Here is a 53993-nt window from a genome sequence, read left to right as displayed (position 1 = left end):
CAGCGGGAGGCGAATTCTACAGCGTTACACGCTGCTGTCAACACCTCTTTTTCTCCGCTTTCGATCGAGAAGATCGAACCGTTAAAAGAGCTACACATCACCGCCCTTTCAACGCCTTCCAGGCTTCGATGAACTGAAGCGATCCGCTATCGAAAAACCTTCTAACTCGTTGAATCTCAAGGAGTTTTCCGTTTCGGCTGCGCCGGAAGTGGGGCGAATTATAGACCTCCTGAATCTGCCGTCAACCGTTAATTTCACTTTTCTATCACGACCAGTAAAAAGCCCTCTTCTTTATAGACGCGCCGACAATGAATGCGCAGTATATTGCCCATTCCAAAACACAATCTCTCGACACCCTTTCGGATGACACCGCCCCATGAATGACCAACCCCGCAGCCTTGCCTCAATCCTGTTTCCGGTTGGCCTGCTATTAATAGCCATGGCATCCATTCAGTCTGGAGCGTCCTTGGCCAAAAGCATGTTCCCCGTGGTCGGCGCCCAAGGGACAACAACACTGCGCCTGGTATTTGCCAGTGTGATCATGCTGATATTGCTGCGCCCGTGGCGAGCCAAGCTGACGGCCAAGTCATTACGTACAGTGATCGTCTACGGAATGGCGCTGGGGGGCATGAACTTCCTCTTCTATATGTCACTGCAAACTATCCCGCTCGGGATTGCCGTCGCGCTGGAGTTCACCGGTCCCCTCGCCGTTGCCATTTATTCTTCCCGCCGTGCCATCGACTTTCTCTGGATTGCACTGGCTGCCGTCGGTCTTCTGTTATTGATACCGACAGGAGCAACGACTGCCAGCCTCGACCTCACAGGTGCCAGCTATGCACTGGGCGCTGGAGTTTGCTGGGCACTTTATATTCTGTTCGGCCAGAAGGCCGGTGCCGACAACGGCGTAACGACAGCGGCGCTGGGCGTCATGATCGCGGCGCTCTTCGTTGCGCCCATAGGTATCTTCCATGCCGGCGCAGCGCTGCTGACCCCCGCGTTGATTCCGGTCGCCATTGGCGTCGCCATTCTTTCCACCGCCCTGCCCTACACCCTGGAAATGGTCGCTCTCACTCGCATGCCAACCCGCACCTTCGGCACGTTGATGAGTATCGAGCCGGCAATCGGCGCACTGTCAGGTTTGTTGTTCCTGCAGGAATACCTTTCCTTGTCACAATGGATGGCGATCCTGTGCATTATCCTTGCCTCGGTTGGCGCCACCCTGACCATGAGTGGGGCTGCGAAGCCCGCCATTGCGGCGGATTGAGAAGGGATTTGACGAAGGTCTGGCAATTGGCGTTCATTTAGGCCATGTTTAGCCTCGTAACCCAGTGCCAGGCATGGATTTTTTCGGATAGGGATAGTCAGTACGCCAAAGCGCGAGCGAATACGGGCAGACCCGAGCGTCAGACTCGAGGCCGCCATAAGGACTGTAATGAAACGAATTTTGGTATTGATCGCCATACTGGCAGTCACAGGGTGTGCGGCGACGTCGAAAACCCAAGTGAAGCATGGCAAGAAAGGGCTGCACATCAACTGCTCGGGGCTCTCGTCCTCCTGGGACAAGTGCTACACCAGCGCCGCCAATTCCTGCGCCCCAAAAGGCTATAAGGTCATTGCCAAATCAGGCGATGCCGTGGAAGAACCTGGCGATTATCCGTTCGGTCTGAACCCCGCCGGTTACACCAGTCGCAGCATGATCGTCATCTGCAAGTAGCCCGGCACCGCAACCACTCGCGCCCTCGCTGACGCTCGATATATTGCGACAGAATTGCCCAGGCAAGGCTGTCGCTCTTGAATGTCCTCGCCCAACTTTTCCGAACGCGGAAAATCCATAACGTCTCCTGCCAACGCCTCCGACAATCCCGTCTCCCTTCACAGGCGGACTCCGGCTGCTTCACGACAGGGCTTCAATCGATCACATTCCCGCCACTCCAATCCATTGCCTTGACGCTGGTGAAATCCTGACATAACGTTCGTTCACTTAACGATCATTTACCAAAGGGATTCCCCATGAATAACAAGAAGGTCGTATTGGTTGTTGGTGCTGGCGATGCTACGGGTGGCGCCATCGCCCGGCGCTTTGCCAGGGAGGGATTCATCACCTGCGTCACGCGGCGCAGTGCCGATAAATTGCAGCCGCTGGTCGATGCGATTCAGGCCGACGGCGGGCAAGCCCACGGATTCGCTTGCGATGCCCGCAAGGAAGAAGACGTGGTGGCCCTGATCGAAGACATCGAAACCCGTCTCGGGCCAATTGAAGCGTTCGTCTTCAACATCGGCGCCAACGTGCCTTGCAGCATCCTCGAAGAAACCGCACGCAAGTATTTCAAGATCTGGGAAATGGCCTGCTTCTCCGGTTTTCTCAATGCACGGGAAGTCGCCAAGCGCATGGTCACCCGCAGGCGCGGCACCATCCTGTTCACCGGAGCCACCGCCGGACTGCGCGGCGCTGCCGGTTTCGCCGCTTTTGCCGGCGCCAAGCACGGTATCCGCGCGCTGGCGCAAAGCATGGCCAGAGAGCTTGGCCCGATGAACATCCATGTCGCGCACATCGTGGTAGACGGTGCCATCGATACCGACTTCATCCGCGACAACTTCCCCGACAAGTATGCAACCAAGGATCAGGATGGCATCCTCGACCCGGAGCACATCGCCGAAAACTACTGGTATCTGCACAGCCAGCCACGGGATGCCTGGACCTTCGAGCTGGATCTGCGCCCATGGAACGAACGCTGGTAATGTCCCCCGAATAACAAGAACAGAGTGCTGCACACATGAGCAAAACCGTGGAGTTCTATTTCGACGTCGGCAGCCCGGCCTCTTATCTGGCCTACACCCAACTGCCAAAAATCTGCGCCGACACCGACGCCCGGCTGATCTACATGCCGATGCTGCTCGGTGGGGTGTTCAAAGCTACCGGCAACGCCTCACCGGCGATGATTCCGGCCAAGGGACGCTACATGTTTCAGGATCTCGACCGCTATGCGAAACGCTATGGCGTCCCACTGAAGTTCAACCCGCATTTTCCGATCAATACCCTGATATTGATGCGCGCCATCACCGGCATGCAGTTGCATCATCCGGATCGTTTCCTGGCGTTCACCGACTGCCTGTTCAATGCGCTGTGGGTCGACGGTCGCAGCCTGGACGAACCGGCGACAGTGGCAACGGTGCTGAGCGAGCACGGCTTCAATCCCGATGAAGTACTTGCCCTGAGCAACGATGAAACCGTCAAGACCGCGCTCAAGGAAAACACCGAAACCGCCGTTAAACGCGGCGTTTTCGGTGCTCCGAGCATGTTCATCGATAATCAGTTGTTCTTCGGTCAGGATCGACTCGACTTCGTTGAAGAGGCTCTGCGTTAGATCTCGACAACCACCCGGCCCTGAGCTGCCTTGCTCTTGAGCAGCTCATGGGCCTGCCCGGCGGTTTCCAGCGTGAACCGACGCGGGTCAAGCAGCGGTCGCAAGCGTCCGGCTTCGATCAGGGCCGCCGCCTGACGCAAAATCTCGCCGTGCTGCTCGCAGCCCTTGCCGGTCAACAATGGCAACAACGTAAACACCCCCGAATAGGTCGCCGCCCGAAACGACAACGGCGCCAGGCTGTGTTGCCCCCACCCCAGACAACTGATCACATGCCCGCCGTACAGCCGCGCGGCTTTAAACGAAGCGTCCAGCGTCTCACCCCCGACCGTGTCATAAACGATGTCGAATCCCTCCCCCGCCGTGAACCTGTCGACATAGTCCTCAACTGGCGTCTCCCGATAATCAATGAACGTTGCGCCGCCCGCCTCGATGATCGAGCGCTGCCCGGCAGAGCCTGTCGCAAACACCTGCGCACCGAATGCCTGGGCCAGTTGCACCGCCACCTGTCCAACCCCGCCCGCACCACCTTGAATCAGGACCTTTTGCCCGGCACCGACGCGAGCCCGATCCACCAATCCCTCCCATGCGGTAATCAGCACCAGTGGCAGGCTCGCCGCCGCTCGCATGTCGAGATTGGCAGGCTTACGCGCCAGCAACCGCGCATCGACCACTGCATATTCAGCCAACGAGCCTTGCTTGCCGGCGATTCCGGTCGCCAATGCGTACACCTCATCGCCCGCCCTCCAGCCCTGCATACCTTCACCCAACGCCTCGACCACACCCGCCAGATCCAGCCCCAGCACCGCCGGCAACGGTTGCCGGGCATGGGCGGCCTGCCCCGCGCGGATCTTGATATCCAACGGGTTCACGCCACTGGCCTTGATCCGCACCAGTACCTGACCCGGCCCAGGAACAGGACGTTGAAGAGAAACCAAGCGTAATGGGCCGTCGGGCGTGTCGACCATCAGCGCAAGCATGTTCAGTGAGTCAGTCATTTCGGCAAATCCTGTCAGAGAGAGTGAAGCCATCTTCCTGCAGTCGAACCATGCCGATAAGACGCCGAATAGCTATAGTCCTCATGCTTATCTGGAATGAATGAGGCGCTTCGTGGACACACTCAACGCAATGACAATCTTCGTCCGGGTGGTCGAGCGCGGCAGTTTTTCGGCGGTGGCCCGGGAGCTGCAAACCACCCAGCCGACCATCAGCAAAGTGCTGCGTGCGCTCGAAGCCAGATTGGGTGGGAAGCTGATTGCCCGCAGTACGCGCAAGCTGTCGCTGACTGACGAAGGTCAGCGGTACTACAACGAATGCCGAAATATCCTCGCGGCCGTGGATGCCGCCGAGCTGAGTTTCCAATCCGGCCGGGAGACCGTCGCCGGTTCCCTGCGCATTGGTTCCTCAGTCAGTTTCGGACGCATGCAGATCGCGCCAAGACTGCCGGGATTTCTGGCGCGCTATCCGCAAGTGCAGATCGATCTGCAATTGAGCGACCAGAATCAGGAGTTGGTGAGCGAAGGCCTGGACGTCAGCCTGCGTATCGGCGAGTTGAACGATAGCGGCCTGATTGCCCGGCACATTGGCGTCACCCATCGGATCACGGTCGCCGCACCGGCCTACCTGAAGACCCACGGCCAGCCGCAACAGCCACAGGATCTGCGTCGCCATAACTGCCTGCAATTCAATCTGTTGAACACCCAGAACCTGTGGACGTACGAACGTGACGGACAGGTCGAGGAAGTGCGCATCCAGGGCAACGCACAAAGCAACAATTCCGAGGCGATCCGCGAAATGGTGCTGGGGGGATTGGGTATCGCGCTGTCGCCGGTGTGGCTGTTCAGCGAGGACATAAAGGCGGGACGCGTGATCGCGTTATTGCAGGATTACCAGACGCAATCACTGCCGATACACGCGGTTTCCCCGGCGAACCGTCGTCAGTCCGCCAGGGTCAACGCGTTTGTCGACTACATGACTCAGGCGCTGAACGCAGCGCCCGAGTTGTCGCCGATCAGATAGCGGCCGTGCGGGTGATCAGCCACTCCAGCGCTGCGCCGTCGAGCAACGGGCTCAGGCGTTCGCGCACTTCGGCGTGATAGCCGTTGAACCACACTTTCTCTTCCTGGGTCAGCAGCGACGCTTCCAGGCAGCGAGTGTCGATCGGGCACAGGGTCAGGGTTTCGAACTTGAGGAACTCACCAAACTCGCTGCTGCCGGCCTCGCGGTTCATGGCCAGGTTTTCGATGCGCACACCCCAGCGACCCGGACGATAGGTGCCCGGCTCGATGGACGTGATCATGCCCGGTTGCATCGCGGTTTGCGGTGCAGGTGCCGCCTGATAGGCGATCACTTGCGGACCTTCGTGAACGTTAAGGAAGTAGCCGACGCCGTGGCCGGTGCCATGGCCGTAGTCCACGCTCTCGGCCCAGATCGGCGCACGGGCGATGGCGTCGAGCAGCGGCGACAGAATGCCTTTCGGAAACTGCGCCCGCGACAGCGCGATCACGCCTTTCAATACGCGGGTGCAATCACGTTTCTGTTCCGCCGTCGGCGTGCCGACCGGCACCATCCGGGTGATGTCAGTGGTGCCGCCCAGGTACTGGCCGCCCGAGTCGATCAGCAGCAGACCATCGCCCTCGATGACCGCATGCTCTTCCTCGGTGGCGTGATAGTGCGGCATCGCGCCGTTGGCGTTGAACGCGGCGATGGTGTTGAAACTCAACGACACATAATCCGGACGACGCTCCCGGGCAGCGGTGAGTTTCTCGTCGATGGTCAGCTCGGTGATGCGCTCACGACCCCAGGCCGACTCCAGCCAGGCGAAGAACTCGCAAAGCGCCGCGCCGTCCTGCTCCATCGCCTGACGGATATGCTCGGCGTCGGCCAGGCTCTTTTGCGATTTGGCCAGCGTCGTCGGGTTCAGACCCTCGACCAGTTTCACGTCGCCGTCGAGGTTGTCCAGCAGTCCGCTGGTAACCCGCGCCGGATCCACCAGCAGGCTCGCGCCCGCCGGCACCGCGCGCAGGGCCTCGGCCACTTCGCTGTAATCACGCAGGGTCACGCCGTCCTGTTCCAGCACTGCGCGCAGTTGCGCATCAACCTTGCTCAGAGCGACAAACAGCGTGGCCTGTTGCTGGTTGATCAGGGCGAAGGAAACGAACACCGGGTTGAACGACACATCGCCGCCGCGCAGGTTGAACAGCCAGGCGATGTCGTCGAGGGTGGCGATGAAGTGCCAGTCCGCGCCGCGCTCTTGCAGGGTTTCCCGCAGCTTGGCGAGTTTCTCGCCACGGCTGACGGTGGCCTGGGGCGGCAGGTGTTGATAGATCGGCGCATTCGGCAGGGCCGGGCGATCGCTCCAGACTTCATTCAGCAGGTCGATGTCGGTACGCAGGCGAGCGCCACGCGCTTCGAGCTTGCTGCCCAACGTCCGCGCCGAAGCCACCGCCATCACAGCGCCATCGACGGCCACCACGCCCCCTTCAGGGGTCTGCTCGGCCAGCCAGTCCAGCGGGCTCGGTTGCCCCGGCTGCAGCTTCACCAGTTCGATGCCGCTGCCCTTGAGTTCCTTGGTCGCCTGCTCCCAGTAACGGCTGTCGGCCCAGACCCCGGCGAAATCGGTCGTGACAATCAAAGTACCGACCGAGCCGTGGAAACCCGACAACCATTGCCGTCCCTGCCAGTAACCCGGCAGGTATTCCGACAGGTGCGGGTCGGCGGACGGCACCAACAACGCATGGATGCCTTCGCGGCGCATCAGTTCACGGGTCTGCGCCAGGCGCTGGGGAACCGATCCTTCGGTCAAAGTCTGGGTACTCATCATGTCTCCTGCTAACCACTTCATCGTTATTGTTCGGTGCCGATCACGTTCGGCGCTGTTTATAAGCCTGTCGCCCAGAATGCCGGAGCACTGGCGCAGGCGGTCTTGATCAGTTGCACAGCCTGTTCGATGTCCTCGGCGCTGGTGAAACGACCGAGACTCAGGCGGATGGTGCGCCCCGCCAGGCGTGCGTCATGCCCCAGTGCCAGCAGGACATGGGACGGCGTATTGCTCGCGGAATTGCAGGCCGATGTCGCGGAAAACGCGATGGAATGGCTCAGCGCCGCCGGATTGAATTCACCTTCGCTGAAGGTCAGGCTCAAGGTGTGCGGGATGCGCTGATCGGCGCTGCCATTGAGGCGCACGCCAGGCAGGCTCAGCAGTTGTTCAAGCAACCGCGAACGCAATTCGACGATGCTGTTTTTTTCCTCGTCGAACACCGCTGCCGCCAGGGCAAACGCCGCGCCCATGGCCGCGATCTGATGGGTCGCCAGCGTGCCGGAACGCAAGCCGCCCTCGTGACCGCCACCGTGAATCTGCGCCTGCAAACGCTGCTGCGCGCGCGGGCCGACATACAGTGCGCCGATGCCTTTGGGGCCGTAGAGTTTGTGCGCCGAGAACGACATCAGGTCCACCGGCCATTGCGCCAGGTTGATCGCGACCTTGCCGGCGCCCTGCGCCGCATCGACGTGGAACAGCGCGCCACGGCTGCGCACCACTTCGCCGATGGCCGGGATGTCGTTGACCGTGCCGAGCTCGTTGTTGACCAGCATCAGCGACACCTGGAAGGTGTCATCGCGCATCGCCTCGCTGACCGCCTGCGCGGTGATCAGCCCGTCGGCGTCCGGCACCAGATAGGTCACGGCGGTGCCTGCATCCTGCAATTGCCGGGCGGTATCGAGGATGGCTTTGTGTTCGATCTGGCTGGTGATGATGTGGCCGCCGGACACGCCGCGCGCCTGGGCCACGCCCTTGAGCGCGAGGTTGTTGGATTCGGTGGCGCCGGACGTCCAGACGATCTGCCCGGGCTGTGCGCCGACCAGTTCGGCGACTTGCCGGCGGGCCTGCTCGACCGTTTGCCGGGCCTGCTGGCCGAACGCATGGGCGCTAGAAGCGGGGTTGCCGAAATTACCATCGAACCCCAGACACTCGACCATCACCTGGATGACCCGCTCGTCGACGGGTGTGGTGGCGGCGTAATCGAAATACAGCGGACGTTTGTTCATAAAAAAGACTCGCAGAGCGTGTTCCGGGATCAGGAGGCTCGTGTCTGCAAACGACACAGCGCAGCCTTGTGGGCCGCGCCGGGGTTCGGAGAGCGTCATCAATACCTGATCGGATGCCGTTAAAGAAGTAGGGCTTCATTTAAAAGTGCGTAGGAACGCTCCTGAACGCGACTTTAACAGGCATCGGCCCGGCGGTTGAAGCAATGCGTCAGCTAAAGCTTTCGAGCAGCAACGGATACAGCGAAATCACCAGCAGCGCCGCCATCCCCCAGTTGAACACCCGCAGCCAGCGCCGCTCTTTGAGCACATTGCGCAACAGCGTGCCGCACGCCGCCCAGACGCCGACGCTCGGCAGATTGATGAGGGCGAACACCGCCGCGATCACCACCACGTTGGTGAAATACCCCTGCATCGGCGTGTAGGTACTGATGGCGCCGATGGCCATGATCCACGCCTTGGGATTGACCCACTGGAACGCCGCCGCGCCCAGATAGCTGATCGGTCTGGCCTCGCTTTGCTGACTGTCGCTGACCGGTCCCGAGTGGGCGATTTTCCACGCCAGATACAACAGATACGCCGCGCCGACGTAGCGCAGCACCGTGTAGAGAATCGGGTAAGTCTGGAACACCGCGCCGAGACCGAAACCCACCGCCACCACCAGCACGAAGAAGCCGCAGGTAATGCCGAGCATATGGGGGATGGTGCGGTTAAAGCCGAAGTTCACGCCCGATGCCAGCAACATAGTGTTGTTGGGGCCCGGCGTAATCGAGGTGACAAGGGCAAACAGGGCAAAGCCCAACAGCAGATCGAGCGAGAGGTGCATGGGTGGCGGTCCGTCAGGTCATTCAGGTGTTGACCCTATCGCACACCGCCAGGCAAACCCACGGACAGTTGGGAGAAACTTCGACCGGTACAGTCGCCAGTCAGCTCGGACGACCGTGCAGCTGTACGGCACGTTCAGCGCTCATCTCACCCTGCTTGTCGAAACCGAACGTCTTCTGTGGCTGGCCGAGCAATTCGGCTTTTTTCGCGTGGTATTCCTCGAATGACAAGCCCCGACGATTCAGCGACTCAAGGGCCAGTTCGCGGGTTTCTTCCGCCGTGTAAGGGCGCAATTCGGGGGAAACATGACTCGCACAACCGGCAAGTACGGAAACGGCGAGCATCAGGGAAACAGTCAGTAAACGATTCATGGGGAGCGTCCTGGCGAGCGGTGTTGGTCGATGGAGAAAGGCTACGCCGGGGCACGCGCGGGCAGAAATCAACGCTCTCAATAGTGGCTATCAGGATTGGCGCACACCTGCGCCACATATCTCAAAACGATCTATCAATATCAATTAACAATCTTTTACGGAATAACAGACAGCCTTTATAAAATCCTCATACCGTTCGCAACTGTTGCTCCAGCAACTGTTGCGCTAACAACAGCGATTCAACAAAGCGGCCCGAATATCACAGCCGCGTGGTTGCGCCGAACGCCCAAAGCCCCGGAATGCGGGCCTTCCAGGAATTGGTACAGCGCTTGCTCTGGCCCGGTGACTACTCACTGCTCGCTGAGCAACTGTTGAAAAAGGAACTGCACATGTCGCGTCCATTGAAAGTCGTCGCCCTGTCCGGCGGCACCTGGCGTCCGTCCCGCACCCTGGTGCTGACCCAGGCCCTGCTGAGCGAACTGGCCGGGCACTTGCCGCTCGAGAGCCATCTGATCGAACTCGGCGACATCGCCCGTCCACTCGGCGCCGCCCTCTCCCGTCAGGAGCTGCCGGCAGAAATCGAAGCCGAACTGCAAGCCATCGAACAGGCCGATCTGCTGATCGTCGCGGCTCCGGTGTATCGCGGCTCCTACCCCGGCCTGCTCAAGCACCTGTTCGACCTGATCGACCTCAATGCGCTGATCGACACCCCGGTGCTGCTCGCCGCCACCGGTGGCAGCGAGCGCCATGCGCTGGTGCTCGATCACCAGTTGCGTCCGCTGTTCAGTTTCTTCCAGGCAGTGACCCTGCCGATCGGCGTGTACGCCACCGAAGCCGACTTCGCGGATTACCAGATCACCAGCGAGCCGCTCAAAGCGCGCATCCGTCTGGCCGCCGAGCGCGCCGCGCCACTGTTCGGCACACACATCAAACCTTTGCTGAAAATCGCCTGAGGAGCTGTTCATGGATGTTTTCTGGTTCCTGCCGACCCACGGCGACGGCCACTATCTGGGCACCACACAAGGCGCGCGCCCGGTCACCCTCAACTATCTGAAACAAGTGGCCCAGGCCGCCGACAGCCTTGGCTATCACGGCGTACTGATTCCCACCGGACGCTCCTGCGAAGACTCCTGGGTGATCGCTTCGGCGCTGGTGCCGCTAACCGAACGCCTGCGCTATCTGGTGGCGATCCGTCCGGGGATCATCTCGCCGACCGTTTCGGCGCGGATGGCCGCGACCCTCGATCGTCTGTCCAATGGCCGTCTGCTGATCAACGTCGTGACCGGCGGCGACCCGGACGAAAACCGTGGTGACGGCAGTTTCCTCAGTCACAGCGAGCGCTACGAAGTCACCGACGAATTCCTCAAGATCTGGCGCCGGGTGCTGCAAGGCGAAGCGGTGGATTTCGAGGGCAAACACCTGAAGGTGCAGAACGCCAAGGCGCTGTATCCGCCAGTGCAGAAACCCTACCCGCCGCTGTACTTCGGCGGTTCCTCCGACGCCGCCCATGACCTGGCCGCCGAGCAGGTCGACGTGTACCTGACGTGGGGCGAGCCACCGGCCGCCGTCGCCGAAAAACTGGCCGACGTGCGTGAACGCGCGGCGCGCCATGGACGCAAGGTGAAATTCGGTATCCGCCTGCATGTGATCGTGCGCGAAACCGCCGAAGAAGCCTGGAAAGCGGCGGACAAGCTGATCGAACACATCAGCGACGAAACCATCGAGGCTGCGCAGAAATCCTTCTCGCGCTTCGATTCCGAAGGCCAGCGCCGCATGGCCGCCCTGCACGACGGGCGCCGCGACAACCTGGAAATCGCGCCCAACCTGTGGGCCGGTGTCGGCCTGGTGCGCGGCGGGGCCGGCACGGCGCTGGTCGGTGATCCGCAGCAAGTGGCGGCGCGGATCAAGGAATACGCGGATCTCGGGATCGACAGCTTCATTTTCTCCGGTTATCCGCATCTGGAAGAGGCCTACCGCTTTGCCGAGCTGGTGTTCCCGCTGCTGCCCGAGCCTTACGCAAGCCTGGCCGGACGCGGCGTGACCAACCTGACCGGGCCGTTTGGCGAAATGATTGCCAACGATGTCCTGCCCGCCAAAGCCACGGCCTGACCCGTTCTCCCTGTGGGAGCCGGTTTGCTCCCACCGCCGGAACAGCGTCGACTGCAAAAGGAACACCGCGTGACCGCCAAACCGCAAAGCACCCCGATCTCTCCCTTGCAGACCGCCCGGCAACTGGCCGCCGAGTTTGCCCTGACCGCCGTCGAGCGCGATGAGCGCGGTGGTACGCCGAAAGCCGAGCGTGACGCCCTGCGCGACAGCGGCCTGCTGGCCCTGAGCATTCCCACCCGCTACGGCGGCCTCGGCGCACGCTGGAGCGAAACCCTGGAGATCGTGCGCGAGTTCGCCAAGGTCGACAGCTCGATCGCCCACGTCTTTGGCTTTCATCACCTGATGCTCGCCACCGTGCGCCTGTTTTCCCGTCCCGAACAATGGCAGCCGTGGTTCGAGCAGACCGCGCGGCAGAACTGGTTCTGGGGCAACGCCCTCAATCCGCTGGACACCCGCACCGTGGTCAAGGACCTGGGCGGCTGGCGCGAGTTCTCCGGCAAGAAAAGCTTCTGCTCCGGCGCCAGCGACTCGCAGATGCTGATCGCCTCGGCGGTGGACGAAAGCAACGGCGGCAAACTGTTGATCGCCGCGATCCCCAGCGGACGCAGCGGCATCACGCTGCACAACGACTGGAACAACATCGGCCAGCGCCAGACCGACAGCGGCAGCGCCACGTTCGAACGGGTGCGTGTCGAAGAGTCGGAGCTGCTGCTCGATCCGGGTCCGCTGAGCACCCCGTTCGCCTGTTTGCGGCCGTTGATCGCGCAACTGACCTTCACTCACATGTTTCTCGGGATCGCCGAAGGCGCCTTCGAAGAGGCACGGCAATACACCCTCGGTGAAACCCGTGTGTGGCACAAATCCTCGGCCCGGGACGTGCGCGAAGACCCGTATGTGCTGGCCCACTACGGCGACTTCTGGGTTGCGCTGGAAGGCATTCGCCTGCTGGTTGAGCGCGCCGCCGGGCTGCTCGATGAGGCCTGGGCCAAAGGCCCGAACCTCAGCGCCCAGGAGCGCGGGCACCTGGCCACGGCAATCGCCACGGCCAAGGTCGCGGCCAGTCGTCAGGGCCTGGAATTGTGCAGCCGGCTGTTCGACGTCACCGGCGCCCGCGCGACCCACGCGTCCCTGCGCCTGGACCGGCACTGGCGCAACCTGCGCACGCAAACCCTGCACGACCCGCTGGATTACAAACTCCATGAGCTGGGCGACTGGGCGCTGAATCAGTCCCTGCCCGTACCGACGTTCTATTCCTGATTTCCTTTCGTGGAGCGAGCCCCATGCAACTGCTGACCCTACCGCCTTCACCGGCCCTGGCCACATCGATCCGGGCCACTGCCCAGGTCTTCGAAGATCCGAAATCCCAGGCGTTGCTCGCGCATTTGCAACAGGTGGCACCGAGTGAAGCCAGCGTGCTGATTATCGGTGAGACCGGCACCGGCAAAGAGCTGGTGGCGCGGCATATCCATAACCTCAGCAACCGCCGCAACCGCCCGTTCATCGCGGTCAACTGCGGCGCATTCTCCGAATCGCTGGTGGAAGCAGAACTGTTCGGCCATGAAAAAGGTGCCTTCACCGGTGCCCTCAGCGCCAAGGCCGGCTGGTTCGAGGAAGCGGATGGCGGCACGCTGTTTCTCGATGAGATCGGCGATTTGCCGATGGCGATCCAGGTGAAACTGCTGCGGGTGTTGCAGGAGCGCGAAGTGGTGCGCCTCGGTTCGCGCAAGAGCATTCCCATCGATGTGCGGGTGCTGGCGGCGACCAACGTGCAACTGGAGAAAGCCATCAATGCCGGGCATTTCCGCGAGGATCTGTATTACCGGGTGAACGTGGTCAATCTGGATTTGAGTCCGCTGCGCGAGCGCCCCGGCGACATCCTGCCGCTGACCCGGCACTTCATCGAAGCCTACAGCCAGCGCCTGGGTTATGGCCGCGTCACCATCAGCCCCGGTGCCGAACACAAGCTGCGTGGCTACGGTTGGCCGGGCAACATTCGCGAACTGGAAAACGTCATCCATCACACCCTGCTGATTTGCCGCAACGGGGTGATCGAGCGTGACGACCTGCGCCTGTCGAACCTGCGCATCGACCGTCCCGACGATCAGCAGACAACCGCCGACGACTCACCGGAAGCGCTGCTGGAACGGGCCTTCCATAAACTTTTCGAACAACAGGCCGGCGCACTGCACGAAAAGGTCGAGGACGCGCTGTTGCGTTCCGCCTATCGCTTTTGCCACTACAACCAGGTTCACACCGCCGCCCTGCTCGGCCTGAGCCGCAACGTCACCCGCACCCGTCTGATCAAGATCGGCGAGTTGGCGGTGAACAAGCGGCGCGCCACGGAAAACCTGCAAGGCGAGCGGCTGATCCAGTTGTCGATCTAGCCGACCAATTGGCAGTGCAAACCATCGTCGTGACTGCGGGCGATGCTGGACAGCACCTGGAATGAACCGAAGGTCACCGTTCGGGCCTGATGGGCGCGGATCAACTGCCAGAAATCCTGTTCGCCGCTTTCAAAACTCTGAAACGCCGCCTCCCCCGCCTCGCGGGACCGCCATTGCAGAAAGCTCAGCACCCGCCGGCCATCGTCGCTGGCCTGGACGCTGGCGCTGACAAAACCGGGATAACGCTGGGCGAGGTGTTCGGCCTGCACCGACAGGGCCGAAACCAGGGCCGGTTGCTGGCTGGGCTGGATCTCGAATTCGATCAGTTGGCTGAAGCTGCTGTTTTTCACGGGTGCTTGCATGACGTCCCCACTCGGTCAGGCGAATCTTGCGATTCGAAGGCCTGCAGGGTAAAACCTCGAGTTAACTAGAGGTCAAGGGGCAATTTGCAAATGATCAGCGCGAAAAATGTGCACAAGCAACTGACCGTCGGCGAAGTCGCGGCCCGCAGCGGCGTCGCGGTCTCCGCTCTGCACTTCTATGAAGCCAAGGGTTTGATCAAGAGCCAGCGCAACGCCGGCAACCAGCGACGCTATCCACGGGAAGTGCTGCGGCGAGTGGCGTTGATCAAAGTGGCGCAACGGCTGGGCATTCCGCTGGCGGAGATTGGCGAGGCGCTCAAGCAGTTGCCGGACAACCGTGCGCCGACAGCGGCGGACTGGAAGGTGCTGTCGGAAAAGTGGAGTCGGGAACTGGATGAACGGATCAGTCAATTGATGTTGTTGCGCGACCGGCTCAATGGCTGCATCGGTTGCGGCTGCCTGTCGATGGAGGCATGCCCGCTGCGCAATCAGGGCGATGTGCTGGGCGAGAAAGGGCCGGGGGCGCATTTTCTTGAAGCCGGTGCCGATCCGAAATAGCGGCGTGGCCTTCGCAGACAAGCCCGCTTCCACATTGAAAGGAGTTGCTGTTGTGGGAGTGGGCTTGCCCACGAAGGCGACCGAATGAGATCACCCAGGCAACTGCTCCCACAGGAAATCTGTGGGAGCAATTGTCTGGGCCATGCCTCTCCCGCGAAGGGGCCGCTCCGGTTGCCGCAGGAATCAGAACCCTGGCGCAATCTGCCCCTTGTAGCGAGTCAGGATGAACTGCCGCACCTCATCGGAGTTCAACGCCTTGGCCAGTTTCTGCACGCCCGGATTATTGATGTTGTCCGGCCGCGCCACGAGGAACTCGATGTACAGGCTCTTGCCCTTCTCGACGATCAACGCGCTGTTGGTGTCGATCCCGGCTTCCAGCGCGTAATTGGCGAACACGAACGCCAGATCCACCTGGCTCACCGAACGCGCCAGCAGCGCACCTTCCAGCTCACGGATTTTCAGGTGTCTGGGGTTTTCCACGATGTCGCGCTGGGTGGCGAGGGTGTTGCTCGGGTCCTTGAGCTTGATCAGCCCGGCCTCGTGCAACAGCACCAGGGCACGACCGGTGTTCACCGGATCGTTGGGAATCGACACGCTGGCGCCGTCCTTGAGCTCCGAGATGTTCTTGATTCTGGTCGAGTAGGCGCCGAACGGCTCGATGTGTACGCCGACCACCGGCACCAGATCGGTGTGGCGGGTCTTGTTGAAGTCATCGAGAAACGGACGGTACTGGTAATAGTTGGCGTCGAGGTTTTTCAGCGCCAGTTGCTGGTTGGGCTGAATGAAGTCGGTGAACACCTTGATGTCCAGATCCACGCCTTCCTTGGCCAGGGTCGGTTTGACGAACTCGAGGATTTCCGCGTGTGGCACCGGCGTGGCGCCGACGGTGAGTTTTTCGTTGGCGTGGGCGCCCATCGAGAGGATGGCGGCCAGTACGGCCAGGGTCTTTTTCATGTTGTACTCCAAGGCAGATATCAATGGCCGTCGTGGGGTGGACGTGGGGCCTTGTGGTTGTTGAATGTTTTTCAGCGGCGGCTGTAACGCACCACCAGACGGTCACCGGTCATTTGCAGGGCCTGCACCAGAATCAGCAGCAACACCACGGTGACCACCATCACGTCGGTCTGAAACCGTTGATAGCCGTAGCGGATCGCCAGATCGCCGAGTCCGCCGCCACCGATCACGCCAGCCATCGCCGTGTAATCCACCAGTACGATGGCCGTCACGGTCACCGCCGCCAGCAACCCGCCCCGGGCTTCCGGCAACAGCGTGTGGCGGATGATCTGCCAGGTGTTGGCGCCCATGGCCTGGGTCGCCTCGACCACGCCGCGATCGACTTCGCGCAGCGCGGTTTCCACCAGGCGCGCGAAGAACGGCGTGCAACCCACCACCAGCGGCGGAATGGTGCCCGGCACGCCCAGCGAAGTGCCGACCAGCAAGGTGGTCAGCGGAATCAGCACGATCAGCAAAATGATGAACGGCAGCGAACGCAGCATGTTCACGATCACCGACAGCACCCGATACACACCGACCGCCTCATGCAACTGACGCTTGCCGGTGAGAAACAGCAGCAGCCCCAGAGGCAATCCCAGAAGCACCGTGAACAGCAGCGCGGCGCCGAGCATGCTCAGGGTGTCGAGGCAGGCCCGGGCGATGTCGGCCCAGTAAATGTGCTTGAACCAGTCGGCCATGATCACGACCAGTCGTGGCGCGGCGGCTTGATGCCGTTGAGCAGCCAGTTGCCGACGACGTGGTACTTCCAGCGCACCGGGTCATGCAGGGTATGCACCCGGGCGTTGCGCCAGTGACGGTCGAAGTTATGTTTTTTCAGGGTCGAGCGCGTGCCGCCGAGTTCGAACAGTTTGTTGCTGGCCTCGATGGCGATTTCCGTGGTCAGCACTTTCGCCTTGGCCACGGCCAGTGACGCGAGGGCGACATTGTCTTCATCCGGCGCCGGACGCGCGGCATCCAGTGCCCGGCCGGCCCGTTCGAGCAAGGCTTCGGCAGCCTCCAGCCGAATTTCCAGAGCGCCGATCTGAATGATCGTCAGCGGATCTTCGCTGGCCTTGTCCACCCCGGCATCGATCCATGGCCGGGCGAACTGACGGACGAATTCGACCGTATCGCGCAGCGCGGCCCGGGCGATGCCGGCGTCGATGGCGGCGGTGGTCAACTGGGCGAACGGCCCGGCCAGGGTCGGGCTTTCATAGGAGCGGTAAGTGGGGAACAGATTGAACGGCGCCACTTGCAGATTCTCCGCCAGCACCGTGCCGCTGGACGTGGTGCGCTGGCCGATGCTGTCCCAGTCATCGACGATCACCAAGCCCTGGGTGCCGCGCTCGACGAACGCCAACTGGCCCTTCTGCTCCTCGTCCAGCGCCAGCACCGCCAGCCAGTGCGCGTAGAGCGAACCGGTGCAGTAACCCTTGCGCCCATTGATGACGTAGCCATCGCCATAGCGGCGGATGGTCGCCTGAATGTCCTGCACGTTCTTGCCGCCGGCTTCCGACAGCGCATTGGCGAAGCGATGGCCTTGCAGCGCCAGCTGGAAAAAGTGCGCCTGCTGCGCGGGGGTGCCTTGCAGGCGGATGTCTTCGAGCAGGCAATAGTGGTTTTGCGGGATTTGCCCGAGGGACGGATCGGCGGCGGAAATGATCGCGATCACCTGCGCCAGCACAGCGTAGGACACCTGCGCCCCGCCAAACTCTTGCGGCACGCTGATGCCCCACAGGCCGCTGTTGGAATACAGATCAACGATCTCGGCCGGCACTTCGCGGTGGCGGTCACGCTCGCCGGCGTGCTCCTGCAAAACGGCGGCGACCTGGGCCGCCACGCGCAAGGCTTCGGCGTCGTCGGCGATCCGGTGGGCGGACGGCGGGTTGATCGGATAAACGGCAGATTCAGACATGCAAGACTCTCGGTATCGGTGTTGTACCCAGGTATTGCAGCTTCTGTGCCTGCCCTGTCAGCCCGCATATTTCCTGGCTTTCAGAGGGTTTCCGAGTGATCCACGACGTCTGGAGCCGGGCATTCTGTTGCTTCACTGTCGATGGCTGAACAGTGCCAGGACTGCTCGTCGGGGAGTCGGTCGGGGCGGCACCAGAGGCCTATAGTTGACCGACCGGACATCTGGTCACGCCAGACCGTCCATCATCGTTTGCATAATAAAAAGCAGGGAGAACGTCATGAGCGTCAAACCCATTCCCGAGGGGTATCACAGCATTACCCCGTATCTCGGCATCCATAAGGCCGCCGAGGCCATCGACTTCTACAAGAAAGCCTTCGGTGCCACCGAAGTCATGCGCCTGGCCATGCCCGACGGCGGCATCGGCCACGCCGAGCTGCGCATCGGCGACTGCGCGATCATGCTCGGCTCGCCGTGCGACCAGGGACCGTTGAGCAACCCGGACAATAGAGTGTCGGTCGGCTTGCATCTGTACGTGACCGATGTCGATAAATCCTTCCAGCGCGCCCTCGACGCCGGGGCCACCACGGTGTCGGAGGTCAAGGATCAGTTTTATGGCGACCGCAGCGGGACGTTGAAAGATCCGTACGGGCACCTGTGGTTTCTTGCCACGCGCAAGGAGGATCTGACGCAAGAGCAGATCGAGCAGCGGGCGCGGGAGATGTTTCAGCAGGGGTGAGATTTTCAGGGTCTGAACAGGCGTATTCGCGGGCGAGCCCGCCCCCACAGTGGAATGCGTTGCTTTTGTGGGAGCAGGCTTGCCCGCGAAGGCGCCCGAACAGGCTGTGAACGTGATGGGTTCTACACACTTCATGAACAACCGCACCACACTTCACGCCTTGTCATGAACGCCGGGCGCTTTCAGGATGCAGCTCACCAGAATCCCCCCTGAAAAAGGATCAGCCGATGTTTGCCGGATTTCGCAAAGACCAGCGTCACGTCAACGGCGTGGACATCGCCTATCGCCTCGGCGGCAGCGGCCCGGGCCTGCTGCTGTTGCACGGGCACCCGCAGACTCACGTCATCTGGCACAAGATCGCCGGGCAACTGGCCGAACATTTCACCGTGGTCGCCGCTGACCTGCGCGGGTATGGCGACAGCGGCCGGCCGCCGGCGGATGAGCAGCACGGCAACTATTCGAAGCGTGAAATGGCCCGTGACGGCGTGGAATTGATGAAAGCCCTGGGCTTCGAACAGTTTTCGATCCTCGCCCACGACCGTGGCGCCCGGGTCGCCCATCGCCTGGCCCTCGACCACCCGGCGGAGGTACAGCGCATGGTGCTGCTGGACATCGCGCCGACCCTGGCGATGTACGCCCAGACCAACGAAGCCTTCGCCCGTGCCTACTGGCACTGGTTTTTCCTGATCCGCCCGGCACCGCTGCCGGAAACCCTGATCGAGGCCGATCCCGAAGCCTACCTGCGCAGCGTGATGGGCAGCCGCAGCGCCGGACTCAAGCCGTTCACCGACGAGGCATTCGGCGAGTACCTGCGCTGCCTCGAACGGCCGGGCAGCGCCCGGGGGATCTGCGAGGATTACCGCGCCAGCGCCGGCATCGATCTGGAACACGACCGCGCCGACATCGCGGCCAACCGTCATCTGACCCTGCCGCTGCTGGTACTGTGGGGCGCCGAAGGCACGGTCGGACGCTGTTTCGACCCACTCAAGGAGTGGCGTCAGGTGGCCGGGGATGTGCGCGGCCAGGCGTTGCCTTCGGGGCATTACATTGCCGAGGAAGTGCCTGAGCTGTTGCTGGCCGAAGCGCTGCCCTTTTTGCGCTGATCCCGCCCCGCTCCCCCAAAGGCAGTCGCGAAACATTTACTTTCATATCCTTTATCGGGATTTGCTTCGGTCATCCGTCTTATAGAGATGCGGGCCGGTCGCGTAGGCAAAAGCCACGACCGGCCCTTTCAGGACTCCTGCGCTGCGAAGCCCGTAGCCGCGAGCCCTTTCTCTGAATCAAGACGTTCAATCATGTCGAAGAAATCCCGCTCGAAACTGTGGTTCCTGGTGCATAGCTGGCTGGCATTGCCGATCTGGTTCTTTGTCCTGATCGTCTGCGTCACCGGCACCCTGGCGGTGGTCAGCCAGGAAATCGTCTGGCTGGCGAACCCGCAAACCCGCGCCAGCGCGCCATCGGACGATGCGCCGCGCCTGGGTTACGACCAGATCCTCACCGCGATCAGACAGGCCGAACCGCAACTGCTCGTCGACCGCATCAGTCGTCCCGACGAATCACACTTTGCACTGGAGGTGGGCGTCAACCACCCCGACGGGCGCTCATCGACGATCTACGTCAACCCGTACACCGGAAAAATCCAGGGCACCGCGCCGGACTTCGATTTCAGCGCCTTCACCCGCGCGCTGCATGGCTGGTGGCTGGTGCCCTTCACCAACGGCTACAGCTGGGGCTGGTATCTGGTGTCGATCCTCGGTTTGCCGATGCTGGCCTCGCTGGTCACCGGGCTGGTGGTCTACAAGCGGTTCTGGAAAGGCTTCCTGCGCCCGACCCTGCGCCTGCGCCACGGCGCGCGGATCTTCTGGGGGGATTTCCATCGCCTGAGCGGCATCTGGTCGATCTGGTTCATTGCGGTGATTTCCATCACCGGCACCTGGTTCCTGATCCAGGCCCTGCTGGCTGACAACCACATTTCCATTTCCAGTGAGCCGATCATTCCGGCGATGACCCGCGAAAGCGTGCCGCTGTCGGCCGATGGCGCGCCACCGCCACGGGTCGGCCTGGATCGCGCCATCGAACTGGCGCAGCAACGCATCCCCGGACTGGAGGCCAGTTCGCTGTTCCTGCCGGGCAACGCCTACAGCCACCTGAGCATCCGGGGCCGTGGCTGGTATCCGCTGATGCTGCAGAGCGCCACGCTCAACCCATACAGCGGTGAAGTGGCCGCCCTGCGGTTGCTTTCCGACCGCACCTCCCTGGAGTTCGTCACCGAGTCCATGCGTCCGCTGCACACCGGGGATTTCGGCGGGTTGTGGATCAAGCTGATCTGGTTCTTCTTCGGTCTGCTGCTGAGCATGATGGTCCTCAGCGGGCTGTTGATCTGGACCAAACGCACCGCGCTGGCCACCGCCAACGCCCTCAAGCGCGAAGACAAGAAAACCCGTGCCAGGGCACAACCGGTCATCAGCCGCGAGCCGTCGGAGGTCAACCCATGAGCAAATCTGCAATGGCCGTGCAACCGTCCCGGCTGAGTCAGCTCTGGCACAAATGGCGCTTTCACATCAACGTCCTGCTGTTGCTGATCCCGCTGGGCTTCATGCCCAAATACTTCTCCGACCAGGCGCTGTTTCGCGGCGACAGCGGTCTGGGCGAGCGCGAGATCGGCGAAGTCCAGGTCGGCCCCTGGAGCCTGCGTCTGGCGGAGTTTCGCAACCTGCCGCCACAGCCCGACGGTGCCGCCGGCTATCTGAAAGGCTTCAGCGCCGCCCTCTGCGATACCTGTATCGAACCGGTCAAGGCCACCTACCTGCGCATCGGCAAGCCACGCAGCCTGCGCGCCGCCGGCTCGCTGTTCTTCGGCACGCCTTACAGCATGGGCACGCAGTTGCCCGTCCCGGAAAAGACCAAAGCCGACGCCGAACTGTGGATCACCATGGAAGGCTGGGACGGCAGCATGCATCAGGCCTCGATCCCCCTGAGCCAGGCGTCCCCCGCGACGGTTGCCTGGCTGAACAAACAAGGAGCCAAACAATGAACCCTGCCCTGCGCCCTTCGCGCCTGAGCGCCGTATTGCTGGTGCTCTGCGCCGGCTTCAGCGCCAGCGCCCTGGCCCACAACCCGATGTGCGAATGCAAGGCGATCGACGCCGAACAGATCAAATGCACCGGCGGCTTCTCCGACGGCAGCGGCGCACCGGGGGTGACCCTCGATGTGATCGGCTACGACGAAACCATCCTCGTGCCGGGCAAGCTCGGCGCCGATTCGACCCTGACCTTCAAGAAGCCCGGCGCCGAGTTCTACGTGCTGTTCGACGCCGGCCCCGGCCATGTGGTGGAAATCGACCAAGCGGACATCGAAGCGCCATGAGCACACCGACCACCCAAGTCGTTCGCCCGGCCGGTGCCGGTCATGAAACCCTCAACGTCCTGCTGCTGTGCCTGCTGATTCTCGCGGTCGCCGGCTCCGTGGTGGCCTGGCGCGGGGTGTCCCATGAGCCGGAGCCGGTGTCCAGCCATCAACTCGACGCCCGCCGCGACCTCAGCGCCGCCGAGCAAGGCATCTATGCCGACCTGCGGGTCACCCTCGACGAAATCCGCCTGCTGCGCGAAGAGCAGCAAACCCTGCCAACCCCGCAGAACCTCGCCGACGAAGGCTTTGCCCCGTTCGCCCAGGACGCCAGCTCGGTGAGCCGTGGCGGTCATGCCTGGCAGTTGCTCGCTCAGAGCACCTATTTCGGCCAGAGCCAGGCCCCCGCCGTGGCCGGTTCGTTCGTGATGCGCCTGAGTGCCGATGCCAACGCCGGGCCGGACATCTGGCTCAACCGCAACGCCGACCTGAAAGCGCCTGCGGATCTGTCCGATGCCGCGCTGTCCGCCGCCGGCTGGAAACAGATCGTCGCGCAATACGATGCCGGGGTGACCCGCGAACATCGCCATTGATCCATCGCCCTCATTCGAGAGAAGACCGTTCGCCCATGTCCAACTCATCTCAACGCCGCTCCTTCCTGCGCCTGCTGCTGATCGGCCTATGCGCGTCCCTGCTCAGCCCGCTGGTCAGCGCCGATCCGGCCAAACGCCTGCGCATCGGCATCACCCTGCATCCGTATTACAGCTATGTGGCGAACATCGTCGGTGACAAGGCCGACGTGGTGCCGCTGATCCCCGCCGGTTTCAACCCGCATGCCTACGAGCCTCGCGCCGAAGACATCAAGCGCATCAGTGGCCTGGACGTGATCGTGCTCAACGGTGTCGGCCATGACGACTTCGCCGACCGCATGATCGCCGCCAGCGAAACGCCGGACATCAAGACCATCGAAGCCAACGAAAACGTGCCACTGCTGGCCGCCACCGGGGTCGCCGCGCGCGGGGCCGGCAAAGTGGTCAACCCGCACACGTTCCTGTCGATCAGCGCCTCGATTGCCCAGGTCAACAACATTGCCCGGGAACTGGGCAAGCTCGACCCGGACAACGCCAAGACCTACACCCAGAACGCCCGCGCCTACGGCAAACGCCTGCGGCAGATGCGCGCCGATGCGCTGGCCAAACTGACCCAGGCGCCCAACGCCGAACTGCGGGTCGCCACGGTCCACGCCGCCTACGACTATCTGCTGCGCGAATTCGGCCTGGAAGTGACCGCCGTGGTCGAGCCGGCCCACGGCATCGAACCGAGCCCGAGCCAGTTGAAGAAAACCATCGACCAGTTGCGCGAACTGGACGTGAAAGTGATTTTCTCCGAGATGGACTTCCCGTCGACCTACGTCGACACCATCCAGCGCGAGTCCGGGGTCAAGCTGTACCCGCTGTCACACATTTCCTACGGCGAATACACCGCCGACAAATACGAAAAGGAAATGACCGGCAACCTCAACACCGTTGTGCGGGCCATTCAGGAGTCGGGCGCATGACCGCACAAGAAAACCTGTCGGTGGCCCGCTGCGGCCCGACCCTGGACTTCAACGAGGTCAGCCTGACCCTTGGCCGCACCACAATCCTCGACAAGGTCACCTTCCAGGTGCAGCCCGGCAGCGTGCATGCGCTGGTCGGCCCCAACGGTGGCGGCAAGAGTTCGCTGATCAAGACGCTGCTCGGGCAGATGCCGCATCAGGGCCGCCTCAGCCTGCAATGGCCCGGCGAACCCGGCACCATCGGTTATGTGCCGCAAGCACTGGAATTCGATCGCGGCCTGCCGATGACCGTCGACGACTTCATGGCTGCCATGTGCCAGCGTCGTCCAGCCTTCCTCGGCGTGAGCAAACACTACGCCGGGGCCATCGGCGAAGCGCTGGAGCGGGTCGGCATGCAGGACAAGCGCAAACGGCGCATGGGCGCATTGTCCGGTGGCGAGCGCCAGCGGGTGTTGCTCGCCCAGGGCCTGATTCCGGCCCCGCAACTGCTGGTGCTGGACGAGCCGATGTCGGCCCTCGATGAAGCCGGAATCCAGGTGTTCGAACGCCTGCTCGGTGACTGGCGCGCGGCCGGCATCACCGTCCTGTGGATCGAGCATGATCTGGAGGCCGTCGGACGCCTGGCGAACCGGGTCACCGGTCTCAACCGCCGCGTGCTGTTCGATGCCACGCCGCAGCAGGCGCTGACCCCGGAACGTCTGCTGACCCTGTTCTCGACCCATCCACGGAGCGCTGTCTGATGAGTTATGAAGCCTTTCGCCTGATGATCCAGGGCTGGGCCTCCTCCGGTTATCTGCCGGAAGCCCTGGCCTACGGTTTTGTGGTCAACGCGCTGCTCGCCGGTCTGTTGATCGGCCCGGTGCTCGGTGGTCTTGGCACGCTGGTGGTGGTCAAGCGCTTTGCTTTCTTCTCCGAAGCCGTCGGCCACGCGGCGCTGACCGGCGTCGCCATCGGCATCCTGCTCGGCGAACCCTACACCGGGCCGTATGGCAGCCTGTTCGGCTACTGCCTGCTGTTCGGCATTCTGCTCAACTACCTGCGCAACCGCACCGGGCTGGCGCCGGACACGCTGATCGGGGTGTTCTTGTCGGTATCGCTGGCGCTGGGGGCGAGTCTGCTGCTGATCCTCGCCGGCAAGATCAACGTACACATTCTCGAGAACGTGCTGTTCGGCTCGGTACTGACGGTCAACGGCAACGATCTGGCGGTGCTGGCGATTGTCGGCTCCTTGGTGATGGCCCTGGCCCTGCCGCTGTACAACCGCATCATGCTCGCCAGTTTCAACCCGCAACTGGCGGCCGTGCGCGGGGTCGCGGTGAAGGCGCTGGATTACCTGTTCGTGATTCTGGTGACCCTGATCACCGTTGCGGCGGTGAAAGTCATCGGCGCCATTCTGGTCGGCGCCCTGCTGGTGATTCCGGCCGCCGCCGCCCGTTTGCTCAGCCAGTCGCTCAAGGGTTTCTTCTGGTGTGCGGTGCTGATCGCCACGGTCAGTACCCTGTGCGGGATTCTGGCGCCGATCGTCTTCGATCTGCCGATTCCGTCCGGCGCCGCGATCATCCTGGTCGCCGGTATCGCCTTCGCCCTCGCCGCCATTGCCCGGGGCGTCGTCCCCAGCCTGAAAGGGAATCTAGGATAAATGTCTTTTTCACTGCGCCAACTGACCCTGGCCATCGCCCTGTGCGGCATGGCCTCCACCCCGGTGCTGGCCGCCGAAACCGCGAAACCGCTGCATGTGCTGGCCTCGTTGCCGATCACCTACGGCCTGGGTGAAGTGCTGCTCAAGGGCACCACGGTCAACCTTGAACGTGCCGCACCGGCGAACCTGCCGGGCAGTCGGCAATCCGCTTATTTCACCGGTCGCGGCGCCCCGGCGCTGGGCAAACTGGCGAACGAGGCCGATGCGGTGATCGGCGTGCGCTCGCTGTGGGCCGACGATCCGTTGTACCCGATGGCCCGCCGCAGCAACATCCGCATCGTCGAAGTCGACGCTGCCCGCCCGGTGGACGGCGCCCTGCCGGGCATCGCCGTGCAGCCGGGGTTGAAGGTCGATGGCCTGAACAGCCAACCGTGGCTGGCGAGCAACAACATGGGGCGCATGGCCGATGTGATGGCGGCGGATCTGGTGCGCCTGGCGCCCCAGGACAAACCGAAGATCGAGGCCAACCTGGCGGCGCTGAAACAGCGTCTGCTGAAACTCAGCGCTGATAGCGAGGCTCGTCTGGCGAGCGCCGACAATCTGAGCGTGATGAGCCTGAGCGATCATTTCGGCTACCTGATCGGCAGCCTTAATCTGGAGCTGGCCGGCCAGGACCCGCGCCCGGATGCAGAGTGGACGCCGGAGGATCTGAAAAAACTGACGGCGACCCTCAAGGACAACGACGTGGCGCTGGTACTGCATCATCGCCAGCCCTCCGAGGCGGTGAAGGCGGCCATTGCCGAATCGGGCAGTCGCCTGCTGGTGTTGAGTACCGATGCCGAAGACCCGGTGGCGGAACTGGAAGGCAACGTGGATCTGCTGCTCAAGGGCTTGAGCGGCGCCTAGTTACACCGCAATCCCGGGCTCGCCAACGAGCCCGGCTCAGGCCACACAAAGCCCGGACATGAAAAAACCCGCTGACCGTCACCGGTCCAGCGGGTTTCTTTTTGCCGGTCGACTCAGTGAGCCGCCTGGCCTTCCATTTTCTGACGCAGGCTCAACGGACGCATGTCGGTCCAGACTTCTTCGATGTAGGCCAGGCATTCCTTTTTCAGGCCGCTCTTGCCCACGGTGCGCCAGCCTTCCGGCACGGCTTTGTAATCCGGCCAGATCGAGTACTGCTCTTCGTGGTTGACCACGACCTGAAAGAGGATGTCCTCGCGGTCGAATACTGACGTCATGCTGTGTCTCCATCGCTGTAAGGGTGGGCTGCGCACGGGGCGCAGCCGGGTATGTAGAAAGAACGTTCGGCGCGGTGAAAAATTTACAGGCCGGCGGTCGCCGCGACCAACGCCCGGCCAAAAATCTCGGCCACGCGGTCGATTTCGGCGGCGGTGATCACCAGCGGCGGCAGGAAACGCACCACCGCGCCATGCCGCCCGCCGAGTTCGAGGATCAGGCCGCGCTTGAGGCATTCGCGCTGCACCAGCGGCGCCAGACGCGCGAAGGCCGGTGGATGTCCCAGGGCATCCGGGGTGCCGCTCGGGTCGACCAGTTCGACCCCCAGCATCAGGCCGCGACCACGGATGTCGCCCAGTTGCGGGAAGTCCCGTTGCAGGATGTGCAGGTGCTCGCTCAGGCGTTCGCCCATGGCGGCGGCGTGCTCGCAGACCTTGTGCTCGACCAGATAACGCATCACGGCGGAGCCGGCAGCCATCGCCATCTGGTTGCCACGGAACGTACCGGCGTGGGCGCCCGGCTGCCATTTGTCGAGCCACTCGCGATAGACCACCACTGCCAGCGGCAGGCTGCCGCCGATGGCTTTGGACAGCACCACCACGTCCGGGATGATCCCGGCGTGCTCGAAGGCAAACATCTTGCCGGTGCGGGCGAAACCGCTCTGGATCTCATCGACGATCAGTGCCACGCCGGCCTTCTCGGTGATCCGGCGCAAGCCGCGCAGCCACTCGACGTCCGCCGGGATCACACCGCCCTCGCCCTGCACCGCTTCGACGATCACCGCCGCTGGCAATTGCACACCGGCTTCAGGGTCGTTGAGCAGGTTGTCCAGATAGCTCAGGTTGGCTTTCACCCCCGCCGCGCCACCGAGGCCGAACGGGCAGCGGTAATCGTATGGATACGGCATGAACTGCACGCCGTTGCTGAGCAAGGCGCCCAACGGTTTCTTCGGCCCCAGGCTGCCCATCAGGCTCAACGCGCCCTGGCTCATGCCGTGGTAACCGCCGGAGAACGACAGCACGGTGCTGCGGCCGGTAGCGGTACGCACCAGTTTCAGCGCGGCTTCTACGGCATCGGTGCCGGTCGGGCCGCAGAACTGGATTTTCGCTTCACTGGCCAGCTCGGCAGGCAGCAGGCCGAACAGATCCTGGACGAACTGATCCTTCACTGGCGTGGTCAGGTCGAGGGTGTGCAGCGGCAGCTCATCGCTGAGCACCTGCTGAATCGCCTCGATCACCACCGGATGGTTATGCCCCAGCGCCAGGGTGCCGGCACCGGCCAGGCAGTCGATGAAGCGGCGGCCCTCGACGTCCTCGACATACAGCCCCTTGGCGCGCTTGAGCGCCAGCGGAATACGTCGCGGATAGCTGCGGGCGTTGGACTCCTGCTGACTCTGGCGAGCGAGCAATGGCGATTCGTTGAACTGATACAGGGTTTCCGCCGGCTCGGAGGCGACCCGGGCCGAAGACTCTTCGATAAGGCTGGTGGCGACTGACATCTCTCGACCCCTCAATACGCTATGGATAGTGACCAAAACTGCACACCGCACAGGTGCGCGGTCCGGTTCCGGGGCGCACATGCAGGTTTTCCTGTTCTGGAAACGCTTGAGTCGGGCGAGGATTTACACCCTTGATCGCGTGTCAGGCTGAAGCGGCCAGCGGTTTGTGCATGGGAAAGGTCTGCATCCCGCGCTGCGTCAGGGGTTGCGCCGATTCGCGGTAGCCCAGGCGTCGGTAGAATGCCGCGCCGCTGCGGGTGCTGTTGAGATGGACGCCAGCCGTGCCGCGAATCCGCAGCCAGCCCTCGAGATCGGCCATCAGCGCCCGCCCGGCACCGCGCCGGCACCACTCCGGCTGGACGTGACAGAAGGTGATGTCACCGTTGGCCGCCGCCATGCCGGCACCAATCGGTTTGTCGTGCAGCAGCGCAATGTTCAGATAGCGGCGCGGATCGGCCAGCCAGGCGTGGATATGGTCGCAGGATTGCTGCGCCAGCCAGGGGATGACAAGGCGTGCGTCGTTACGGTGATCGAGTACACAACCGATGCGGATCGAGCGCTCGACAATCCGCTGGATGATGCTGGCGTCGGCCGCAGTGGCCGGGCAAATGTAGATGGGTGCTTCCATGGCGCAGGTCCCTCAATCCATTGAGTCAAGGCTGCCCAGACCTTAGCCTCGTGGTCGGTGGATGGCTATCGCTGATAGGTTACATTTGATGTGCCGATGACCTTCGCCTCACCCAAACGTGGGAGCGGGCAAGCCCGGCTCGCACATGAGGAAGTGAGCGGACTTACACAGGCTGCAACGGCATCGTCAGCTCGACCCGCAGGCCATCCGGACGGCTGTCGAAATGCAGGGTGCAAGCGCAGCGCTGGACGATGGCCTGGACGATCGCCAGGCCGAGGCCGCAACCGGTGCTCTGACCGTTGCGCCAGAAGCGTTGGGTCAGGTGCTGCAAATCATCGGCGGCGATGCCCGGCCCGTGGTCGCGCACCACGAAGCGCACGCGGTTGCCGGTGGTTTCCAGGCTCAGGTCCACTGCACCGTCCCCCGGGGTGTGGCGCAAGGCGTTGTCGAGCAGGTTGCGCAACGCCGCAATCGACAGCACCGCCGGCATTTGCAGCGGCGCGGCGGACAACACGTTCGGCACATGCAGTTTGATCCGCTGCCGCTCGCCGCCCGCCGCGTCCTGAATCGCCAGTTTCGCCACTTGCTCGGCGCTGCACTGCACGCCGTCGTCGAACGACAGACTGCCTTCCACCCGCGCCAGCAACAGCAATTGTTCAAGGGTCCGGTGCAAGCGATCGGCACCTTCTTCGGCGCGGGCCAGGGACTGATCCCGGGCACTGCCTTCGGTCATGCGCGCCACTTGCAGGTGGGTCTTGATCGCGGTCAGCGGGCTGCGCAGTTCGTGGGCGGCGTCACCGGTCAGGCGCCGCTCGCGCTCGATGGTCTTGCCGATGCGCTGGAACAATTGATTCTGGGTGTCGAGCAACGGTTTCAGTTCGCTCGGAAATGACTGGATCTGCAACGGTTCCAGCGAGTCGGCATTGCGTCGCATCAAGGCTTCACGCAAGCGGTTGAGCGGCGCCAGGCCCTGGCCGATGCCCAGCCACAGCAGGCACAGACAACCCAGCAACGCCACGCCGACCGGCACCGACGCCGCCAGCAGAATCGACATGTTCAGGGCTTCGCGCTCGATCTGCCGATCCGCCGTGGTGATCCGCACATCGCCCCGGGCCAGGGTAAAACTGCGCCACGGCGCACCGTCGATCATCTGATCGTGGAAGCCCATTTTCTCGGCTTCCAGCGCCTGTTCGGGATTATTGTGGCTGCGGGCCAGAATCTCGCCGCGCAGGGAACTGACCTGACAGGCCATGCCCCCGGGAATGTTCAGTTGTTCGGCACTGAAGTGAGTGCCCTCGCCCTTGCTCGGCAGGGTCGGCAGTTGCTCGAGCAGGCCAGCGACCATTCGCGCCGACGCCACCAGACGCTGGTCGAGGGAAAACATCATCTGATTGCGCAGATCGCTGAGCATCCAGGCTGCCGCCAAGGCCCAGATCAGCGCGAACGCGGCGCCGAGGGTCAGGCTCAGGCGCAGACGCAGACTCATCACTTGTCTTGTTCTCCGCCATCGGCCGGGCCGAGGCGATAGCCCAGGCCCCGGACGGTTTCCACAATGCCTTTGCCGAGCTTGCTGCGCAGGTGGTGGATATGCACGTTGAGTGCGTTGCTCTCCAGTTCGTCGTTGAATCCGTAGACGCTGTCCTTCAGTTGCTCGGTGGACAACACCCGGCCACGGTTGTGCAGCAAGGCCTGCAACAGTGATTGCTCACGTCGCGACAGGTCCACCGGTTGCCCGGCCAGGGTGGTTTCGCGGCTGCTCGGGTCGTACGTCAGCGCGCCGTGCTCGATCAGGTTGACGCTACGCCCGGCGACCCGCCGCAACAGAGTTTGCAGACGGGCGAACAGTTCGCGCAGATCGAACGGCTTGAGCAGGTAGTCGTCGGCACCGGCCTGCAGACCGTCGACGCGATCGGTGACCGCATCCCGCGCGGTGAGGATCAGCACCGGAATTTCCAGGCCCTGATGGCGCAACTGCTGCAACAGCTTCAGACCGTCTTCGTCCGGCAGGCCGAGATCCAGCACCATCACGTCGAATTCGGCGACTTTGAGCATCGCTCGCGCCTTGGACGCAGTGTTGACGTGCTCCACGGTCAACCCCTGGGCCGTCAGTCCTGCGACAATGCCGCTGGCGATCAACTCATCGTCTTCGCAAACCAATACGTGCATGCTGAGTCCCGTTGAAAAGTGCTGATTAGGCCGCCGGCCGATTAAGCCGACATTATGCCCCGAACGCCGCACCGACAAGGGCGTCACGGTTAATCATCGGTTAATCGCCGCCGCCCATTGTGCTCCTCACTTACAGGGACAAGGTTTTTCCATGCGTCACTTCTTTTTATTGTTTGCACTGTTGATCTCGGGTCTGGCCCAGGCAGGAAATGACCCGTTTGCGACGAAACCGGACTTTCTACCGGTCGACAAGGCGTTCGTCCTGACCTCGGAACGTCTGGAATCCGGCGAAAACCAGCTGTTCTGGCAGATCGCCGACGGCTATTACCTGTATCAGAAACGCCTGAAATTCGATGGCCTGGCGGCGGAAAACGCGCCGGCGCTGCCCGAAGGCGAATCCCACAGCGACGAGTTTTTCGGTGAACAACCGGTCTATCGCCAAGGCCTGGAAGTGAAGATCCCGGCGGCGGCCAGCGGACAGATCAAGGTCACTTATCAGGGCTGCGCCGACGCCGGCCTGTGTTATCCACCGCAAACCCGGGTCATCGACCTGGGCGGCAAGGCGCCGACCGCAGCGGGTGCGCAAGCACCGGATCAAGCCCTTGCCAGCAGCCTGCAACAGCGGGCGCTGGGCTGGAGCCTGCTGGTGTTCTTCGGCCTCGGCCTGTTACTGGCGTTTACCCCCTGCTCGCTACCGATGCTGCCGATTCTCGCCGGGATGATTGTCGGCAGCGGTGCCACCCCGCGACGCGGTTTCGCCCTGGCCAGCAGCTATGTGATCTGCATGGCGCTGGTCTACGCAGCGATGGGGGTGATTGCGGCATTGCTGGGGGCCAATCTTCAGGCGTGGTTGCAGAACCCATGGCTGCTCGGTGCCTTCGCGGCGATCTTCGTGGTGCTGGCGCTGCCGATGTTCGGTTTCTTCGAACTGCAACTGCCGGTGGCGCTGCGTGACCGACTGGAACACGCCTCGCGCAGCCGCAGCGGCGGCAGTCTGATCGGCGCCGGAGTGCTGGGTGCGCTGTCGGGGTTGCTGGTCGGGCCGTGCATGACCGCCCCGCTGGCCGGCGCCCTGCTCTACATCGCACAAAGCGGCAATGCGCTGCACGGTGGTCTGATCCTGTTTGCCCTGGGCATCGGCATTGGCGTGCCGCTGCTGTTGCTGGTAACTGTCGGCAATCGCTTCCTGCCCAAGCCCGGTGCGTGGATGAACCTGCTCAAAGGCGTATTCGGCTTCCTGTTCCTCGCCACCGCGCTGCTGATGTTGCGCCCGGTACTCAATCCTTCGCTGTGGCTGGGCCTGTGCGGTGCGCTGTTGTTGATCGCCGCCTACAGTGCCTGGAAACAATCGGAAGGTTTTGGCCGCGTCGCCCAACTATTCGGCGCGAGCTCGCTACTGCTCGGTCTGTGGGGCAGTCTGCTGGTGGTGGGTGCGGCGGGTGGCAGCGACGATCCGTATCAGCCGTTGCAGGTCTACAGCGCCGGCCGTAGCGCAACTGCCGTGCCGAATGCTCATGAGGCCTTCACCACGATCAACGACCCTGCGGCCCTGCAACGCGAACTCGACGCGGCGAAAGCCCAGGGCCAGTGGGTCTTGCTCGATTACTACGCCGACTGGTGCGTGTCGTGCAAAGTCATGGAAAAACAGGTGTTCGGCCAGCCGCGCGTGATGCAGGCCCTGAGCGATGTGCGCTTGCTCCGACTCGATGTCACCGCCGACAATGCCGCCAGCCGCGAGCTGCTCGGTCGTTATAAAGTGCCGGGGCCGCCGAGTTTCGTCTGGATCGGCGGCGACGGCGAAGAACGCCGCAGCCAGCGCATCACCGGCGAAGTCGATGCCGATACGTTCCTGCAACGCTGGACCACCACCCGAGACGCCCGTTAATGCTGACCTTCACCCTCGGCACCTTTGCCATCGCGCTCAACCACCTGCTGCTGATCAGTGCGCTGGCGCTGGCGACATTGGTCGGCTGGCGGGTCGCCAAGCGTGGCGGCGATAACCCCGAGTCGGCGCTGTTCAGCCTGTTCCTGCTTGGCCTGCTGGCGGCGCGCATCGCGTTTGTCGCCGTGTATTGGGGCCATTACCGCGCCGATCCGTGGCAGATCATCGATCTGCGCGACGGCGGTTTCCTCGCCTGGCCGGGGGTGATCGTGCTGCTGCTCGCGGCGCTGTATCGCGGCTGGCGGCGGCCGGGGTTGCGCCGACCACTGGGTTTCGGCGTGGTCAGCGGCGTGGCGTTCTGGGTGTTGGCGACGCTGTCGTTGAGCATTTATGAACAAGGCACACGCCTGCCGGACATCGCCCTGCGCAATGCCGCCGGGGAAACCGTGAAACTCTCCGACTATCAGGGCGGCCCGTTGGTGATCAATCTGTGGGCGACCTGGTGCCCGCCGTGCCGACGCGAAATGCCGGTGCTGGAAAACGCCCAGCAGCAGCGCCCGGACCTGACCTTCCTGTTCGTCAATCAGGCCGAAAGCATGCAAAGCGTCGCGACCTTTCTTGAAACCCAGGGCCTGAGCCTGTCCAACGTGCTGTTCGATCGCAGCGGACGCCTGGGTCAGGCCGTGGGCTCCATGGCTCTGCCAACCACCCTCTTTTACAGCCCCGATGGACGCCTGTTGGGCAGTCATCTGGGCGAGCTGTCGAACGCCAGTCTGGCCCGCGCTCTGGAAAACTTCGACACCCTCACTCCGAACGCCGCACCGGCCACCTCTGCAAGGAAACTCCCATGCCCCGCCTCCGCCACCTGCTGACGCTGACCCTGGGCGCTGCCCTGCTGCACTTGCCGTCGCTGCAGGCCGCTGAAGAATTGCCTGAAGCGATCAAGAAGATCGAAGCCAAGGGCGCAAAAATCGTCGGCCAGTTCGACGCTCCCGACGGTCTGCGCGGTTACGCGGCGCAGTACCAGAATCGCGGCATGGCGTTGTACCTGACCCCGGACGGCAAGCATGTATTGCTGGGCAATCTGTACGACGAGGCCGGCAGTGACCTGAGCAGCGCACCGCTGGAAAAACTGGTCTATGCACCGATGGCCAAGGAGATCTGGGCCAAGTTCGAAGCAAGCAACTGGATTCAGGACGGTGACAAAAATGCGCCGCGCACGGTGTACCTGTTCAGCGACCCGAACTGCCCGTACTGCAACATGTTCTGGGAACAGGCCCGCCCATGGATCAAGGCCGGCAAGGTGCAACTGCGCCACATCATGGTCGGCATCATCCGCGAAGACAGCCCGGCCAAGGCCGCTGCGCTGATGGCGGCCAAGGACCCGGCCAAAGCGCTGGAAGAACACGAGAAGGCCGGCAAGGGCAGTTCGCTGAAAGCCCTGAAAGACATTCCGAAGGCAGTGCAGACTCACCTTGCGGCGAACATGCAGTTAATGCAGGACCTGGAGCTGGAAGCGACCCCGGCGATCTTCTATCTGGACGACAAGGGTGGGCTGCAACAACAGCAAGGCGCGCCGACACCGGACAAACTGGTGAAAATTCTCGGACCCAAGTAAGCAAAAGATCGCAGCCAAGGCTGCGATCTTTTTTCATGCTCGCTACCTGTGGCGCTGCCCCAGGAAGGCCTTCAGCACCTCGGTGACAAACTCAGGGTTCTCCAGATTGGAGATGTGCCCCGCCTCCGGCACCAGCACGCACGGACAGCCGATCAGCTCGGCCATTTCCTGCGCCTCCGACGATGGCCGTGGCTTGTCCTGATCGCCGCAGACCACCAGGGTGGTCGCCGCATTCAATTCGCCCAGACGCGGCAGCAGGTCATCGCGACCGAAGGTGATCCGCCCCATCGGCACGATGCTTTCGCGCAAACGTTCCGGCGAGTATCCCGCCAGTTTCGCGCGAAAATCCTGGTACAGCGCCGACTGCTTGTCGATGCCCGGCCGGAAGAAAATCGGCACCACGATGTCCAGCAGTTGCTCGGAGATTTCACCGCTGTCTTCGATCTGCTTGAACAGCGAGAAGTAATACTGGCGAGTCGGCTCCGGCTCGACGCCGACGTAGGTGTCCATCAGCACCAGGCCGTTGAGCCGCTGCGCGGCCGACAGCGCCAGGCGCACGCCCCACATGCCACCGACCGACAGTCCGACCAGGGTGACCCGGTCGATGTCCAGATGATCGAGCAAGGCCAGGGCCTGGCGGGCGATGTCATCCAGCGACGTGGTGCCTTCGGGCAAACGTCCGGACTCGCCGTGGCCCCACAAATCCAGCGCAATCACCCGATAGTGCGGCGACAACGCAGCGATCTGCGGCGCCCACATCGCCTGATCCCAGAGATAACTGCCGGCCAGCAAGACTGCCGGGCCAGCGCCTTGATCGGTGTAATGCAGGGCTTGTCCGTCTACCGTGAAAAAGGGCATTGATCACCTCCGTGGAAAAAGAGAACCGGCAGACTGAGCTGCCGGTGTCTGATCGTCAACCGGGGAAATGTACGGGAATGTACAAGACAGATTGAAGGTGTCTGGTCTGAGGCCTTCGCGGGCAATCCCGCTCTCACAGTGGATCTCTGAGTGGTCACACATTTTGTGTTCACTGCATGATCCTGTGGGAGCGGGCTTGCCCGCAAAGAGGCCTTCGGGAAGGCTGGAGATTAAAGCCCCTCCAGCTCCGCCATCAGGTCATTGAGCCGATCCACCTTGTCCTCGGTGATGTCACTGGCCGCCAGCCCTTCGATGTACTCGGCCAGTTCCGCCACCGTGCTGCATTCGAACATCGCCCGCAGCGGCACGTCGCGTTGCAGGGTTTTCTGCACCCGCGAAGCGATTTGCGTGGCGAGCAGCGAGTGGCCGCCGAGTTCGAAGAAGTTGTCGAGTACGCCCACCTTCTCGACCTTCAGCACCTCGGCCCAGATATCGGCCAGGGTCTGCTCCAGCTCGTTGCGCGGCGCCAGGTAATCCTGGCTCTGCAACTGACCGATCTCCAGTGCCGGCAAGGCCTTGCGGTCGAGTTTGCCGTTGGCGTTGAGCGGCAGCCGATCCAGCCACAGCCAGTGCAGCGGCACCATGTATTCCGGCAGTTCAGCACGCAGGCGCTGCTTGATTCGCTCCAGGCGCTCGCTCGGATTCAGCGCAGACTCCGCCGCCACCAGATAACCGACCAAATGCTTGCCATTGGCGCCTTCCTGCACACCCACCGCGCCGTCGCGGACTTCCGGCTGCTCGTGCAGACGCGCTTCGATCTCACCCAGCTCGATCCGGTAACCGCGGATCTTCACTTGATGGTCGACCCGGCCGACGTACTCCAGCACGCCGTCGCTGCGACGGCGCGCAAGGTCACCGGTGCGGTACAGGCGCTCGCCCGGCGCGCCGAACGGATTCGGCACGAACACCGGCGCAGTGCGCAGCGGATCGCTGACGTAACCACGACCGACGCCGGTGCCGGCCACGCACAACTCACCCACCGCACCCAGCGGCACCAGTTCCAGCGCGCCATCGAGCAGGTACAGCAAGTTGTTGTCGGTCGGCGTGCCGATCGGCAGATAACTGCCGCGCGTCGAGGCCAGGTCGACGCGGAAGAACGCCACGTCGTCCGAGCACTCCGCCGGACCGTAAGCGTTGACCAGACCGATGTCCGGGTAACGCAGCAGCCATTGGTGCGCCAGTTCCGGCGGCATCGCTTCACCGGTCGGCAGCATCCAGCGCAAGCCGTCGAGGCTCAGGCGCTCCTGGGCGAGCATGCCCTGGATCAGCGACGGCACGCTCTCCAGCACGGTGATGCCCTGGGCCTGCACATGCACCAGCAGTCCTTGCGGATCGTGGGCGATGATATTCGGCACGATGTCCACCCGCGCGCCGAACAACGGGGCGGCGAGGAACTGCCAGACCGAAATGTCGAAGCTCTGCGACGCGGTCTGGGCGATCACGTCGGCGTCACTCAGCTTCAGGTACGGCACCTTGCTCAACTGGTTGTTGAGCATGCCGCGCTGCTCGACCATCACGCCTTTCGGTAACCCGGTGGAACCGGAGGTGTAGATCACGTAGGCGAGGTTGTCCGGGCCGCTGTAGATCCCCGGATTGGCCGCCGATTGCGCGCTGGCCTGAACCTCTTCCCAGACCAGCAAGCGTGGCCGGTTGGCACAACCGAACTCGTCGAGCAACACCTGCGCCTGCTCACGGCAAGCCGCGCTGCACACCAACACTGGCGTCTGGCTGAGTTCGATGATGCGGCTCAGGCGCTGACTCGGCAGACCCGGGTCCAGCGGCAGGTAACCGGCGCCCGCCTTGAAACTCCCGATAATCATGCCCAGCAGATCAAGATTACGCTCGGCCAGCAGCGCCACCGGCTGATCCATCTGCACGCCCGCCGCGACCAATGCATGGCCGAGTCGGTTGGCATTTTGGTTCAACTGTTCGTAGCTCTGCTGTTGATCGAGGCAACTGGCGGCAATGCGCTGCGGGTGCGTCGCCACTTGCGCTTCGAACTGGGCGACGTAGCTCTGTTCCAGCGGATAGTCGTGAGCACTCTGGTTGCAGCCGTGGAGCAGGAAGTCCTGTTCCTCTGCACCCAGCAACGGCAGGTCAGCCATGTCACCATGGAACCCCTCGACCAGCGCCAGCAACAGACGCTTGAACTCGCCCAGCATGCGCTCGACCGTCGACTCGTCGAAGTAACGCTGGTCGTAGGACAGGTGCAGACCGAGGTCATCGCCCGGATAGCAGACCGCCGTCAGCGGGAAGTTGGTGTGGGTCCGGCCCGAGTCCGAAGTCGCATTGAGGCTCTGCGCGCGATCCAGCACCGAGACTTCCACCGGGGCGTTCTCGAACACGAACAGGCTGTCGAACAGCGGCTGGCCTTTCGGCAGTTCGCTTTGCTCCTGGATGTTCACCAGCGGCAGATATTCGTACTCGCGCAATTGCATGTTGCTGTCGAGCAGACCGCTCAGCCACTGCCGCACGCTGGCGCGCTGGTCGTCCGCCGGGATCTGCACCCGCAGCGCGATGCTGTTGATGAACAGGCCGACGGTGCGTTGCATCTGCGGCATGTCCACCGGACGCCCGGCCACGGTGACGCCAAACAGTACGTCGCGATCACCGCTCAGACGACGCAGCACCAGCGCCCACGCGGCCTGGGCAAATGTATTGACGGTCAGTTGATGGGCCTGGGCCAGCTCACGCAGGCGGGCGCCATCCTGCACATCGAGACGGGTGTAGCGGTCGCCGACGATCATGCCGCCGCTTTCACCGGCATGCTCGCGCAGGAACGGCCGGTCGCTCGGGATCGGCGTGGTGCGCTCGAACCCTTGCAGGTTCTGTTGCCACCACTGACGCGCCTCGGCCAGGCTCTGGCGTTGCAGCCAGCCGATGTAATCGCGGTAGCGCGGTGGTACGGAAAGCTGCGCGTCGCGACCTTCGCCCAGCGCGGTGTAAATCTCGAAGAAGTCGTTCATCAGCAGCGAACGGCACCAGGCATCGATCAGGATGTGGTGGTTGCTCATCATGAACCAGTAGCGCGCCGCGCCGACCTTGATCAGGCGCAGGTGGAACGGCGCCTGATTGAGCAGATCGAAGCCGGCCTCGCGCTCGCTTTTCAGCAGCGCCTGCAGTTGCGGTTCCTGCTCGGCTTCGGCGACGGCGCTCCAGTCCAGATACTCGATCGGTGTGCGACCCGGGGTGTGGATCACTTGCAGCATGTCTTCGCCGACGTTCCAGCAGAACGAGGCACGCAACGCTTCGTGACGGGCGACCACCGCTTGCCAGGCCTGGGCGAAACGCTCGGGGTCTAGCTCGCTGTTGATGCGGTAGCGATCCTGCATGTAGTACAGGCCGGTGCCCGGCTCGAGCAGGGTGTGCAGCAGCATGCCCTCCTGCATCGGCGTCAGCGGGTACACATCCTCGATGTGCGCCGCCGGCACCGGCAATGCGTCGAGCTGCGCCTGAGTCAGTTTCGCCAGCGGGAAGTCCGACGGCGTCAGGCCACCGGCGGAGTCTTGCAGGCAGTGTTCGATCAGGCTTTGCAATTCACCAAGGTAGGCATCGGCCAGTTCATTGATGGTCTGCGCGTCGTAACGCTCGGCGCTGAAGGTCCAGCGCAGCAGCAACTCACCGCCGTAGACTTGACTGTCGACACTCAACTCGTTCGGCAATGGCGCCTGCGGGTCGTGGGCCGCGCCGACCGGCTCGTCCAGCGGACGGAACAACGCCTCGCTGCCGAAGCTCTGGTCGAACTGGCCAAGGTAGTTGAAGGTGATCGGTGCATGCGGCAATGCCGCCATGCTCGCGCGGCTGGCGTCATCGGCCAGATAACGCAGCACGCCGTAGCCCAGGCCTTTGTGCGGCACCGCGCGCAGTTGCTCCTTGATCGCCTTGATCGAAGCGCCCTGCCCGGCGGCCTCCTCGATGTTGTGCGGGATCAGGCGCAGCGGATAAGCGCTGGTGAACCAGCCGACGGTGCGGGTCAGGTCGATTTCGTCGAACAGGGTTTCGCGACCGTGGCCTTCCAGTTGAATCAGCGCCGATGGCTGGCCGCTCCAACGGCACAGCACGCGAGCCAGCGCGGTCAGCAACAGGTCGTTGACCTGGGTGCGGTAGGCACTCGGTGCCTGCTGCAACAACTGTTGGGTGTGCTCGGCGTCGAGACGCACGCTGACGGTTTGCGCGTGGAGATTCTGCTGACCGCCCTGCGGGTTTTCGCACGGCAATTCGGCACTCGGCCCGGCCAGTTGCGCTTGCCACCAGTCCCGTTCTTCGCGCAGGGATTCGCTGCCGGCATAAGCCTGCAAGCGCGCCGCCCAGTCCTTGAAGGCGCTGGTTTTCGCCGGCAGTTTTACCGACTGTCCGGCCTCGAGCTGGCGATACACGGTTTGCAGATCGTCGAGCAAGACGCGCCACGACACGCCGTCGACGACCAGGTGATGGATCGCGATAAACAGGCGTTGCTGTCCCTCAGGCCCATCGACCAGCACGACACGCATCAGCGGCCCTTCCTGCAGATCGAGGCTGCGCTGGGCGTCGGCGAACAGCGCCTGGCACTGGTCCATCGACGGCACGCGAACCTGCCACAGCACAGCGGCATCGGACACCGGCTGATGGCTCGCCTGCCACTGCCCCGTACTCTCGGTGAAGCGCAGACGCAAGGCGTCATGCTGCTCGATGACCGCCAACAGCGCTTGCTCCAGCCGATGCGGTTCCAGGACCGAAGTCGGCTCCAGCAACAACGCCTGGTTCCAGTGCTGACGCTGGGGAATCTCGCTGTCGAAGAACCAATGCTGGATCGGCGTCAGGCGTGACTCACCGCTCACCAGTCCTTGCTCGGCGGTGATTTGCTCGCTGCGGCTGGCGACAGCCGCGAGGGTCTGCACGGTCTGATGCTGGAACAGGTCGCGCGGGCTGAAATGAATGCCCTGCTGCCGCGCACGGCTGACCACCTGGATCGACAGGATCGAATCGCCGCCCAGTTCAAAGAAGTTGTCGTTGAGGCCGACCTGCTGGACGTTGAGCACCTCGCACCAGATCTGCGCCAGGGTCTGTTCCAGCTCATTGCTCGGCGCCACGTAATCCTGACGGTTCAACTCCGGGTCCGGCGCCGGCAAGGCGCGACGGTCGAGCTTGCCGTTGGCGGTCAGCGGCATGCTCGCCAGCAGCATCAGGTGGGTCGGCACCATGTAGTCCGGCAGTTGTGCCTTGAGGTGCGCCTTCAGCGCTTCGCGCAGTTCGGCTTGCTCGGCGTCGCCCTGCTCGGCCACTTCGGTCACCAGATAGCCAACCAGTTGCTTGCCGCTCGGCGCATCCAGCGCCAGCACCACCGCTTCACGAATCGAGGCGTGCTCCAGCAGGCGGGTTTCGATCTCGCCCAGCTCGATGCGGAAACCACGGATCTTCACCTGATGGTCGATCCGCCCCAGGTACTCCACCAGTCCGTCGGCGCGCTGGCGCACCAGGTCGCCGGTGCGGTACATGCGCCCGCCATCGGCGGCGAACGGGTCGGCGACAAAGCGTTCGGCACTGATGCCGGCGCGCTCGTGATAACCCAGGGCCAGACCGGCACCGCCGACGAACAGTTCACCGGTCGCGCCTTGCGGCACCAGCGCCAGATCGGCGTCGAGAATGTAGGCCACACGGTCGCCGATCACGCTGCCGATCGGCACGCTGCCCGCGCCCTCTTCCAGCACGAGCGGCGCCAGGCTCGCCAGCGGCATGACCACGGTTTCGGTCGGACCGTAGGCGTTGAAGAACAGGCTCGGCTTGAAGGCGGCGCGAATCCGTTGCAGGTGTTCGCCGGTCAGCGCCTCGCCGCCGGTGATGATCATCCGCACCGGCAGGGTGTCGTTTTGCGTCGCCAGGAATTGCGCCAACTGGCTGCCGTAGCTCGGCGTGAACCCGAGGACATTGATGCGATGGGTGCGAATCAGATCGCAGATTTCTTCCGCGTCCCACTGCCCCTGCGCACGCAGCACCACTTGCGCGCCACTGAGCAACGGCACCAGCAGACGCTCGGTGGCGGCGTCGAAGTTGATCGAATAGAAGTGCAGTTCGCAGTCATCCGGGCGCATGCCGAACCGCTCGATCACGGCCTGGCAATGCATGGCGATTTCACCGTGGGACACCACCACGCCTTTCGGCTTGCCGGTGGAGCCCGAGGTGTAGATCAGGTACGCCTGATGTTGCGGCAGGCTGATGAACGGCAACTCCGTGGCCGGGTAATCGGCGAGCGCGGCGCGGTCATCTTCCAGGCACCAGCGCGCCACGTTCGACGGCAGTTCACCGAGAGCCGTGAACATCGCGCGGTCGCTGAGCAGCAGGCCGACGCCGCTGTCCTCGATCATGTAATGCAGGCGATCGAGCGGGTATTCCGGGTCCAGCGGCACGTAGGCGCCGCCAGCCTTGAGAATCGCCAGCAGGCCGATGACCATTTCCAGCGAACGCTCCAGCGCCAGACCGACTCGCACTTGCGGCCCGACACCGCGCTCACGCAGCACCCAGGCCAGACGATTGGCCCGCGCATCCAGCTCGGCGTAGCTCAGGGTCTGTCCGGCGAAGGTCAGGGCCGGAGCGTCCTTGCGCACCAGCGCCTGCTCGGCGAACAGGTGATGGATGCACTGGTCGAGACGCCGCTCGCCCGGCTCGACGCCGAGGCTGTCGAGCAATCGCTGACGTTCAGCCGTGTCGAGCAGCGGCAATTCGCTGAGGCGTTGTTGCGGGTCGGCGATCAGCGCTTCCAGCAGATTGCGCCAATGTTTGGCCATACGGGCGATGGTCGGCTCATCGAACAGGTCGGTGCTGTAAGTCAGGCAGCAACCGAGGCGATGGTCGAGGTCGGTGACTTCAAGGTTGAGGTCGAACTTGGTCGCCCGCGCATCGTTGGCCAGGTACTCGACAGTCATCCCGGCTAGGGTGCGGCTCTGCTGGAACTCCCAGCGCTGCACGTTGCACATCACCTGGAACAGCGGGTTGTAGGCAGCACTGCGCGGCGGCTGCAACGCCTCCACCAGATGATCGAACGGCAGATCCTGATGGGACTGACCTTCGATGACGGTGTGGCGCACTTGCTCGAACAACTCGCCCACCGACATCTGGCCGTCGAGCTGGCAACGCAGCACCTGAGTGTTGAGGAACGCACCGATCAGCCCTTCACTTTCCGGGCGAATGCGGTTGGCCACCGGCGCGCCGATACGCAGATCGGTCTGGCCGCTGTAGCGGTAGAGCAGCGTGGCGAGCGCGGCGGTCATGGTCATGAACAGGGTCAGACCGTTCTGCGCATTGAACGCACGGACGCGGGCGGCGAGGTCATCGCTGAGGTCGAAACGGAACAGTTCGCCCTGATGGCTTTGCACCGGCGGACGCGGACGGTCGCCCGGCAATTCCAGCAGCGGATGTTCGCGGCCCAGTTGCGCGGTCCAGTAATCGAGCTGACGCTGACGCTCGCCGGACTCCAGCCAGTTGCGCTGCCAGACGCTGTAATCGAGGTACTGCACCGGCAACGGTTCCAGCGGCGACTCGCGGTCGTCGACAAAGGCTTCGTACAACGCGCTGAGTTCGCGGGCGAAGATGTCCATCGCCCAGCCTTCGGTGACGATGTGGTGCAGGGTCAGAACGAAGTAGTGTTCGTGTTCGGCGGTCTTGACCAGGCAGGCGCGCAGCAGCAGACCGGTTTCCAGATCGAACGGCTGATGGGCTTCTTCGTCGGCCAGTTGCTGGACTTTCTGCTCGCGCAGGTCAGCGGCGAGTTTGGAGAAATCCTTCCAGTCCATGCGCACGCCGGTTTCGGCATGCACCTGCTGACGGGCCACGCCGTCGACGCTCGGGAACGTGGTGCGCAGGGTTTCGTGGCGCAGGATCAACGCCTGCAACGCCGCCTCGAAACGCCCGACATCCAGCACGCCACGCAGACGCGCCATGCCGCCGACGTTGTACGCCGGGCTGTCCGGTTCCATCTGCCAGAGGAACCACATGCGCTGCTGGGAGTACGACAGCGGCACCGGTCGGCTGCGGTCGACCTTGTCGATCGGCGGCTGTTTGTTGGTGCGGCCACTGGCCTGGATCAGGCGGATCTGCCCGGCGAAATCCCCCAGTTCGCTGTGTTCGAACAACGCGCGCAGCGGCAACTCGACGTCGCAGGCCTGACGGGTCCGGGAAATGATTTGTGTGGCGAGCAGCGAGTGACCGCCGAGGGCGAAGAAGTCGTCGCGCAGGCCGACTTGCGCCAGGCCCAGCACTTCGCGCCAGATCGCGGCGATCTGTTGCTCCAGTTCCGTGACCGGTTCGACATGCTCGCGCACTTGCCATTGCGGCTCGGGCAACGCGCGGCGGTCGAGTTTACCGCTGGGGCTGAGGGGCATTTCATCGAGGCGCATCAGTTGCGCCGGCACCATGTATTCCGGCAGCTCGGCGGCCAGCGCGGTTTTCAGGCGGGTGATTTGCGCGTCCGGATCTTCGCTGGAATCGGTGGTGGTGAAGTAGCCGATCAGTTGCGCACCGGCGGCGGTTTCGCGGACCAGCACCACGGCCTGGGCGACGCTGTCCTGAGCCAGCAGCCGCGCTTCGATTTCTTCCGGCTCGACGCGGAAGCCGCGCAACTTGACCTGCTGATCGAGGCGGCCGAGGTATTCGATCACGCCCTCGGCGGTCCAGCGCGCGCGGTCACCGGTGCGGTACAAACGTGCGCCCTGCTCGCCCAGCGGATCGACCACGAAACGCTCGGCGGTCAACGCCGGACGGCCGAGGTAACCACGGGCCAGACCGATGCCGCTGATGCACAACTCGCCCGGCACACCGGCCGGCACCGGGTTCAGGTCGCTGTCGAGTACGCGGCAGATCACATTGCCCAGCGGCCGGCCGATCGGCGAGCGCTCGCCGTCGCCGGTCGAGCAATGCCAATGGGTAACGTTGATCGCGGTTTCGGTCGGACCGTAGCGGTTGTGCAGTTGCACTGCCGGCAGTTGCGCCAGCAGCCGGTTGCGCAGTTCCGCCGGCAGCGCTTCGCCACCGGAGAACACCCGGCGCAGGCTGCTGCATTCGACGCTCAACGGTTCGTCGACGAACAGCGAAAGCAGCGGCGGTACGAAGTGCAGCGTGGTCACGCCGTATTGTTGAACCAGTTGCGCGATGCGATGCGGATCACGGTGTTCACCGGGGCCGGCAATCGCCAGGCGCGCACCGGTGATCAGCGGCCAGAAGCATTCCCACACCGACACGTCGAAACTGATCGGCGCTTTCTGCAGCAGCACGTCGCTGTCGTTCAGGCGATAGGTGTCCTGCATCCATTGCAGGCGCTCGGCCAGTGCTGCGTGGGTATTGCCGACGCCCTTCGGCTGACCGGTGGAACCGGAGGTGTAGATCACGTAGGCGAGGTGGTCACCGTGCAGGTGCAGACCCGGGGCCTGGCTCGGCCAGTTCTCCAGGTGCAGGGAATCCATGGCGATGACGCTGACGCCCTCGCTGGCCGGCAAACGGTCGAGCAAAGCAGTCTGGGTCAGCAGCAGTTCGACGCCGCTGTCGCTGAGCATGTAGGCCAGACGTTCGGCCGGGTAGTCCGGGTCCAGCGGCACATAGGCACCGCCCGCCTTGATGATCGCCAGCAGACCGATCAGCAGTTGCGGCGAACGCTCGCAGGCGATAGCCACGCACACGTCCGGGCCGACGCCCTTGTCACGCAGATAATGCGCGAGACGGTTGGCTTGGGTGTGCAACTCGGCGAAGTCGTAACTGCCGCCGTCCCACACCAGCGCAGTGCGCTCCGGGGTCTGCTGTGCTTGTGCGTTGAGCAGTTCCGGCAGCCATTGCTGCGCCGGCGTGCAAGGGGCAACGCTCCAGACCTTCTGCTGATCGTGTTCGGCGGCGGTCAGCAATGGCAGGTCGCCGATGGCCTGCTGCGGACGCTCGCAGACCTCGCGCAACAGGTTGCAGAAATGCTCGGCCAGACGCTCGATGGTTGCGGCGTCGAACAGCTCATCGGCGTAGTCGAAGGACAGGCTCAGACGTCCGTTGCGGTCTTCTTCGCTGTGCAGTTGCAGATCGAACTTGGCCTCGCGGCTGTGCCACGGCAGTTCTTCGGCGAGCAGTCCCGGCAGACGCTTCAGCGCGCTCAAGTCGCGTTGCTGGTGGTTGAACATGACCTGAAACAAGCCTTGTTCGCGCGCCTGCGGAAAGGCTTCGAGCAGTTGTTCGAACGGCAGATCCTGATTCGCCTGGGCGCCGAGCGCAGCCTGACGGGTCCGGGCCAGCAGCTCCACGAATGGCAGGCGCGAATCGACCTCGGCACGCAGCACCTGGGTGTTGATGAAGAAGCCGATCAGGCCTTGGGTTTCCAGACGCGGACGGTTGGCGTTGGGCACGCCGATGCGAATGTCGCGCTGGCCGCTGTAGCGGTGCAACAGGCTCTGGAACGCCGCGAGCAACAGCATGAACGGGGTGGATTGATGGGCCTGGGCGGTGTTGCGAATCGCCTCGCTGAGGCTGACGCTCAGCCGCACGCCATGCCGTGCGGCGCTGTGCTTGATCTTCGCCGAGCGCGGATGGTCAGTGGCCAGTTCGAGGGTCGGGTGCTCGTCACCCAACTGCGCTTTCCAGTACCCCAGTTGTCGCTCGCCCTCACCTTGCGCCAGCCATTGGCGCTGCCAACTGCCGTAGTCAGCGTATTGGGTCGGCAAGGCCGGGAGATTGGCCGTCGCGCCTTGGGAGGCAGCGGCGTACAGGCGCGAGAACTCGTCGATCAGCACGTTCATCGACCAGCCATCGGCGATGATGTGGTGCATCGTCACCAGCAATTGGTGATCTTCGTCATCGAGACGAATCAGCGTCACCCACAGCAGCGGGCCTTTTTCCAGATCGAACTGGGTACGTGCCTCGTCCTCGCGAATCTGTTGCGCACGGGTTTCACGCTCGGCGGGCGGCAGATCGCTGATGTCGATCCGTTGCAGGTTGAATTCACCCGCTGCGACCAGCTGTTGCAGGGCCACGCCGTCACGCTCGAAGAAGCGCGTGCGCAGGGATTCGTGACGCTCGACCAGTTGCTGGAAACTGGCGCGCAAGGCGTCCTCATCCAGTTCGCCACGCAGGCGCAAGGCGCCGGGAATGTTGTAGGCGCTGCTCTGCGGATCGAGTTGCCAGGTGATCCACAGACGGTTTTGCGCCAGGGATTGCGGCAGCGGCTCGTTGCGCGACAGCGCGGCGATTTCGCCCTGGGCGCTACCGCCATCCTGTTGCTGCTGCGCCACGGCGGCGGTGAATGCCGCGAGGGTCGGCGCTTCGAAGAGCAGGCGCAGATTCAGCTCCAGGCCCAGCTCTTCGCGCACCCTGGCAATCACTTGGGTGGCGGCGATCGAGTTACCGCCGAGGAGGAAAAAGTGATCGTCGGCCGCGACCTTTTTGACGTTCAGTTGCTCGGCCCAGATCGCACCGATCAAGGTTTCCAGCTCGGAGGCCGAGACGGTCGATTCTTGCGATTCGCCGGTGGTTGTCGGGAACACTGCGTAGCTGTCGAGGCTGCCGTCGGCCAGACGATTACGGCACGCCGAACGTTGCAGTTTGCCGCTGGACGTCTTCGGCAACGCGCCAGGATTGAGCAGCACCACCACGCTCGGCGCTTCCTGATAAGCCTCGGCCACGGCCTGGCGGATGGCTTTGATCAGCGCCTCCGGCGGAAGGATTTTCTGCACGCTGCGGCTGATTTCCGCCGCGATGCCGATGCCCTCTTCGCCATGCTGGCTGACCGCGAACGCCGCGACCCGGCCCTTGCGTACCACTTCCACTTCGCGCTCGACGGTTTGCTCGATGTCCTGCGGATAGAGGTTGTGGCCACGCACGATCAGCATGTCTTTCAGGCGGCCGGTGATGAACAGCTCGCCATCACGGATGAAACCCAGGTCACCGGTACGCAGCCAGGTGCGGCCGGCATGCTGGACGAAGGTCTTGGCGCTGGCTTGCGGATTGCGCCAGTAGCCGTGGGCGATGCTCGGCCCGGCGGCCCAGACTTCACCGACGGCATTGTCAGGCAGTGCTTCAAGGCGATTCGGCTCGACGATCAGCACCGCATGCTCAGGCTGGCTGATGCCGCAACTCATGATCGGGCTGCCGGTGCCAGGCTCGGCGCGGTTCTGCGCCAGCGCCTGATCGTCCACGCGCAGGGCCGGAATTCCTTGCCCGCGCGGCGTGCCGGCGACAAACAGGGTCGCCTCGGCCAGACCGTAGGACGCCATGAAGCTGTCTTCGCTGAAACCGCAGGTGACGAACTTCTCGGCGAAGCGTTCAAGGGTATCGAGGCGGATCGGCTCCGAACCGGAATACGCCACGCGCCAGCGGCTGAGGTCGAGGCGCTCCATGGCCGACTCGCTGACCCGCTCGCTGCACAGACGGTAGGCGAAGTCCGGGCCGCCGCTGATGGTGCCGCCGTATTGGCTGATCGCTTCGAGCCAGCGCAATGGTCGGCCAAGGAAGTACGCCGGGGACATCAGGATGCACGGCACACCGCTGAAGATCGGTTGCAGCAGACCGCCGATCAGACCCATGTCGTGGTACAGCGGCAACCAACTGACGATGACGTCGTCCGGGTTCACGTCGATGCCGAAACCGTGGCGGATCAGCAGCTCGTTGGCGACCAGATTGCCGTGGCTGACCTGCACGCCCTTGGGCAGCGCGGTGGAACCGGAGGTGTATTGCAGGAAGGCGATGTGATCTTGCGGCAGGGGCGGCTCGACCCAACGCTCGGCCAGCGCGCTGTCGAGGGTGTCGACACACAACAGCGGCGGCGCGCCTTCGATCTGCTGCAAGGCGTCGCGCAGGTCGGCACTGGTCAGCAGCAGACGCGGTTCGGCGTCGGCAATGATCGACAGCAAGCGTTCCTGATGATGGCGACGGGCCGATTCCGGCGGATAGGCCGGCACCGCGATCACGCCCGCATACAGGCAACCGAAGAAGGCCGCGACGTAATCCGGGCCGCTGGGAAACAGCAATACCGCGCGCTCGCCGAAACCGGCCTCGGCCTGCAACGCGGCGGCAATGGTGCGCGCGCGCTGATCGAGTTCGCGATAACTGAGCACCACAGCCTGCTCCTCGGATTCCGCGAGAAAACGCAGGGCCAGCCGATCCGGCGTCAGGGCCGCGCGGCGCTGGAGGGCTTGGACCAGGGTGCTGGGGAGTTCGAACGCGTCGGTCATGAGGTTTCCTGCCTGAATTCGGCTTGCTAGTGGAATCGGGTTGTTGCGTCACGCCCTTTCGGGACGCGCAGGGCGCGGTCTGTGCCGACCGCGCAAGGCATGGGAATACTGTCTGGCCGGGGGCGTTTGCCCGGAACCATTCACCAATGAGAACGGATGACGTCTTGAAATAATTAGTCGGCAGGCTGGAACGCCAACGGGGCTGGGTTGGAACGCAGTGCGGCGGCGTGTCGCAGTTCTCGAATCGCACCTTTATGGATCATTAGTTCTCTTTCTCAATTGACAATCATTATCATTCAACATAATTTGTCGCTCGATGTGTAGGACGGCCCCGTCCCCCAGGCGTCCCACTAACCTATTGGCAGCAAGGTGATTTCCATGACGGAACAAGTATCCACAAGCAGGTGCGATTCACCGCTACTTCAGGCTTTCGTCGACAATCGACTGATTCTGGTCAAGATTGCAGCCCGCATTACCGGCTGCCGGTCGCGTGCCGAAGATGTGGTTCAGGATGCATTTTTCCGACTGCAATCGGCCCCTCCGATCACGTCGTCGATCAAGGCTCAACTGAGTTACCTGTTCCAGATCGTGCGCAACCTGGCGATCGATCACTACCGCAAACAGGCGCTGGAGCAGAAGTACGCCGGCCCCGAAGAGGAAGGGTTGAACGTGGTCATCCAGGGCGCTTCGCCGGAAACCTCGCACATCAACTTCTCGACCCTGGAAAACATCGCCGATGCGCTGACCGAACTGCCCAGCCGCACCCGCTATGCGTTCGAGATGTATCGCCTGCACGGCGTACCGCAAAAAGACATCGCCAAGGAACTCGGCGTCTCGCCGACCCTGGTCAACTTCATGATTCGCGATGCGCTGGTGCATTGCCGCAAGGTGTCGGGCGCTCGTGGAGATGTGGCGGCGATGGCACGTCGTTAACCCCGCGCCACGCACAAAAGAAGATCGCAGCCTTTGCAGGCTGCGATCTTTTTTTTGCCTGATGCGTTATCAGGCCAGCTTGCACCGATCGAAGAACCGCTCACGCCCCAGAATCATCAGCGCCGCGCGCTTGTGCGGGAAGTCGAATTCCTTTTCGCAGTGGAAGCACTGGTTGTGCATGTGGCCGATCATCTTCGCGTTGTCGGCGCGCGGTTCGGCGACGACGCGCTGGGTGCGCGGATCGTCCAGAAACAGGTAGTGCACCAGCGCCGACAGCCAGCTCGCCACTTTATGCGGGCCGCGATGATCTTCTTCGCCCACCAGCATGTGAATGCCGCGATCGTAGTTGTCGGCGTCGTAGAACGGCGCGATGCGATCTTCCTTGGCCCAGTACGCTTCGAAATAGGCAAACGGCTGATCGTCGAAACAACCGATCAGGGTCAGGGTGTGCGGGTCGGCGTCGAGTTTGCTCAGGTATTCGCGATGCTGTTCGAGACTGCCCTCCTCCTGCCAGAAACTGGCAACGCGCGGGCTGTTCTGCCAACGGTTGAAACGCGGCAGATCCTCTTCGATCTCCACCGTGCGCAGGGAAATCCAGGCGCCGAGCCGCGCATCGAAACGCCGGTAGACCTCGCCACGCGGCTTGACCGGGCGCAGCGGATGGCGTTTGCCATTACTGATGACCATCTGCTGCGGATAGCTGCCGGTCAGCGAAGTGCCCAGCCACGGTTGCGGCAGTTGCCAGAACAGACCGCGCTCGCAGCGATATTCACCCGCCACCTCGGTGCTCACCAGCAATCCGCTGAGCAAGGCTTCGGTGGGTGGCTGATCCAGCTGCCAGATCAACTGCTGGCGCGCCGGATCGCGGGCAAACAACCAGTAACAGGCCGCCCACAACGCCTGGCCGGGTGGCAGGGCGAAGCGCTCATCGATCTGGATCGGCCCCTGGGCCTCACGATCGAGCCGCAGGCGAATCAGCGGTTGCCCGTCCAGACTCAGGCTCAAACGGCTTTCGGTGGCATCGGCTATCAGTTCGCTGCCCGTGGGCAAGGCCAGGGCAGTCAGGTCATTCAGATTGGACATGGGTCGGGCTCACGATAATCGTCGACAGTTCAACGATGGAACGTGAGCCGGGCGGGGAAATTTAGCCCGTGCGCCAAAATGCGCCGGTCAGTGTTGCGACACCGGCACCACGGCGATCTTGTACGGATCGAAGATCTTCAGCAGCTCGCCGTTGTCACGCAGGCCTTGCAGCAACTTGCTGAACGCGTCGCCGGTGATCGGTGCGGTCGGGCGCAAAATCGCGTAGTGGTGATAGATCTGGTCGATGCGCTGCGAAACCAGCAACTCACTGCTCACCTTCTGGTTACGCAGCAGGTAATCGCTCAGATAAGAGCGGGTCACCAGCGCGATATCGGCCCGCCCGCGCAGCACCATCAACAGGTTGCTGTCGTGGGAATAGGTCAGCGTGGCGTTGTAGTTTTGCGCGAGGAATTTCGGATCGGCGTTGAAGTTGGCGAATTCGTAGTGATAACCACTGAACAGGGCCAGGCGCTTGCCGGTGAGGTCGGCGAAGTAGCTTTGCTGACGACCGGGCTCACTTTGCGCGACAAAGATCTCCGCGTCTTCCAGCCCCATGTCGACGGTGGTGTGGGGAATGTCCTTCCAGCCCCAGTCCGGGTTCTCGAAGATCGCCATGTCCGTGCGACCATCCTTGAAGTCACCGAATCGCCGGGGAATCGAGGTCGGCACCAGCACGAACTGATAGTCGCTCTGCAAGCGGTTCAGGGCGGCGACCAGTTCCGGCAGCAGACCGGTATCGGCGCCGTTTTCCGGGCGAATGGTGTAAGGCGGGAAATGCGCCGCCCCCACCCGGACCAACTGCGCCGACTGAGCGGGCAAAACCCAAAATGCAGCCAGCGCTACGAACATCAGCCCTGCGGCCGTCCGAATTGGTGAAGACTTCAAAACACCCCACTCCCCGAAAAATTACCGATCCATGCATTCAAGCTAGGCGGTTTCGCCCAGTTAGCCAGTTTCACGAACCAATAGAAAGCATTCAGCGTTCTTCAAGCACCAGAATCAGCGCTTCATCGGCCAATTGATCGAGGCTCAGATTGCCGCCGGCACGGAACCAGGTGGTGGTCCAGGACAACGCCCCGGTGAGGAAGCGTCGGGTGATAAACACATCACCACGAATAAACCCGGCGTCCCTGGCCTCGCCCAGCACCTGCAGCCAGATGTCTTCATAGATATCGCGCAGCGCCAGCACCCGGGCCTGGCCTTCCTCGGACAGCGAGCGCCACTCATACACCAGCACCGCCATCGCCTCGCCGCTGCCGCCCATGATCGACTGCAATTCGCAACGGATCAGCGCCAGCACCCGCTCGCGCACGCTGGTTGCTTCGGCCAGTGAGGCGCGCATCAGCGCGGTGTTGTAACGGATGGTTTCTTCCATCACGGCACGAAGGATTTCATCCTTGCTCTTGAAGTGATGAAAAATGCTCCCCGACTGAATCCCCACCGCTCCCGCCAGATCGCGCACGGTGGTGCGTTCATAGCCCTTGTTGCGGAACAGGTGCGCCGCCACCTGGAGCAACTTGCCGCGAGCGCTCTCCGGATCGGTCAACTGACCGGCATCGACCAGTTCACGCATCACCCCCAGGGCTTTTTGCTCGTCCACCCGTTCTCTCCTACAGTCGATCAGTCGGCTGCTCCCCTGAAACCGCAGGGTTGCGCGGGCAATTTAAGCCGCCGCCGGTAACCAAGCAAGCGCTCGGGCAGAAGATTATTTCAGCCGTTTACAAACCAAGCGCTTGCTTGGTAGTCTCGAAGCACTTCTGTCGGAGGTGCCTGTGTCGGAGATAAAAATGCCAACTACCGTGCGTATCGGATGCGCCAGTGCATTCTGGGGTGATACCTCGACCGCTGCCGCGCAACTGGTGGACGCCGGTCGACTGGACTATCTGGTGTTCGACTACCTGGCGGAAATCACCCTGTCGATCATGGCCGGCGCCCGGATGAAAGATCCCCGGACCGGATTCGCCAGCGACTTCATCGACGTCCTCACGCCCCTGCTGCCGCAACTGGCCGAGCAACGCATCCGCGTCATCAGCAACGCCGGCGGAGTCAATCCACAGGCCTGCGCCGCCGCCTTGCAAGCGGCCTGCGATGCGGCCGGGATTGACCTGAAAATCGCCGTGCTGCTGGGCGACGACCTGCAACCGCAACTCAAACAACTCGCCAATCAAGGCATCACGGAAATGTTCAGCGGCGCCCCGCTGCCGCCGGTGTGCGTCTCGACCAACGCCTACCTCGGCGCGCCGGGCATCGTCGAGGCCCTGCGCCTGGGTGCCGACATCGTCATCACCGGGCGGGTGGTCGACAGCGCAGTGGTCAGCGCCGCGCTGGTGCATGAATTCGGCTGGTCATGGCACGACTTCGACAAACTCGCCCAGGCTGCCCTGGCCGGGCACATCATCGAATGCGGCGCACAATGCACCGGCGGCAACTTCACCGACTGGCGTGACGTCCCGGACTATGAGCACATCGGCTTCCCGATCGTCGAGGTCAGCGCCGACGGCCACTTCATCGTCAGCAAGCCCGAAGGCTCGGGCGGGCTGGTCACACCGCTGACCGTCGGCGAACAGATGCTGTATGAAATCGGCGATCCCCAGGCGTATCTGTTGCCTGATGTGGTGTGCGATTTCAGCCAGGTCAAACTTCAGCAACAAGGCCTGAATGCCGTGCGGGTCCACGGCGCCAAAGGCCTGCCGCCCAGCGACAAATACAAGGTCAGCGCCACGTATCCGGACGGTTTTCGCTGCTCCGCCAGTTGCCTGATCGCCGGCATCGATGCGGTGGACAAGGCCCGGCGTGTCAGTCAGGCGATCCTCGGCAAAACCTCGGAAATGCTTGAACAGCGCGGCTGGGGACCCTACAGCGAAACCCACATCGAACTGCTCGGCAGCGAAGCCACTTACGGCCCCCACGGCCAGCGTCGCGACAGCCGTGAAGTGGTGATCAAACTGGCGGTCCGTCATCCGCACAGGCAGGCGCTGATCCTGTTCTCCCGGGAAATCGCCCAGGCCGCCACCGGCATGGCGCCCGGACTGACCGGAATCGTCGGCGGCCGGCCAACGGTGTATCCGCTGATCCGGCTGTTCTCGTTCCTCGTCGACAAAAGCGCCTGCACCCTGCACATCGACATCGCCGGTGAGCACCATCCCTTCACCCTCCCCGACGCTACCGCGCTCGACAGCCAGGACCTGCCCCTGCCCCATGAACCGCCCAAGCCCCACGGTCGCGCCGACGCCAGCGTGGCCCTGGTGAAACTGGCCGTGGCACGCTCTGGCGACAAGGGTAATCACAGCAACATCGGGGTGATGCCACGGCGGCCGGAATACTTGCCGTGGATCGCCGAAGCGCTGACCCCGGCGGTGGTCGTCGACTGGATGCGCCACGTCCTCGACCCGCTCCACGGGCGGGTCGAGCGCTGGTATCTGCCCGGCACCCACAGCCTGAATTTCCTCCTGGAAAACGCCCTCGGCGGCGGTGGCGTGGCCAGTCTGCGCATCGATCCGCAAGGCAAGGCTTTCGCCCAGCAACTGCTGGAAATCCAGATCCCGGTGCCGCAGAGCATCGCCGAACAGTTCGACTAGAGGATGGCCAGCATGCCGTATGAATCGATTTTCCGAGCCGATCTGTTCAGCGGCCAGACTCTCATCGTCACCGGTGGCGGC

General features: G+C 63.1%; 45 protein-coding genes (1 of these 45 cut by a window edge). 26 read left to right on the top strand and 19 right to left on the bottom strand.

Features of this window, described 5'->3' with window-relative positions; all coding sequences use genetic code 11:
• Nucleotides 1-376 precede the first annotated feature (376 nt).
• The 4 genes from rhtA (at nt 377) to N8H74_RS13675 (ending at nt 3365) form a co-directional block, all read left to right on the top strand.
• On the top strand, nt 377-1264 hold the full coding sequence (rhtA, locus tag N8H74_RS13690) for a threonine/homoserine exporter RhtA (RefSeq protein WP_262148162.1): 888 nt from the start codon (nt 377-379) through the stop codon (nt 1262-1264).
• Between the two features lie 168 nt (nt 1265-1432).
• The gene (locus N8H74_RS13685) at nt 1433-1714 is read left to right on the top strand and encodes a hypothetical protein (RefSeq protein WP_217830880.1); all 282 of its coding nucleotides are present in this window, start codon (nt 1433-1435) and stop codon (nt 1712-1714) included.
• Nucleotides 1715-2010: 296 nt separating this feature from the next.
• Entirely contained in the window at nt 2011-2739 is a 729-nt protein-coding gene (locus tag N8H74_RS13680; protein ID WP_262148159.1) for an SDR family oxidoreductase, read from the top strand.
• Nucleotides 2740-2774: 35 nt separating this feature from the next.
• Nucleotides 2775-3365 carry a 2-hydroxychromene-2-carboxylate isomerase gene (locus tag N8H74_RS13675; RefSeq protein ID WP_262148157.1) on the top strand — a complete coding sequence of 197 codons (591 nt, stop codon included), beginning with the start codon at nt 2775-2777 and terminating at the stop codon, nt 3363-3365.
• Here the strand turns inward: N8H74_RS13675 and N8H74_RS13670 are convergent.
• Nucleotides 3362-4360, bottom strand: a complete 999-nt coding sequence (locus tag N8H74_RS13670) for a zinc-dependent alcohol dehydrogenase family protein (protein WP_262148155.1) — start codon at nt 4358-4360, stop codon at nt 3362-3364. The two genes, N8H74_RS13675 and N8H74_RS13670, sit on opposite strands and share 4 nt — an antisense overlap.
• 112 nt (nt 4361-4472) lie before the next feature.
• On the opposite strand from N8H74_RS13670, the gene N8H74_RS13665 reads away from it, so the two are divergent.
• Nucleotides 4473-5381 (top strand): LysR family transcriptional regulator, encoded by a 909-nt coding sequence (locus N8H74_RS13665; RefSeq protein WP_262148153.1) that lies wholly within the window; start codon nt 4473-4475, stop codon nt 5379-5381.
• On the opposite strand, the gene N8H74_RS13660 is transcribed toward N8H74_RS13665, so the two are convergent.
• The 4 genes from N8H74_RS13660 to N8H74_RS13645 all read right to left on the bottom strand — a co-directional run bounded on the left by N8H74_RS13660 (nt 5374) and on the right by N8H74_RS13645 (nt 9601).
• Nucleotides 5374-7182, bottom strand: coding sequence for an aminopeptidase P family protein (locus N8H74_RS13660; RefSeq protein ID WP_262148151.1), 1809 nt, complete (start codon nt 7180-7182; stop codon nt 5374-5376). The two genes, N8H74_RS13665 and N8H74_RS13660, sit on opposite strands and share 8 nt — an antisense overlap.
• Nucleotides 7183-7241: 59 nt before the next feature.
• Entirely contained in the window at nt 7242-8408 is a 1167-nt protein-coding gene (locus N8H74_RS13655; RefSeq protein ID WP_262148149.1) for an aminotransferase class V-fold PLP-dependent enzyme, read from the bottom strand.
• Between the two features lie 208 nt (nt 8409-8616).
• Nucleotides 8617-9231, bottom strand: a complete 615-nt coding sequence (locus N8H74_RS13650) for a LysE family translocator (RefSeq protein ID WP_217830873.1) — start codon at nt 9229-9231, stop codon at nt 8617-8619.
• Nucleotides 9232-9331: 100 nt separating this feature from the next.
• Nucleotides 9332-9601: a hypothetical protein gene (locus N8H74_RS13645; protein ID WP_217830872.1), complete on the bottom strand. Its 270-nt coding sequence runs from the start codon at nt 9599-9601 to the stop codon at nt 9332-9334.
• A gap of 389 nt (nt 9602-9990) precedes the next feature.
• Between N8H74_RS13645 and msuE the strand changes: the two genes are divergently transcribed.
• From msuE to N8H74_RS13625, 4 genes are all read left to right on the top strand, one after another.
• Nucleotides 9991-10554: an FMN reductase gene (gene msuE / locus N8H74_RS13640; RefSeq protein WP_217830871.1), complete on the top strand. Its 564-nt coding sequence runs from the start codon at nt 9991-9993 to the stop codon at nt 10552-10554.
• 10 nt (nt 10555-10564) lie between these two features.
• Nucleotides 10565-11710 (top strand): FMNH2-dependent alkanesulfonate monooxygenase, encoded by a 1146-nt coding sequence (gene ssuD / locus N8H74_RS13635; protein WP_217830870.1) that lies wholly within the window; start codon nt 10565-10567, stop codon nt 11708-11710.
• Between the two features lie 69 nt (nt 11711-11779).
• Nucleotides 11780-12967: an acyl-CoA dehydrogenase family protein gene (locus tag N8H74_RS13630; RefSeq protein WP_262148146.1), complete on the top strand. Its 1188-nt coding sequence runs from the start codon at nt 11780-11782 to the stop codon at nt 12965-12967.
• A 23-nt stretch (nt 12968-12990) separates the two neighbouring features.
• The gene (locus N8H74_RS13625; protein ID WP_217830868.1) at nt 12991-14094 is read left to right on the top strand and encodes a sigma-54 dependent transcriptional regulator; all 1104 of its coding nucleotides are present in this window, start codon (nt 12991-12993) and stop codon (nt 14092-14094) included.
• Here the strand turns inward: N8H74_RS13625 and N8H74_RS13620 are convergent.
• Nucleotides 14091-14456: an antibiotic biosynthesis monooxygenase gene (locus N8H74_RS13620; protein WP_217830867.1), complete on the bottom strand. Its 366-nt coding sequence runs from the start codon at nt 14454-14456 to the stop codon at nt 14091-14093. The genes N8H74_RS13625 and N8H74_RS13620 overlap by 4 nt on opposite strands.
• A gap of 90 nt (nt 14457-14546) precedes the next feature.
• On the opposite strand from N8H74_RS13620, the gene soxR reads away from it, so the two are divergent.
• Nucleotides 14547-15014, top strand: a complete 468-nt coding sequence (soxR, locus tag N8H74_RS13615; protein WP_262148143.1) for a redox-sensitive transcriptional activator SoxR — start codon at nt 14547-14549, stop codon at nt 15012-15014.
• A gap of 183 nt (nt 15015-15197) precedes the next feature.
• Here the strand turns inward: soxR and N8H74_RS13610 are convergent, their stop codons facing one another.
• The 3 genes from N8H74_RS13610 to N8H74_RS13600 all read right to left on the bottom strand — a co-directional run bounded on the left by N8H74_RS13610 (nt 15198) and on the right by N8H74_RS13600 (nt 17922).
• The gene (locus N8H74_RS13610; RefSeq protein ID WP_262148141.1) at nt 15198-15968 is read right to left on the bottom strand and encodes a MetQ/NlpA family ABC transporter substrate-binding protein; all 771 of its coding nucleotides are present in this window, start codon (nt 15966-15968) and stop codon (nt 15198-15200) included.
• Between the two features lie 71 nt (nt 15969-16039).
• Nucleotides 16040-16705 carry a methionine ABC transporter permease gene (locus N8H74_RS13605; RefSeq protein WP_262148139.1) on the bottom strand — a complete coding sequence of 222 codons (666 nt, stop codon included), beginning with the start codon at nt 16703-16705 and terminating at the stop codon, nt 16040-16042.
• 2 nt (nt 16706-16707) lie between these two features.
• A complete protein-coding gene (locus tag N8H74_RS13600) occupies nt 16708-17922 on the bottom strand; it encodes an SfnB family sulfur acquisition oxidoreductase (RefSeq protein ID WP_262148137.1) in 1215 nt (404 codons plus the stop codon).
• Between the two features lie 277 nt (nt 17923-18199).
• Between N8H74_RS13600 and N8H74_RS13595 the strand changes: the two genes are divergently transcribed.
• The 10 genes from N8H74_RS13595 (at nt 18200) to N8H74_RS13550 (ending at nt 26106) form a co-directional block, all read left to right on the top strand.
• Entirely contained in the window at nt 18200-18658 is a 459-nt protein-coding gene (locus N8H74_RS13595) for a VOC family protein (protein ID WP_262148135.1), read from the top strand.
• A 227-nt stretch (nt 18659-18885) separates the two neighbouring features.
• On the top strand, nt 18886-19761 hold the full coding sequence (locus N8H74_RS13590) for an alpha/beta hydrolase (RefSeq protein WP_217830861.1): 876 nt from the start codon (nt 18886-18888) through the stop codon (nt 19759-19761).
• A gap of 192 nt (nt 19762-19953) precedes the next feature.
• Entirely contained in the window at nt 19954-21153 is a 1200-nt protein-coding gene (locus N8H74_RS13585) for a PepSY domain-containing protein (protein ID WP_262148133.1), read from the top strand.
• Nucleotides 21150-21692, top strand: coding sequence for a thiamine pyrophosphate-binding protein (locus tag N8H74_RS13580; RefSeq protein WP_262148131.1), 543 nt, complete (start codon nt 21150-21152; stop codon nt 21690-21692). The genes N8H74_RS13585 and N8H74_RS13580 overlap by 4 nt, the downstream gene beginning before the upstream one ends.
• Nucleotides 21689-22024 carry a hypothetical protein gene (locus N8H74_RS13575; protein ID WP_217830858.1) on the top strand — a complete coding sequence of 112 codons (336 nt, stop codon included), beginning with the start codon at nt 21689-21691 and terminating at the stop codon, nt 22022-22024. The genes N8H74_RS13580 and N8H74_RS13575 overlap by 4 nt, the downstream gene beginning before the upstream one ends.
• The gene (locus N8H74_RS13570) at nt 22021-22596 is read left to right on the top strand and encodes a DUF6162 family protein (RefSeq protein WP_262148128.1); all 576 of its coding nucleotides are present in this window, start codon (nt 22021-22023) and stop codon (nt 22594-22596) included. The genes N8H74_RS13575 and N8H74_RS13570 overlap by 4 nt, the downstream gene beginning before the upstream one ends.
• A gap of 35 nt (nt 22597-22631) precedes the next feature.
• On the top strand, nt 22632-23561 hold the full coding sequence (locus N8H74_RS13565; RefSeq protein WP_217830856.1) for a metal ABC transporter substrate-binding protein: 930 nt from the start codon (nt 22632-22634) through the stop codon (nt 23559-23561).
• A complete protein-coding gene (locus N8H74_RS13560; protein ID WP_262148126.1) occupies nt 23558-24301 on the top strand; it encodes a metal ABC transporter ATP-binding protein in 744 nt (247 codons plus the stop codon). The genes N8H74_RS13565 and N8H74_RS13560 overlap by 4 nt, the downstream gene beginning before the upstream one ends.
• Nucleotides 24301-25200: a metal ABC transporter permease gene (locus tag N8H74_RS13555; RefSeq protein ID WP_262148125.1), complete on the top strand. Its 900-nt coding sequence runs from the start codon at nt 24301-24303 to the stop codon at nt 25198-25200. Before N8H74_RS13560 ends, N8H74_RS13555 begins: the two co-directional genes overlap by 1 nt.
• The gene (locus N8H74_RS13550; RefSeq protein ID WP_262148123.1) at nt 25201-26106 is read left to right on the top strand and encodes a zinc ABC transporter substrate-binding protein; all 906 of its coding nucleotides are present in this window, start codon (nt 25201-25203) and stop codon (nt 26104-26106) included.
• A gap of 113 nt (nt 26107-26219) precedes the next feature.
• Here N8H74_RS13550 and N8H74_RS13545 read toward each other — a convergent pair whose 3' ends face one another.
• The 5 genes from N8H74_RS13545 to N8H74_RS13525 form a co-directional block, all read right to left on the bottom strand.
• Complete coding sequence (locus N8H74_RS13545) at nt 26220-26441, bottom strand: MbtH family protein (protein WP_217830853.1); 222 nt, start codon at nt 26439-26441, stop codon at nt 26220-26222.
• Between the two features lie 83 nt (nt 26442-26524).
• Nucleotides 26525-27937 carry an aspartate aminotransferase family protein gene (locus N8H74_RS13540; protein WP_262148120.1) on the bottom strand — a complete coding sequence of 471 codons (1413 nt, stop codon included), beginning with the start codon at nt 27935-27937 and terminating at the stop codon, nt 26525-26527.
• A 142-nt stretch (nt 27938-28079) separates the two neighbouring features.
• The gene (locus N8H74_RS13535; protein WP_262148118.1) at nt 28080-28565 is read right to left on the bottom strand and encodes a GNAT family N-acetyltransferase; all 486 of its coding nucleotides are present in this window, start codon (nt 28563-28565) and stop codon (nt 28080-28082) included.
• A 163-nt stretch (nt 28566-28728) separates the two neighbouring features.
• Nucleotides 28729-30051: an ATP-binding protein gene (locus N8H74_RS13530; protein WP_217830850.1), complete on the bottom strand. Its 1323-nt coding sequence runs from the start codon at nt 30049-30051 to the stop codon at nt 28729-28731.
• Complete coding sequence (locus N8H74_RS13525) at nt 30051-30731, bottom strand: response regulator (protein ID WP_217830849.1); 681 nt, start codon at nt 30729-30731, stop codon at nt 30051-30053. Before N8H74_RS13525 ends, N8H74_RS13530 begins: the two co-directional genes overlap by 1 nt.
• Nucleotides 30732-30882: 151 nt before the next feature.
• Here N8H74_RS13525 and dsbD point away from each other — a divergent pair, with 151 nt between their 5' ends.
• From dsbD to dsbG, 3 genes are read left to right on the top strand one after another with little or no spacing between them, the layout of a single operon-like run.
• Complete coding sequence (gene dsbD, locus N8H74_RS13520) at nt 30883-32616, top strand: protein-disulfide reductase DsbD (protein ID WP_262148115.1); 1734 nt, start codon at nt 30883-30885, stop codon at nt 32614-32616.
• A complete protein-coding gene (locus tag N8H74_RS13515) occupies nt 32616-33485 on the top strand; it encodes a TlpA disulfide reductase family protein (RefSeq protein ID WP_262148113.1) in 870 nt (289 codons plus the stop codon). Before dsbD ends, N8H74_RS13515 begins: the two co-directional genes overlap by 1 nt.
• Entirely contained in the window at nt 33461-34231 is a 771-nt protein-coding gene (dsbG, locus tag N8H74_RS13510; RefSeq protein WP_262148111.1) for a thiol:disulfide interchange protein DsbG, read from the top strand. The genes N8H74_RS13515 and dsbG overlap by 25 nt, the downstream gene beginning before the upstream one ends.
• 42 nt (nt 34232-34273) lie before the next feature.
• On the opposite strand, the gene N8H74_RS13505 is transcribed toward dsbG, so the two are convergent.
• Both N8H74_RS13505 and N8H74_RS13500 read right to left on the bottom strand, forming a co-directional pair.
• The gene (locus N8H74_RS13505; RefSeq protein ID WP_262148109.1) at nt 34274-35089 is read right to left on the bottom strand and encodes an alpha/beta fold hydrolase; all 816 of its coding nucleotides are present in this window, start codon (nt 35087-35089) and stop codon (nt 34274-34276) included.
• A 230-nt stretch (nt 35090-35319) separates the two neighbouring features.
• Complete coding sequence (locus N8H74_RS13500) at nt 35320-48318, bottom strand: non-ribosomal peptide synthetase (protein ID WP_262148107.1); 12999 nt, start codon at nt 48316-48318, stop codon at nt 35320-35322.
• A gap of 378 nt (nt 48319-48696) precedes the next feature.
• Here N8H74_RS13500 and N8H74_RS13495 point away from each other — a divergent pair, with 378 nt between their 5' ends.
• Nucleotides 48697-49251 carry an RNA polymerase factor sigma-70 gene (locus tag N8H74_RS13495; protein ID WP_217830843.1) on the top strand — a complete coding sequence of 185 codons (555 nt, stop codon included), beginning with the start codon at nt 48697-48699 and terminating at the stop codon, nt 49249-49251.
• Between the two features lie 69 nt (nt 49252-49320).
• On the opposite strand, the gene N8H74_RS13490 is transcribed toward N8H74_RS13495, so the two are convergent.
• The 3 genes from N8H74_RS13490 to N8H74_RS13480 all read right to left on the bottom strand — a co-directional run bounded on the left by N8H74_RS13490 (nt 49321) and on the right by N8H74_RS13480 (nt 51934).
• The gene (locus N8H74_RS13490) at nt 49321-50334 is read right to left on the bottom strand and encodes a GNAT family N-acetyltransferase (protein ID WP_262148105.1); all 1014 of its coding nucleotides are present in this window, start codon (nt 50332-50334) and stop codon (nt 49321-49323) included.
• 87 nt (nt 50335-50421) lie between these two features.
• Nucleotides 50422-51219, bottom strand: coding sequence for a transporter substrate-binding domain-containing protein (locus N8H74_RS13485; protein ID WP_217830841.1), 798 nt, complete (start codon nt 51217-51219; stop codon nt 50422-50424).
• 91 nt (nt 51220-51310) lie between these two features.
• Entirely contained in the window at nt 51311-51934 is a 624-nt protein-coding gene (locus N8H74_RS13480; protein ID WP_217830840.1) for a TetR/AcrR family transcriptional regulator, read from the bottom strand.
• A 187-nt stretch (nt 51935-52121) separates the two neighbouring features.
• Here N8H74_RS13480 and N8H74_RS13475 point away from each other — a divergent pair, with 187 nt between their 5' ends.
• Both N8H74_RS13475 and N8H74_RS13470 read left to right on the top strand, forming a co-directional pair.
• Nucleotides 52122-53912, top strand: coding sequence for an acyclic terpene utilization AtuA family protein (locus N8H74_RS13475; protein WP_262148102.1), 1791 nt, complete (start codon nt 52122-52124; stop codon nt 53910-53912).
• A gap of 12 nt (nt 53913-53924) precedes the next feature.
• Nucleotides 53925-53993, top strand: the beginning of a protein-coding gene (locus tag N8H74_RS13470; protein WP_262148100.1) for an SDR family oxidoreductase. It continues 801 nt past the right edge of the window; only the first 69 of its 870 coding nucleotides appear in the window; it begins with the start codon at nt 53925-53927; its stop codon lies off the right edge, out of view.

Origin of the sequence: Pseudomonas sp. B2M1-30 (genome assembly GCF_025447575.1) — a bacterium.
GTDB lineage: Bacteria > Pseudomonadota > Gammaproteobacteria > Pseudomonadales > Pseudomonadaceae > Aquipseudomonas > Aquipseudomonas botevensis.
This window is presented reverse-complemented; position numbering and strand designations above follow the sequence as displayed.

What these genes read in the sequence shown, in the direction of transcription:
- rhtA (WP_262148162.1), top strand. Translation starts at nt 377, where the DNA reads ATGAATGACCAACCCCGCAGCCTTGCCTCAATCCTGTTTCCGGTTGGC.
- N8H74_RS13530 (WP_217830850.1), bottom strand. Translation starts at nt 30,051, where the DNA reads ATGAGTCTGCGTCTGCGCCTGAGCCTGACCCTCGGCGCCGCGTTCGCG.
- N8H74_RS13540 (WP_262148120.1), bottom strand. Translation starts at nt 27,937, where the DNA reads ATGTCAGTCGCCACCAGCCTTATCGAAGAGTCTTCGGCCCGGGTCGCC.
- N8H74_RS13590 (WP_217830861.1), top strand. Translation starts at nt 18,886, where the DNA reads ATGTTTGCCGGATTTCGCAAAGACCAGCGTCACGTCAACGGCGTGGAC.
- N8H74_RS13490 (WP_262148105.1), bottom strand. Translation starts at nt 50,334, where the DNA reads ATGTCCAATCTGAATGACCTGACTGCCCTGGCCTTGCCCACGGGCAGC.
- N8H74_RS13495 (WP_217830843.1), top strand. Translation starts at nt 48,697, where the DNA reads ATGACGGAACAAGTATCCACAAGCAGGTGCGATTCACCGCTACTTCAG.
- dsbG (WP_262148111.1), top strand. Translation starts at nt 33,461, where the DNA reads ATGCCCCGCCTCCGCCACCTGCTGACGCTGACCCTGGGCGCTGCCCTG.
- N8H74_RS13475 (WP_262148102.1), top strand. Translation starts at nt 52,122, where the DNA reads ATGCCAACTACCGTGCGTATCGGATGCGCCAGTGCATTCTGGGGTGAT.
- N8H74_RS13645 (WP_217830872.1), bottom strand. Translation starts at nt 9,601, where the DNA reads ATGAATCGTTTACTGACTGTTTCCCTGATGCTCGCCGTTTCCGTACTT.
- N8H74_RS13500 (WP_262148107.1), bottom strand. Translation starts at nt 48,318, where the DNA reads ATGACCGACGCGTTCGAACTCCCCAGCACCCTGGTCCAAGCCCTCCAG.
- N8H74_RS13570 (WP_262148128.1), top strand. Translation starts at nt 22,021, where the DNA reads ATGAGCACACCGACCACCCAAGTCGTTCGCCCGGCCGGTGCCGGTCAT.
- N8H74_RS13605 (WP_262148139.1), bottom strand. Translation starts at nt 16,705, where the DNA reads ATGGCCGACTGGTTCAAGCACATTTACTGGGCCGACATCGCCCGGGCC.
- N8H74_RS13650 (WP_217830873.1), bottom strand. Translation starts at nt 9,231, where the DNA reads ATGCACCTCTCGCTCGATCTGCTGTTGGGCTTTGCCCTGTTTGCCCTT.
- N8H74_RS13610 (WP_262148141.1), bottom strand. Translation starts at nt 15,968, where the DNA reads ATGAAAAAGACCCTGGCCGTACTGGCCGCCATCCTCTCGATGGGCGCC.
- N8H74_RS13625 (WP_217830868.1), top strand. Translation starts at nt 12,991, where the DNA reads ATGCAACTGCTGACCCTACCGCCTTCACCGGCCCTGGCCACATCGATC.
- N8H74_RS13655 (WP_262148149.1), bottom strand. Translation starts at nt 8,408, where the DNA reads ATGAACAAACGTCCGCTGTATTTCGATTACGCCGCCACCACACCCGTC.
- N8H74_RS13580 (WP_262148131.1), top strand. Translation starts at nt 21,150, where the DNA reads ATGAGCAAATCTGCAATGGCCGTGCAACCGTCCCGGCTGAGTCAGCTC.
- ssuD (WP_217830870.1), top strand. Translation starts at nt 10,565, where the DNA reads ATGGATGTTTTCTGGTTCCTGCCGACCCACGGCGACGGCCACTATCTG.
- N8H74_RS13560 (WP_262148126.1), top strand. Translation starts at nt 23,558, where the DNA reads ATGACCGCACAAGAAAACCTGTCGGTGGCCCGCTGCGGCCCGACCCTG.
- N8H74_RS13680 (WP_262148159.1), top strand. Translation starts at nt 2,011, where the DNA reads ATGAATAACAAGAAGGTCGTATTGGTTGTTGGTGCTGGCGATGCTACG.
- N8H74_RS13565 (WP_217830856.1), top strand. Translation starts at nt 22,632, where the DNA reads ATGTCCAACTCATCTCAACGCCGCTCCTTCCTGCGCCTGCTGCTGATC.
- N8H74_RS13505 (WP_262148109.1), bottom strand. Translation starts at nt 35,089, where the DNA reads ATGCCCTTTTTCACGGTAGACGGACAAGCCCTGCATTACACCGATCAA.
- N8H74_RS13545 (WP_217830853.1), bottom strand. Translation starts at nt 26,441, where the DNA reads ATGACGTCAGTATTCGACCGCGAGGACATCCTCTTTCAGGTCGTGGTC.
- N8H74_RS13585 (WP_262148133.1), top strand. Translation starts at nt 19,954, where the DNA reads ATGTCGAAGAAATCCCGCTCGAAACTGTGGTTCCTGGTGCATAGCTGG.
- dsbD (WP_262148115.1), top strand. Translation starts at nt 30,883, where the DNA reads ATGCGTCACTTCTTTTTATTGTTTGCACTGTTGATCTCGGGTCTGGCC.
- N8H74_RS13670 (WP_262148155.1), bottom strand. Translation starts at nt 4,360, where the DNA reads ATGACTGACTCACTGAACATGCTTGCGCTGATGGTCGACACGCCCGAC.
- N8H74_RS13525 (WP_217830849.1), bottom strand. Translation starts at nt 30,731, where the DNA reads ATGCACGTATTGGTTTGCGAAGACGATGAGTTGATCGCCAGCGGCATT.
- N8H74_RS13575 (WP_217830858.1), top strand. Translation starts at nt 21,689, where the DNA reads ATGAACCCTGCCCTGCGCCCTTCGCGCCTGAGCGCCGTATTGCTGGTG.
- msuE (WP_217830871.1), top strand. Translation starts at nt 9,991, where the DNA reads ATGTCGCGTCCATTGAAAGTCGTCGCCCTGTCCGGCGGCACCTGGCGT.
- N8H74_RS13600 (WP_262148137.1), bottom strand. Translation starts at nt 17,922, where the DNA reads ATGTCTGAATCTGCCGTTTATCCGATCAACCCGCCGTCCGCCCACCGG.
- N8H74_RS13535 (WP_262148118.1), bottom strand. Translation starts at nt 28,565, where the DNA reads ATGGAAGCACCCATCTACATTTGCCCGGCCACTGCGGCCGACGCCAGC.
- N8H74_RS13595 (WP_262148135.1), top strand. Translation starts at nt 18,200, where the DNA reads ATGAGCGTCAAACCCATTCCCGAGGGGTATCACAGCATTACCCCGTAT.
- soxR (WP_262148143.1), top strand. Translation starts at nt 14,547, where the DNA reads ATGATCAGCGCGAAAAATGTGCACAAGCAACTGACCGTCGGCGAAGTC.
- N8H74_RS13620 (WP_217830867.1), bottom strand. Translation starts at nt 14,456, where the DNA reads ATGCAAGCACCCGTGAAAAACAGCAGCTTCAGCCAACTGATCGAATTC.
- N8H74_RS13660 (WP_262148151.1), bottom strand. Translation starts at nt 7,182, where the DNA reads ATGAGTACCCAGACTTTGACCGAAGGATCGGTTCCCCAGCGCCTGGCG.
- N8H74_RS13685 (WP_217830880.1), top strand. Translation starts at nt 1,433, where the DNA reads ATGAAACGAATTTTGGTATTGATCGCCATACTGGCAGTCACAGGGTGT.
- N8H74_RS13555 (WP_262148125.1), top strand. Translation starts at nt 24,301, where the DNA reads ATGAGTTATGAAGCCTTTCGCCTGATGATCCAGGGCTGGGCCTCCTCC.
- N8H74_RS13515 (WP_262148113.1), top strand. Translation starts at nt 32,616, where the DNA reads ATGCTGACCTTCACCCTCGGCACCTTTGCCATCGCGCTCAACCACCTG.
- N8H74_RS13675 (WP_262148157.1), top strand. Translation starts at nt 2,775, where the DNA reads ATGAGCAAAACCGTGGAGTTCTATTTCGACGTCGGCAGCCCGGCCTCT.
- N8H74_RS13550 (WP_262148123.1), top strand. Translation starts at nt 25,201, where the DNA reads ATGTCTTTTTCACTGCGCCAACTGACCCTGGCCATCGCCCTGTGCGGC.